General features: G+C 46.0%; 52 protein-coding genes (1 of these 52 cut by a window edge). 34 read left to right on the top strand and 18 right to left on the bottom strand.

Annotated features, from left to right (window positions below):
* Positions 1-93: 93 nt before the first annotated feature.
* The 7 genes from rmuC to tatC all read left to right on the top strand — a co-directional run bounded on the left by rmuC (position 94) and on the right by tatC (position 6,282).
* On the top strand, positions 94-1,626 hold the full coding sequence (gene rmuC / locus R7E47_RS11155; RefSeq protein WP_005379209.1) for a DNA recombination protein RmuC: 1,533 nt from the start codon (positions 94-96) through the stop codon (positions 1,624-1,626).
* A 77-nt stretch (positions 1,627-1,703) separates the two neighbouring features.
* Positions 1,704-2,483 (top strand): bifunctional demethylmenaquinone methyltransferase/2-methoxy-6-polyprenyl-1,4-benzoquinol methylase UbiE, encoded by a 780-nt coding sequence (gene ubiE / locus R7E47_RS11150; protein WP_005379210.1) that lies wholly within the window; start codon positions 1,704-1,706, stop codon positions 2,481-2,483.
* Between the two features lie 11 nt (positions 2,484-2,494).
* Entirely contained in the window at positions 2,495-3,130 is a 636-nt protein-coding gene (locus R7E47_RS11145) for an SCP2 domain-containing protein (RefSeq protein WP_005379213.1), read from the top strand.
* Positions 3,127-4,761 carry a ubiquinone biosynthesis regulatory protein kinase UbiB gene (ubiB, locus tag R7E47_RS11140; protein WP_318084292.1) on the top strand — a complete coding sequence of 545 codons (1,635 nt, stop codon included), beginning with the start codon at positions 3,127-3,129 and terminating at the stop codon, positions 4,759-4,761. Before R7E47_RS11145 ends, ubiB begins: the two co-directional genes overlap by 4 nt.
* Before the next feature lie 52 nt (positions 4,762-4,813).
* A complete protein-coding gene (gene tatA / locus R7E47_RS11135) occupies positions 4,814-5,059 on the top strand; it encodes a Sec-independent protein translocase subunit TatA (RefSeq protein ID WP_005382958.1) in 246 nt (81 codons plus the stop codon).
* Positions 5,060-5,062: 3 nt separating this feature from the next.
* On the top strand, positions 5,063-5,461 hold the full coding sequence (tatB, locus tag R7E47_RS11130) for a Sec-independent protein translocase protein TatB (protein WP_017635021.1): 399 nt from the start codon (positions 5,063-5,065) through the stop codon (positions 5,459-5,461).
* A 68-nt stretch (positions 5,462-5,529) separates the two neighbouring features.
* Positions 5,530-6,282, top strand: a complete 753-nt coding sequence (tatC, locus tag R7E47_RS11125; RefSeq protein WP_005379234.1) for a twin-arginine translocase subunit TatC — start codon at positions 5,530-5,532, stop codon at positions 6,280-6,282.
* 459 nt (positions 6,283-6,741) lie between these two features.
* Here tatC and R7E47_RS11120 read toward each other — a convergent pair whose 3' ends face one another.
* Positions 6,742-7,503: a TatD family hydrolase gene (locus tag R7E47_RS11120; RefSeq protein WP_318084291.1), complete on the bottom strand. Its 762-nt coding sequence runs from the start codon at positions 7,501-7,503 to the stop codon at positions 6,742-6,744.
* Positions 7,504-7,687: 184 nt separating this feature from the next.
* Between R7E47_RS11120 and hemB the strand changes: the two genes are divergently transcribed.
* The 3 genes from hemB (at position 7,688) to polA (ending at position 12,717) form a co-directional block, all read left to right on the top strand.
* The gene (hemB, locus tag R7E47_RS11115; protein WP_031777176.1) at positions 7,688-8,749 is read left to right on the top strand and encodes a porphobilinogen synthase; all 1,062 of its coding nucleotides are present in this window, start codon (positions 7,688-7,690) and stop codon (positions 8,747-8,749) included.
* Positions 8,750-8,876: 127 nt separating this feature from the next.
* Complete coding sequence (locus tag R7E47_RS11110; protein ID WP_005379245.1) at positions 8,877-9,311, top strand: GNAT family N-acetyltransferase; 435 nt, start codon at positions 8,877-8,879, stop codon at positions 9,309-9,311.
* Positions 9,312-9,930: 619 nt separating this feature from the next.
* Positions 9,931-12,717 (top strand): DNA polymerase I, encoded by a 2,787-nt coding sequence (polA, locus tag R7E47_RS11105; protein WP_005379246.1) that lies wholly within the window; start codon positions 9,931-9,933, stop codon positions 12,715-12,717.
* Between the two features lie 747 nt (positions 12,718-13,464).
* Here the strand turns inward: polA and yihA are convergent.
* Complete coding sequence (gene yihA, locus R7E47_RS11100; RefSeq protein ID WP_031779017.1) at positions 13,465-14,124, bottom strand: ribosome biogenesis GTP-binding protein YihA/YsxC; 660 nt, start codon at positions 14,122-14,124, stop codon at positions 13,465-13,467.
* 159 nt (positions 14,125-14,283) lie between these two features.
* On the opposite strand from yihA, the gene R7E47_RS11095 reads away from it, so the two are divergent.
* The 5 genes from R7E47_RS11095 (at position 14,284) to hemN (ending at position 18,992) form a co-directional block, all read left to right on the top strand.
* Entirely contained in the window at positions 14,284-14,901 is a 618-nt protein-coding gene (locus R7E47_RS11095) for a c-type cytochrome (protein ID WP_005379248.1), read from the top strand.
* A gap of 838 nt (positions 14,902-15,739) precedes the next feature.
* Entirely contained in the window at positions 15,740-16,378 is a 639-nt protein-coding gene (locus tag R7E47_RS11090; RefSeq protein ID WP_206949365.1) for a class I SAM-dependent methyltransferase, read from the top strand.
* On the top strand, positions 16,378-16,920 hold the full coding sequence (gene yihI, locus R7E47_RS11085; RefSeq protein ID WP_005379252.1) for a Der GTPase-activating protein YihI: 543 nt from the start codon (positions 16,378-16,380) through the stop codon (positions 16,918-16,920). Before R7E47_RS11090 ends, yihI begins: the two co-directional genes overlap by 1 nt.
* 7 nt (positions 16,921-16,927) lie before the next feature.
* Entirely contained in the window at positions 16,928-17,416 is a 489-nt protein-coding gene (locus R7E47_RS11080) for a DUF2489 domain-containing protein (RefSeq protein WP_318084290.1), read from the top strand.
* 184 nt (positions 17,417-17,600) lie between these two features.
* On the top strand, positions 17,601-18,992 hold the full coding sequence (gene hemN, locus R7E47_RS11075) for an oxygen-independent coproporphyrinogen III oxidase (RefSeq protein ID WP_017635016.1): 1,392 nt from the start codon (positions 17,601-17,603) through the stop codon (positions 18,990-18,992).
* 68 nt (positions 18,993-19,060) lie between these two features.
* Here hemN and add read toward each other — a convergent pair whose 3' ends face one another.
* From add to glnA, 6 genes are all read right to left on the bottom strand, one after another.
* Positions 19,061-20,065 (bottom strand): adenosine deaminase, encoded by a 1,005-nt coding sequence (add, locus tag R7E47_RS11070; protein ID WP_318084289.1) that lies wholly within the window; start codon positions 20,063-20,065, stop codon positions 19,061-19,063.
* A gap of 147 nt (positions 20,066-20,212) precedes the next feature.
* Positions 20,213-22,759 carry an EAL domain-containing protein gene (locus R7E47_RS11065; RefSeq protein WP_318084288.1) on the bottom strand — a complete coding sequence of 849 codons (2,547 nt, stop codon included), beginning with the start codon at positions 22,757-22,759 and terminating at the stop codon, positions 20,213-20,215.
* Positions 22,760-22,861: 102 nt separating this feature from the next.
* Positions 22,862-24,265, bottom strand: a complete 1,404-nt coding sequence (glnG, locus tag R7E47_RS11060) for a nitrogen regulation protein NR(I) (protein ID WP_005379267.1) — start codon at positions 24,263-24,265, stop codon at positions 22,862-22,864.
* A 57-nt stretch (positions 24,266-24,322) separates the two neighbouring features.
* Entirely contained in the window at positions 24,323-25,369 is a 1,047-nt protein-coding gene (gene glnL, locus R7E47_RS11055; RefSeq protein ID WP_017821940.1) for a nitrogen regulation protein NR(II), read from the bottom strand.
* A 132-nt stretch (positions 25,370-25,501) separates the two neighbouring features.
* Positions 25,502-26,083, bottom strand: coding sequence for a DUF4124 domain-containing protein (locus tag R7E47_RS11050; protein ID WP_318084287.1), 582 nt, complete (start codon positions 26,081-26,083; stop codon positions 25,502-25,504).
* A gap of 195 nt (positions 26,084-26,278) precedes the next feature.
* Positions 26,279-27,688, bottom strand: coding sequence for a glutamate--ammonia ligase (gene glnA / locus R7E47_RS11045; protein WP_005379275.1), 1,410 nt, complete (start codon positions 27,686-27,688; stop codon positions 26,279-26,281).
* A 530-nt stretch (positions 27,689-28,218) separates the two neighbouring features.
* Between glnA and typA the strand changes: the two genes are divergently transcribed.
* Together typA and R7E47_RS11035 are read left to right on the top strand one after the other, a co-directional pair.
* Positions 28,219-30,048: a translational GTPase TypA gene (gene typA, locus R7E47_RS11040; RefSeq protein ID WP_005379276.1), complete on the top strand. Its 1,830-nt coding sequence runs from the start codon at positions 28,219-28,221 to the stop codon at positions 30,046-30,048.
* A 72-nt stretch (positions 30,049-30,120) separates the two neighbouring features.
* Complete coding sequence (locus R7E47_RS11035; protein WP_031779018.1) at positions 30,121-30,663, top strand: AAA family ATPase; 543 nt, start codon at positions 30,121-30,123, stop codon at positions 30,661-30,663.
* 31 nt (positions 30,664-30,694) lie between these two features.
* Here the strand turns inward: R7E47_RS11035 and R7E47_RS11030 are convergent, their stop codons facing one another.
* Positions 30,695-31,336, bottom strand: a complete 642-nt coding sequence (locus R7E47_RS11030) for a DUF2959 domain-containing protein (RefSeq protein WP_005382972.1) — start codon at positions 31,334-31,336, stop codon at positions 30,695-30,697.
* Positions 31,337-31,370: 34 nt separating this feature from the next.
* Here R7E47_RS11030 and R7E47_RS11025 point away from each other — a divergent pair, with 34 nt between their 5' ends.
* From R7E47_RS11025 to R7E47_RS11015, 3 genes are all read left to right on the top strand, one after another.
* Complete coding sequence (locus R7E47_RS11025) at positions 31,371-32,315, top strand: virulence factor BrkB family protein (protein WP_005379281.1); 945 nt, start codon at positions 31,371-31,373, stop codon at positions 32,313-32,315.
* Positions 32,287-32,721 carry a D-aminoacyl-tRNA deacylase gene (gene dtd / locus R7E47_RS11020; protein WP_005379282.1) on the top strand — a complete coding sequence of 145 codons (435 nt, stop codon included), beginning with the start codon at positions 32,287-32,289 and terminating at the stop codon, positions 32,719-32,721. The genes R7E47_RS11025 and dtd overlap by 29 nt, the downstream gene beginning before the upstream one ends.
* 106 nt (positions 32,722-32,827) lie before the next feature.
* Entirely contained in the window at positions 32,828-33,745 is a 918-nt protein-coding gene (locus R7E47_RS11015) for a bifunctional GNAT family N-acetyltransferase/hotdog fold thioesterase (RefSeq protein WP_005379283.1), read from the top strand.
* On the opposite strand, the gene R7E47_RS11010 is transcribed toward R7E47_RS11015, so the two are convergent.
* The 4 genes from R7E47_RS11010 to hslR all read right to left on the bottom strand — a co-directional run bounded on the left by R7E47_RS11010 (position 33,731) and on the right by hslR (position 39,297).
* Positions 33,731-35,848, bottom strand: a complete 2,118-nt coding sequence (locus tag R7E47_RS11010) for an AsmA family protein (RefSeq protein ID WP_318084286.1) — start codon at positions 35,846-35,848, stop codon at positions 33,731-33,733. The genes R7E47_RS11015 and R7E47_RS11010 overlap by 15 nt on opposite strands.
* 190 nt (positions 35,849-36,038) lie before the next feature.
* The gene (gene pckA, locus R7E47_RS11005) at positions 36,039-37,667 is read right to left on the bottom strand and encodes a phosphoenolpyruvate carboxykinase (ATP) (RefSeq protein WP_005379288.1); all 1,629 of its coding nucleotides are present in this window, start codon (positions 37,665-37,667) and stop codon (positions 36,039-36,041) included.
* Between the two features lie 336 nt (positions 37,668-38,003).
* A complete protein-coding gene (gene hslO / locus R7E47_RS11000; RefSeq protein ID WP_005379290.1) occupies positions 38,004-38,879 on the bottom strand; it encodes an Hsp33 family molecular chaperone HslO in 876 nt (291 codons plus the stop codon).
* Between the two features lie 31 nt (positions 38,880-38,910).
* Positions 38,911-39,297 (bottom strand): ribosome-associated heat shock protein Hsp15, encoded by a 387-nt coding sequence (hslR, locus tag R7E47_RS10995; RefSeq protein ID WP_005379292.1) that lies wholly within the window; start codon positions 39,295-39,297, stop codon positions 38,911-38,913.
* Positions 39,298-39,550: 253 nt separating this feature from the next.
* Between hslR and gspC the strand changes: the two genes are divergently transcribed.
* Genes gspC through R7E47_RS10935 form a run of 12 tightly spaced genes read left to right on the top strand, consistent with a single transcriptional unit; the run spans position 39,551 to position 50,859 of the window.
* Positions 39,551-40,477, top strand: coding sequence for a type II secretion system protein GspC (gene gspC, locus R7E47_RS10990; protein ID WP_203346744.1), 927 nt, complete (start codon positions 39,551-39,553; stop codon positions 40,475-40,477).
* Positions 40,478-40,513: 36 nt separating this feature from the next.
* On the top strand, positions 40,514-42,532 hold the full coding sequence (gene gspD, locus R7E47_RS10985) for a type II secretion system secretin GspD (protein ID WP_005379295.1): 2,019 nt from the start codon (positions 40,514-40,516) through the stop codon (positions 42,530-42,532).
* A complete protein-coding gene (gene gspE / locus R7E47_RS10980) occupies positions 42,532-44,034 on the top strand; it encodes a type II secretion system ATPase GspE (RefSeq protein ID WP_005379296.1) in 1,503 nt (500 codons plus the stop codon). The genes gspD and gspE overlap by 1 nt, the downstream gene beginning before the upstream one ends.
* Positions 44,034-45,251, top strand: a complete 1,218-nt coding sequence (gene gspF / locus R7E47_RS10975; protein ID WP_005382993.1) for a type II secretion system inner membrane protein GspF — start codon at positions 44,034-44,036, stop codon at positions 45,249-45,251. The genes gspE and gspF overlap by 1 nt, the downstream gene beginning before the upstream one ends.
* A 59-nt stretch (positions 45,252-45,310) precedes the next feature.
* Positions 45,311-45,754, top strand: a complete 444-nt coding sequence (gspG, locus tag R7E47_RS10970; protein WP_005379298.1) for a type II secretion system major pseudopilin GspG — start codon at positions 45,311-45,313, stop codon at positions 45,752-45,754.
* Positions 45,755-45,783: 29 nt separating this feature from the next.
* Positions 45,784-46,383, top strand: a complete 600-nt coding sequence (locus R7E47_RS10965; protein WP_151514505.1) for a prepilin-type N-terminal cleavage/methylation domain-containing protein — start codon at positions 45,784-45,786, stop codon at positions 46,381-46,383.
* Entirely contained in the window at positions 46,370-46,759 is a 390-nt protein-coding gene (gene gspI, locus R7E47_RS10960; protein ID WP_017635009.1) for a type II secretion system minor pseudopilin GspI, read from the top strand. Before R7E47_RS10965 ends, gspI begins: the two co-directional genes overlap by 14 nt.
* Complete coding sequence (gene gspJ / locus R7E47_RS10955) at positions 46,746-47,423, top strand: type II secretion system minor pseudopilin GspJ (RefSeq protein WP_053349752.1); 678 nt, start codon at positions 46,746-46,748, stop codon at positions 47,421-47,423. The genes gspI and gspJ overlap by 14 nt, the downstream gene beginning before the upstream one ends.
* The gene (gene gspK / locus R7E47_RS10950) at positions 47,416-48,426 is read left to right on the top strand and encodes a type II secretion system minor pseudopilin GspK (protein ID WP_005379302.1); all 1,011 of its coding nucleotides are present in this window, start codon (positions 47,416-47,418) and stop codon (positions 48,424-48,426) included. Before gspJ ends, gspK begins: the two co-directional genes overlap by 8 nt.
* A complete protein-coding gene (gspL, locus tag R7E47_RS10945) occupies positions 48,395-49,597 on the top strand; it encodes a type II secretion system protein GspL (protein ID WP_005379304.1) in 1,203 nt (400 codons plus the stop codon). Before gspK ends, gspL begins: the two co-directional genes overlap by 32 nt.
* Before the next feature lie 7 nt (positions 49,598-49,604).
* On the top strand, positions 49,605-50,096 hold the full coding sequence (locus tag R7E47_RS10940; protein ID WP_005383002.1) for a type II secretion system protein M: 492 nt from the start codon (positions 49,605-49,607) through the stop codon (positions 50,094-50,096).
* Between the two features lies 1 nt (position 50,097).
* On the top strand, positions 50,098-50,859 hold the full coding sequence (locus tag R7E47_RS10935) for a type II secretion system protein N (protein ID WP_258480472.1): 762 nt from the start codon (positions 50,098-50,100) through the stop codon (positions 50,857-50,859).
* 292 nt (positions 50,860-51,151) lie between these two features.
* Here R7E47_RS10935 and cysQ read toward each other — a convergent pair whose 3' ends face one another.
* The 4 genes from cysQ to R7E47_RS10915 form a co-directional block, all read right to left on the bottom strand.
* Entirely contained in the window at positions 51,152-51,979 is an 828-nt protein-coding gene (gene cysQ / locus R7E47_RS10930; RefSeq protein ID WP_005379308.1) for a 3'(2'),5'-bisphosphate nucleotidase CysQ, read from the bottom strand.
* A gap of 44 nt (positions 51,980-52,023) precedes the next feature.
* Positions 52,024-52,593: an ADP compounds hydrolase NudE gene (nudE, locus tag R7E47_RS10925; RefSeq protein WP_005379309.1), complete on the bottom strand. Its 570-nt coding sequence runs from the start codon at positions 52,591-52,593 to the stop codon at positions 52,024-52,026.
* 176 nt (positions 52,594-52,769) lie between these two features.
* On the bottom strand, positions 52,770-53,354 hold the full coding sequence (nfuA, locus tag R7E47_RS10920; protein ID WP_005379313.1) for a Fe-S biogenesis protein NfuA: 585 nt from the start codon (positions 53,352-53,354) through the stop codon (positions 52,770-52,772).
* A 97-nt stretch (positions 53,355-53,451) separates the two neighbouring features.
* On the bottom strand, positions 53,452-54,177 hold the full coding sequence (locus R7E47_RS10915; RefSeq protein WP_033905914.1) for an amidophosphoribosyltransferase: 726 nt from the start codon (positions 54,175-54,177) through the stop codon (positions 53,452-53,454).
* Positions 54,178-54,261: 84 nt separating this feature from the next.
* On the opposite strand from R7E47_RS10915, the gene bioH reads away from it, so the two are divergent.
* Both bioH and R7E47_RS10905 read left to right on the top strand, forming a co-directional pair.
* Entirely contained in the window at positions 54,262-55,029 is a 768-nt protein-coding gene (gene bioH, locus R7E47_RS10910; protein WP_005384724.1) for a pimeloyl-ACP methyl ester esterase BioH, read from the top strand.
* 124 nt (positions 55,030-55,153) lie between these two features.
* Complete coding sequence (locus R7E47_RS10905) at positions 55,154-55,618, top strand: hypothetical protein (protein WP_005379316.1); 465 nt, start codon at positions 55,154-55,156, stop codon at positions 55,616-55,618.
* 104 nt (positions 55,619-55,722) lie between these two features.
* Here the strand turns inward: R7E47_RS10905 and R7E47_RS10900 are convergent, their stop codons facing one another.
* Positions 55,723-57,671, bottom strand: partial view of a Tex family protein gene (locus tag R7E47_RS10900; protein WP_005379317.1) — the 3' portion only. It continues 373 nt past the right edge of the window; only the last 1,949 of its 2,322 coding nucleotides appear in the window; its start codon lies beyond the right edge, outside the window — the gene reads right to left on this strand; the stop codon is at positions 55,723-55,725.

Below are 57,671 nucleotides of genomic sequence, written 5' to 3'. Positions count from 1 at the left end.
TGTATGCGAGGATTTTTCATCCAACAAACTGGACATTTATCCAGTATCTAAATACCATTGTTATAGATACAAAACACAGGCTAACTCGCTATTATGCAATGGATTCTTGAGTACCAATCTCTCATTCTCTCTTCTCTTTGTGCTGCCACGCTTAGTGGTGTCGCTGCCGGTTGGTGGGTGAAACAGCGTTTTATCACCCAAACTCAGCTTCTCGAGCAACAACTTGTTTCAGAAAAACAGCTTCATCAACAGCAACTTGAACAGGTCAAGCAAAGCCTTGCCGATGCTCAGCAAGAGTTGGATGAATTAGATGATGAGCGCGATAAAGCCGCGTTTGAAGTACGCCAAACACATGGAAAGCTGATGGCAGCAATGGAAAAACTGCGTTACTTCGAGGCTGTAAAGCAAGAGCGCCAGCAATACTTTGATGAGCTTGGCCAAATGCGTGAACACAAATCACGTCTAGAAACGCAGCTGCGTGAACAGCAAGCTCGCCATGAGCAAATTAACCAAGCTAATGCCGAAAAACTGCAAATTTTAGAACAAGCAGAAGCACGCTTGAAACAACAATTTGAGCACTTGGCCAATCAACTGTTTGAAGAAAAAACCGCGAAGGTCGATTTGCAAAACCGTCAGAGTTTAGAAGGCTTGTTGTCACCGCTTAGAGAACAGTTAGAAGGGTTCAAAAAGCACGTTAATGACAGCTTTAGCCAAGAAGCTAAAGAGCGCCATACCCTAGTGCATGAGCTGAAAAACCTGCAACGTTTGAACGAGCAAATGACGCGCGAAGCGGTTAATTTGACCCAAGCGTTGAAAGGGGACAACAAACAACAAGGTAACTGGGGCGAAGTGGTGCTCGCTAGGGTACTTGCCGAATCTGGCTTGCGTGAAGGGCACGAATATCAGACTCAGGTGAACTTACAAAATGAAGCAGGCAAGCGTTACCAACCTGATGTCATTGTTCATCTCCCACAAAACAAACAAGTGGTTGTGGATTCTAAAATGGCGCTGGTTGCCTATGAGCGCTACTTCAACGCCGAAACTGATGCTGAGCGCGATCAGGCTTTGAATGCGCACTTAGCTGCTCTACGTGCACATATCAAAGGGTTAAGCATGAAGGACTACCACAAACTCAAAGGTATTCAGAGTTTGGACTATGTTCTGATGTTTATCCCGGTTGAGCCGGCGTTCCAAGTCGCGATTCAAGCCGATCCGAGCTTGATTAAAGACGCGATGGAGCAAAACATCATTTTGGTGAGCCCAACAACGTTGCTGGTGGCATTGCGCACCATTGATAATCTATGGCGCAATGAACGCCAAAATGAAAACGCCAAAATGATTGCGCAGCGTGCGACAAAACTCTACGACAAATTACGATTGTTTGTAGACGACATGGAGGGGCTCGGCGGTGCGCTGGATAAGGCGAATCAAAGCTATCAAGGTGCGATGAACAAGCTTGCCACAGGGCGCGGAAATGTGATTCGCCAAGCCGAAAGCTTTAAACACTTGGGAGTTGAAATTAAACGACCGATTTCTTCCGACCTCGCGCAGTTAGCGCAGAGTGATGCATTTTCAGAAAATGACCCGTTAGTAGAAAGACATCCGGCTGAGGATAAAGTAAACTAATCGCCCGCAGTGCAGTGGGCGATTTTATTTGTCAACAAACGCCCCGTAGAGGAAAGCGCTGCCTAAGAGGAATTAGAATGACGGACACAAGTTTGCAATCCAATACAGCGTTAGAGAATGAAACCACTCACTTTGGTTTCTCTACAGTGGCAAAAGACGAAAAAGTGACTAAGGTTGCCGAAGTATTCCACTCCGTGGCAACAAAATACGACATCATGAATGACCTGATGTCAGGTGGTATTCACCGCCTTTGGAAGCGCTTCACTATCGATTGTAGTGGCGCTCGCCCTGGCCAACGTATTCTTGACCTAGGTGGTGGTACGGGGGATTTGACGGCGAAATTCTCGCGCATTGTTGGCGATGAAGGCCATGTCATCCTTGCCGATATCAATAACTCAATGCTTAACGTTGGTCGCGATAAACTGCGTGATAACGGTATTGTGGGTAACGTGCATTACGTTCAAGCCAACGCAGAAGAACTGCCGTTCCCAGATGATTATTTTGATGTCATCACCATCAGTTTTTGTTTGCGTAATGTGACTGACAAAGACAAAGCGCTTCGTTCAATGTTCCGCGTACTGAAGCCAGGCGGCCGCCTATTGGTGTTGGAATTTTCAAAACCAGTGCTAGAGCCGTTATCTAAAGTATACGATGCATATTCATTCCACTTGTTGCCGAGAATCGGTGAGCTAGTTGCGAATGACTCAGAGAGTTACCGCTACCTAGCGGAGTCAATCCGTATGCATCCAGACCAAGAAACGCTGGAAGGCATGATGCAAGACGCAGGTTTTGAAAACACCAAATACTACAACTTAACTGGTGGTATTGTGGCTTTGCATCGCGGTTATAAATTCTAAGGGTTAACGGCATGCCATTTGAACCACTTATCACCGCTGTGATTGAAACGTCACTGAATACACTGATCAAAGACGACCCTGCATTGGGCCGTCGTTTAGCGCGTCTAAAAGGTCAAGTTATTCAAGTTCACCTGAAAGAGATCAATAAAACACTGACATTCGTTTTTAGTCAGCAAATTGATGTGCTTGGTCATTACGAAGGGCAGCCTAACTGCTATCTATCGCTCAACTTGAGTGTGTTACCAGAGCTGCGCGATCAGGCCAACATCACTCGTCTTATTAAACAAGATAAACTTGAACTCGAAGGCGATATTCAATTGGCGCAGAAATTCTCTCAGTTGATGGTGGATTGCAAACCAGATGTTGAAGAGTGGTTGTCTCGCGTGACTGGCGATGTCGCCGCACATACCTTTGTGCAAGGTTCAAAAAACATCGGCAACTTTCTTGCGTCTCAAGCAGAAAAACACCAGCGTCATCTGGCGCAAGTAGTGACTGAAGAATGGAAACTGGCTCCCGCTCCGTTAGAAGTGGCCTATTTCTGTGACCAAGTTGATGAGGTTCGCAGCCAGGCTTCTCGCATTGAAGCTCGTTTAACGGCTTTGCTGAATAAGCTGGATGCAGATAAGCCCGCATTGGAGAAACCATGACGCCAGCAGAACTAAAGCGCTTATACCACATCGCCAAAGTACAACTGGAATACGGCTTAGATGAGCTGCTTCCCGATCACCAACTGACCAAAGCGCCGCTTTTACTGCGCAAAAGCTTGTTTTGGATTAAGAACAAGCACCCAGAAAAACCACTCGGTGAACGTCTGCGTTTAGCACTGCAAGAGCTGGGGCCGGTTTGGATTAAGTTCGGTCAGATGATGTCGACGCGCCGTGACTTATTTCCTCCGCATATCGCTGATCCCCTAGCTTTACTTCAAGACCAAGTCGCGCCTTTTGATGGCGAGTTGGCAAAAAAGCAGATGGAGCAAGCATTAGGTGGTCCGTTAGAAAAATGGTTTACCGAGTTTGATATCAAACCACTGGCGTCTGCGTCGATTGCTCAGGTACATACTGCGCGCATAAAAGACACTAACCAAGAAGTGGTATTAAAGGTTATCCGCCCAGATATTCGCCCAGTCATTGATTCAGATCTAAAACTGATGCACCGAATGGCGCGTATAGTCGCCGGAGCGATGCCTGAAGCACGTCGTTTAAAACCAGTTGAAGTCGTGCGTGAATACGAGAAAACCCTGCTTGATGAACTCGACTTGCGACGTGAGGCGGCGAATGCCATTCAGTTGCGCCGCAACTTTGAAGGCAGCGAAGAATTATATGTTCCTGAAGTTTTTCCCGACTTCAGTAATGAAACTGTCATGGTTTCTGAGCGAATATATGGCATTCAAGCCTCTGATATTGAAGGCTTGAAAGCAAATGGCACCAATATGAAATTGCTCGCGGAACGCGGTGTGAGTGTGTTCTTCACTCAGGTGTTCCGAGACAGCTTTTTTCATGCCGATATGCATCCGGGTAATGTGTTCGTCAAACCCGAACATCCAGAGAACCCAATGTGGATAGGGCTAGATTGCGGAATCGTTGGTACACTTAATAGCGAAGACAAGCGTTATCTGGCGGAAAACTTCCTGGCGTTTTTCAATCGTGACTACCGCCGAGTGGCGGAGTTACATGTGGATTCAGGGTGGGTGCCTGCGGATACCAATGTCGATGAGTTTGAGTTCGCGATTCGCATTGTGTGTGAGCCTATTTTTGCTAAGCCATTGTGCGAAATCTCCTTTGGTCATGTGTTGTTGAATTTGTTCAACACGGCACGTCGATTCAATATGGAGGTTCAGCCACAGCTTGTACTGTTGCAAAAAACGCTATTGTACGTGGAAGGGCTTGGTAGGCAGCTATATCCTCAACTCGATTTGTGGGAGACCGCAAAACCGTTCCTGGAGGAATGGATGATGAATCAAGTTGGGCCGCAAGCTCTAGTGAATGCGATTAAAGACCGCGCACCATTTTGGGCAGAGAAATTACCTGAACTGCCAGAGCTACTTTACGATAGCCTGAAACAAGGTAAAGCGATGAATCAACGTATGGATCAGCTTTATCAAGGGTATCGCCAGAGCAAGCGCCAGCAGGCGACAGGAAAGTTTTTGTTTGGCGTTGGCGCGACTTTAGTCGTATGCTCGGCAATATTGGTGAACGATGCTTTTGAGCAGCTTTCGTTGGCCTGCGGTATCGCAGGTGTCACATTTTGGCTGCTTAGTTGGCGAGCTTATCGTCAATAGACGTTAAACTCTTGAAATATTTTTGTTTGTTTAAAGACCCGAGGTAAAGAGAATGGGTGGTATCAGTGTTTGGCAACTTCTAATCATTGCTGTAATTGTTGTATTGCTATTCGGAACAAAGAAACTACGCGGTATCGGTGGCGATCTGGGTGGTGCCGTTAAGGGCTTCAAAAAAGCGATGAGCGAAGATGAACCTGCGAAAAATGACAAAGACGCAGACTTCGAACCAAAAAGTCTAGAAGAGCAGCAGAAAAAAGAAGCTGCTCCTGAAACGAAAAAAGACAAAGAGCAGGCGTAAAACGTGTTTGATATCGGTTTTTGGGAACTGGTATTAATATCTGTTGTTGGTCTGGTCGTTCTTGGGCCGGAGCGTTTGCCTCATGCTATTCGCAGCGTGTCTCGCTTTATCGGTGCCGCTAAGAGTATGGCAAATAGCGTCAAAGACGAATTGTCACACGAGCTGAAAGTCCAAGAGCTGCAAGAAAACTTGCGCAAAGCAGAACAAATGGGGATGGATGATTTGTCCCCTGAGTTGAAATCTTCAGTTGAAGAGTTGAAGAAGGCAGCGCAATCTGTAAATCGTCCTTACGCAAAGAACACCGATTCAGAGGCTGAGCCTGTAAAAACAGAGCCAGCAGTCGAAGAGGCCGTGAAAGCGCAAGAGAGCAAGGTTACAGCGGCAGATAAGAAAGCCGAATAGTCTCATTAGGAGGAGCTACTAGTGATTGGTAGCTCCTTTTTGATCTGGTTTTTAATAAGAGGTTTGCCATGTCTACCGTCGAGCAGACACAACCTTTAATTAGTCATTTGTTGGAGCTTCGCAACCGACTACTGCGTTCAATCCTCGCAGTGTTGGTCGTGTTTGTCGGACTAATTTATTTCTCTAACCACATTTACGAGTTTGTTTCCGCACCTTTAGTAGAACGTCTACCTGAAGGCGCGACCATGATTGCTACGGATGTAGCGTCACCTTTTTTTACGCCACTTAAGCTGACGTTAATTGCTTCGGTATTTATTGCGGTGCCGTTTATCTTGTATCAAGTGTGGGCATTTGTAGCGCCAGGTTTGTACAAGCATGAACGTCGATTGATCATGCCACTGCTGTTCTCTAGTTCGCTATTGTTCTACTGTGGAGTGGCATTTGCCTACTTCGTGGTATTTCCATTGGTGTTTGGCTTCTTTACCGCCATCTCTCTTGGTGGAGTAGAGTTTGCAACTGATATCTCGAGTTATCTCGACTTTGTGCTGGCGCTATTTATGGCGTTTGGTATCGCATTCGAGGTGCCTGTTGCGATTATTTTGTTGTGTTGGACTGGGGCCACTACACCAGAAGATTTAAGACAGAAACGTCCTTATATTATAGTGGCTGCGTTTGTCGTAGGTATGGTGTTAACGCCACCAGACATGATCTCGCAAACCTTACTCGCTATTCCGATGTGTTTACTGTTTGAAGTCGGTTTGTTCTTCGCGCGTTTTTATACTCGTCGAAGCGAAGAAGTAGAAGCGGAAACCGAAGAATAAGGCTAATCTAGATGTGAAAAGCGGCTCAATTGAGCCGCTTTTTTTTGCGGTTGGTTTTTTCTTGGGCTAATTACTTAACTTTCATGACGTAACCACATTTTGTGCATACGTATACTTCCTTGATGCCCAGCAGCTTTTGAAAAAAACTGCGCGGTACGCGTTGTAAGTAAGCACCATGTGTACACACTTCAACTTCCATATTTATGCTGTTTTACATTTGTGCTAATTAATGGGCGTAAATCAGTATAGAAAAATAATGTGTCGAGTTGTCGACAGTTTTGCAAAGCGGACGAAGTAAAGTGACGATATGAGAAGTAAGTAGAGTTGCTAGTTAATTATTATGTTTATCAATAATTTTGTATGGATTGTTCTACTATTTCAACGGGTTGAATCGTTCATTCAATAGTTTAGGTGATAAAAAAGCGACGTTGATTTCGTCGCTTTTTCAATTCTCGTGAATTAAATATTAAACAGCTTTTTGGCATTCTCAGTCGTTATGGCATCGATGGTTGCGATGTCGACATCACGCAAGTCGGCAACACGTTGTGCAACGAGAGAAGTGTAGGCTGGTTCATTACGTTTACCACGGTGTGGCACCGGCGCTAAATATGGACAGTCGGTTTCTAAAATGACCCACTGCATATCCAAATGTGGAATGACTTTATCCATCCCGCCATTCTTAAAGGTTGATACGCCACCCAAGCCTAAGTGGAAGCCTAGCTCATTGATTGCTTGTGCTTCTTCTAAGCTGCCTCCAAAACAGTGGAATACACCACGCAGACGACCATCTTGCTCTTGTCGTAGCAAAGTGAGTGTTTCTTCAATCGAATCGCGAGTGTGGATAACGACCGGTAAATCCATCTCTTTTGCCCAGTTAAGTTGAGCTACGAACGCCATTTCTTGCTCAGCACGATAGGTTTTGTCCCAATACAGGTCGATACCGATTTCGCCCACCGCAATAAACTTGTGTTTCTCAAACCAGCCGCGGATGATCTCCAACGTTTGCTCAACGTTGTTATCCACATAACAAGGGTGCAGCCCCATCATTGAGTGGCATACGTCAGGATATGTCGCTTCGGTTTTTAGCATGGGCTCAATTGAGTCCAGATCGATGTTTGGCAACAGGATTTTATTAATGCCTTGCGTTAAGGCGCGTTGTACTACTTCATCGCGGTCGTTATCAAATTCGCTGGCATAGATGTGCGCGTGGGTATCGATCATCGTTACTCTCTGTGCTTCATGGTTGGTTTCGTATTCGAAGTATACTTGAGTGTGAGTGCTGGGTCATTTTCAGTTTTTTTCATTACCTTTTTCCAGATTGTCACTCGCAACATGCATCAAGAGTGATATGATTTTGTTCACCAGATGATTTGATCATCATAACCGTCCAGACAAGGAGAAAATGGTGTCTGTATCAATTCAAGGTCCATTCCCTGCACGCCGTATGCGTCGTTTACGTAAGCACGATTTTAGTCGTCGTTTGATGGCTGAGAACCAACTTTCTGTTAATGATCTGATTTACCCAATGTTCATTCTTATGGGTAAAGATCGTCGTGAGAGCGTGGAGTCCATGCCGGGTGTAGAGCGTTTGTCGATTGATTTAATGCTAGAAGAAGCACAATACCTTGCAAATCTAGGCGTTCCAGCAATCGCGCTTTTCCCTGTCGTAAACCAAGACGCTAAAAGCTTATGTGCTACTGAAGCCTACAACCCAGAAGGTTTGGTTCAGCGAGCAGTACGAGCGCTTAAAGAACACATTCCTCAAATTGGTGTAATCACAGACGTGGCACTCGACCCATTCACGACACATGGCCAAGACGGCATCATCGATGAAGATGGCTACGTAATGAATGATGAAACCACAGAAGTATTGGTTAAGCAGGCTTTGTCTCATGCAGAAGCGGGTGCTGACGTAGTCGCGCCTTCAGACATGATGGATGGCCGAATTGGTAAGATCCGCGAAGCATTAGAAAACGCGGGCTACATTCATACTCAAATCATGGCTTACTCGGCTAAGTACGCATCGAACTACTACGGACCATTCCGTGATGCGGTTGGCTCTTCTTCAAATCTAAAAGGCGGCAACAAGAAAAACTACCAAATGGACCCAGCAAACATTGATGAAGCGATTCACGAAGTGGCGCTAGACATCAATGAAGGTGCGGACATGGTGATGGTTAAACCTGGTATGCCATACTTAGATGTAGTTCGCCGAGTAAAAACTGAACTTCAAGTACCGACATTTGCTTATCAAGTCTCTGGCGAGTACGCGATGCATAAAGCGGCGATCATGAATGGCTGGCTCAAAGAGCGTGAAATTGTGATGGAATCACTATTGTGCTTCAAACGTGCAGGTGCAGATGGCATCTTAACGTACTTTGCGAAAGACGTTGCTGAGTGGTTGGCAGAAGAGAATGCACAAACTGCTCAACACCTAAATCGTACTCCGGAAGCGACAGAAGAGTAATTATCGCTCAGTGAGAAATACCAGACCAACAAGAGTTGTTCGTCTGTATATACCCAAGTAACCTCAGGCGGATTACAACAGTAACAATCCAAGGTGCTTGGGTATTTTTATTTTGGAGAAGAGAACAATGACAATGCTGATTCGTGAAGGCACATTGGAAGAAGCACTTCAAGTTGTGGCGCGTGTTACCGAGTTTTCGAAAGGAGAAACGGTAGACTCCATGACTCAACGTTTAGAAGAGAAAAACAGTTTAATCCTCGTTGCAGAAAAAAATGGCACGATTGTCGGCTTCAAAATAGGTTACGAATTAGAGGATGGTGTTTTCTATAGCTGGTTAGGTGGTGTTGTCCCTGAAGCTCGAAATGAAGGCGTGGCACAGCTGCTTTTGGAAGCTCAAGAGGATTGGGTGGCAGAACAAGGCTACAACACATTAAAAGTGAAATCTCGAAACCAGTTTCCGGCTATGCTTCGCTTGTTATTGAGAAATGGCTATATCATTGAAAAGTTTGAAGAAAAAGTAAATCTTCGAGAGTCTCGAGTGCATTTCATTAAAGCAATGTGAAAATAAATGAGATTTTTTCTCATTTAACTGTTGACTGCGAAATGAGAATCATTATTATTAAACCTGTCTTAGGGAATGAGGAAAGTTCACAAGGACGTTGAGTGACTTATTAACAGAAGTTAATTAACTGAAAGTTGAGAAGTGATGAAACATTTTTCCGAGAACTTGCACGAATTCTTTTTGACACGACATTGCTCACATTGCTTCCAGTGTAATTTATAGCTTCTTGGTTAAGCTGCTCTATTTACAGAATTTGCTTTACCACTTCTGCTAGGCGACCCCATTCGGGTCGCTTTTTTCTTTTCTACGATTTCTATTTGACGTCACTATTAATATCTTTTCCACATGCGATGATCATTTTAGGATCGTTGATCTTCTCGCCGTTATGCGAATTTGTTGTTATTAATCAATGGTTTGGGTTGGTGTTTTCTTGTGTTTTTTGTTATTGGATAACCAGTGGATAATTTCTATAAACAGAGTTATCCACAGGAAGTGGTGTTTTCGTGAATAAAGTCGGAAAAATTTACGCGACCTAGATCGAGCGAACAAGATAGATTCAGATCAGCAGTCATGGCATCCTAGGCAGATCTCTCAAGTACTGAATTGGATACAGACAATTATGGCAAGTATTCCTGAAAATCCGTTGATCCTTATCGATGGCTCTTCTTACCTATATCGCGCTTTTCACGCCTACCCGGGCACCATGAGCAATGGTGAAATTCCAACTAATGCCGTTTACGGCGTCGTGAACATGTTACGCAGCATGATGCGTCAGTTTGCGTCTGAGCGCATCGCGGTGGTTTTCGATGCAAAGGGAAAAACCTTTCGTGATGATATGTATGCAGAATACAAAGCGAATCGTCCGCCAATGCCGGATGACCTGCGTTGTCAAATTGAACCATTACACAATGTTATTCGTGCAATGGGTTTGCCGCTGATCTGTGTTCCTGGCGTCGAGGCGGATGACGTCATCGGTACGTTAGCATACCAAGCATCACAAAAGGGCATGCCTGTATTGATCAGTACTGGTGATAAAGACATGGCGCAGCTAGTGGATGATAACATTACCTTGATCAACACCATGACGAACGTCGTAATGGATCGTGAAGGTGTGGTTGAAAAGTTTGGCATTCCACCTGAGTTGATCATCGACTACTTAGCACTGATGGGCGATAAAGTAGATAACATTCCTGGTGTACCGGGTGTCGGTGATAAAACAGCGACCGCACTACTGCAAGGCATTGGTGGTCTGACGAAGTTGTATGAAAACCTCGATGATATTGCAGGGCTTGGTTTCCGTGGTTCTAAAACCATGGCGAAAAAGCTCATCGACAACAAAGAAAATGCCATGCTTTCGTATGAGCTAGCGACCATAAAATTGGATGTTGAGCTTGAGGAAACGCCAGAATCATTGCTGAAAGCGGAACCAAATAAAGACGAATTAGTGAAGTTATATGGCCAACTGACGTTTAAATCTTGGTTGAATGAACTACTTGAAGGCGGTTCTGGATCTGTGGAGGCCGTAGAGCTTGCAGGATCTTCACAAGCTTCTTCTTCTCAAGCCGAGATGGAAACTTCTGCGGTAACAATCGACCGCAGCCAATATGAAACAATTCTGGATAAAGAAACCTTCAATGCTTGGCTAGATAAACTTCAAACGGCTGAGCTGTTTGCATTTGATACGGAGACCGATAACCTAGATTACATGCTAGCGAATCTAGTTGGTTTGTCATTCGCTGTCGATGAAGGTATTGCGGCTTATGTGCCAGTTGCACATGACTATTTAGATGCGCCTGAACAGCTTGATCGTGATTGGGTACTAGAACAGCTGAAGCCAATTCTTGAAGATGCAGCGAAAGCAAAAGTCGGTCAAAACTTAAAGTATGATGCGTCTGTACTCGCTCGTTACGACATTGAGCTAAAAGGTATCAAGCACGACACGATGTTGGAATCGTATATCTACAACAGTGTCGGCGGTAAACACGATATGGACAGCTTGGCGCTTCGCTTCCTACAGCACAGCTGCATTTCTTTTGAGCAAATTGCAGGTAAAGGCAAAAATCAGCTTACGTTTAACCAAATCGAACTGGAACAAGCATCGCCATACGCGGCAGAAGATGCGGATGTGACCCTTCGTCTGCACAATCGCTTGTTTGCTAATATCGAGCAGGATGAAAGCCTGAAGACAGTTTACGAAGAGATTGAAATGCCGTTGGTGCCAGTTCTTTCGCGCATTGAACGCACTGGGGTCTTTATTGATGAAATGAAGCTGAGTGCGCAGTCGGTCGAGATTACCGCTCGCCTTGATGAGCTTGAAAAGAAAGCGTACGAAATTGCAGAGCAAGAGTTTAACATGAACTCGCCAAAGCAATTACAAGCCATCCTATTTGAAAAAATGGGTTTACCGGTTGTGAAGAAAACGCCATCAGGCACACCATCGACGAATGAAGAAGTTCTGCAAGAACTCGCGCTAGACTACCCACTACCAAAACTGATTTTGGAATACCGTGGTTTGGCGAAGCTAAAATCAACTTACACCGACAAACTGCCTAAGATGATCAACCCATCAACGGGACGCGTGCATACTTCTTACCACCAAGCAGTGACTGCAACGGGTCGTCTATCTTCTACTGATCCGAACTTACAGAACATTCCAATTCGTAACGAAGCTGGCCGTCGTATTCGTCAAGCGTTTGTCGCGCCATCAGGGCATAAAATCTTAGCGGTCGACTACTCGCAAATCGAACTGCGCATCATGGCGCACCTTTCAGGCGACCAAGCTTTATTGGATGCATTCCGTGATGGCAAAGATATCCACGCGGCAACCGCAGCAGAAATCATGGGTGTTTCTATTGAAGACGTTTCAAGTGAGCAACGTCGTCGTGCGAAAGCGGTTAATTTCGGTCTTATTTACGGCATGAGTGCGTTTGGTTTGGCGAAGCAATTAGGCATTCCTCGTGGTGAGGCTCAAGCGTACATGGATACATACTTTGAACGTTACCCAGGCGTGATGCAGTACATGGAAGACACACGCAGCACGGCAGCAGATAAAGGGTATGTTGAAACGATTTTTGGTCGACGTTTGCATTTACCAGAAATCAAATCGCGCAACGGGATGCGTCGTAAAGCTGCTGAACGTGCGGCAATCAACGCACCAATGCAAGGTACGGCTGCGGACATCATTAAGAAAGCGATGCTGTTGGTTGATCAGTGGATTCAGGAAGAAGGCAATGGTCGTGTGAAGTTATTAATGCAAGTACACGATGAATTAGTCTTTGAAGTTGAAGAGTCATCATTGTCCGAAATTGAAAGTAAAGTACAGAAATTGATGGAATCTGCAGCAGAGCTAAAAGTACCGTTGGTTGCAGAAGCAGGTCATGGTGATAACTGGGATCAAGCTCATTAGTCAATTTTAGACCAAAATAACCAATTAATTATGAGCCAGCGCACAAACGCTGGCTTTTTTTTGAGATTAAAAAAGCTAGCGCAAAGTTAACTTTGATGTTGCTTAATAAAAATTTCATGAAAAAAAACTACAAAAATTCTTTGCAATTCTGACCAATTGTTGTACATTAATACTCGTAGGGTACAGAGGTAAGATGTTCTATCTTTCAGACCTTTTGTTTCACGTTATTGGATTAGGCTGATTCAGCCGCCCCAGTCAGTTTTTGACTGGGGCGTTTTTTATTGGGCGAAAGAAAATTATTCTTTTGGATCAGTAGCTTAAAGTAAGCCTTTAAAAACCTTCTTTTTTGACCTTTCTAAGTCACTGCAAAATCTCGATTTTTCCTTCAAATTTATTGCGTTATTCATCCTGTAAATTTACGCCAGTCACACTATTATTTTTTCTTGAAAGAAACTAAGTTACATCTTTTTGAAGACTTGCTTGGCTTAACTGTCTGAATTGTAACGCTATTGGGTGTTTTTGGAGTGAATGTTTGGTGATACACAGGAAAAAAGAGCGCTTTTTAACCTATTGAAATCGAATCTCAGTTCAGCAATGCTTCGTCACATAACAATAATTACCAATTTTTCTCTCCCGTTATCCCTGCCAGGAAGGCGGGGATTTTTATTGCCTGTTATTTAGTTCAGATAAACAAAAGCCCCACCAAATGGCAGGGCCGTGTCGAAGAAATTTAACAAATATTGTTAATTATTCTTCATCACTCGCTGGTGTCTCTTGTTCGTCTTCTTCTATCAGGTGCGCTAGTGCTGGTGCAAACCAGATATCCAGTTTTGCACGTAGCTGATCGACACCTAATCCTTTAAGTGAAGAGAACACATCAACAGAAACGTCACCACCGAAAGTTTCTACTTGCTTACGAACTTTCAGTAGAGTTTGTTTGCGTGCACCACTTTTTAGTTTATCTGCTTTGGTTAGCAAAACCTGCACAGGAATGTGGCTATCGATGGCCCAGAAAATCATTTGTTGGTCGAGATCTTTCATTGGATGACGAATGTCCATTAGAACCACTAAGCCTTTTAGGCACTCGCGTTTCTGTAGGTATTCACCCAAAGATTTCTGCCATTTGTTTTTCATCTCTACCGGTACTTGAGCAAAACCGTATCCAGGTAGATCGACAATGTGACAACCTTCTTCTACTTTGAAAAGGTTGATTAATTGCGTACGACCAGGTGTCTTTGATGTCTTGGCTAAGCTTTTTTGATTAGTTAGACGGTTAAGTGCACTCGATTTACCAGCGTTTGAGCGTCCTGCAAACGCAATTTCGACACCTTCGTCTTCCGGCAGGTGACGAATATCGGGTGCGCTGGTGATGAAATGCGTATTTTGGTAATGAATTTTTACGCTCACTGTTAACTCCATCTCGACTTTGTGTAGTCGATTGATTACTTTTTTGTGAAAATGTGTAAAATAACCGTGCTCGGCATAAGGTCGCCTATTGTACCATGAGTGTACGCGGTATGTTCACATTCAGTGGTACTGGAAGCTTGATAATTATAATGGAATGTCATGAAGAAATTAGCGCTAATTTTGAGTCTTTTAGCCAGTTGCTCAGTATGGGCCCAAGGTAATATTGAGGCTGGTAAAGCAAAATCACAAACCTGTGTCGCCTGTCACGGAGCAGATGGCAACAGTGCAATAACAACGTACCCGAAACTCGCAGGCCAACACGCTAAGTATCTTGAGAAGCAGTTAAAAGAACTTAAGCTAGGCATGACAAGTGGTGGTAAACAAGGTCGTTACGATCCTGTAATGAGTGGTATGGCAATGCCACTGAGCGATGAAGATATCGCAGACCTATCTGCTTACTACGCTTCGCTACCAGTTTCAGAAAACTCAACACCTGAAGATGTAGTAGCAAAAGGCAAAACGCTTTATACCGCTGGTGATGCCGAGCGTGGCCTAACCGCATGTATTGCATGTCATGGTCCTCGTGGCAATGGTACTGAGCTTTCAGGTTTCCCGAAAATTTCTGGTCAGCATGCTGACTACATCAAAGCTCAGCTAGAAAAATTCCGTGATGGCGACCGTGGTAATGATATGAATGCCATGATGCGCGACATCGCGAAGAAAATGACAGACGAAGATATCGAAGTGCTGTCTAAATACGTTGGCGGTCTGCACTAATATACCTAAATCGCTCAAGATCCTGCATCTTGAGCTGGTTGGGTAGATGTCCCTACATCGTTCGAGCAACTTGTACAAAAATGCCCTAGTGAATCCACTAGGGCATTTTTGTTCGTGACAGATATCACAGTCGAGTTTGGATGCGAAAGCGATAGTTGGCTCGGCAGTTTGTGAGACATTTGCCATACTTGATGTTGGCTTTTTCTTGTTAGTGTTTTTAAGTTTTTGATTAAATGATAATTTTGATTTTTTAGAAAAATAGGCGGATTTTTTTTCAACCCATTACTTGTGAGCATAACGGGATGGCGTAAAGTAGAAGTCGTTCACAGGGGGTGAATGTAAGGATTTAAGACTACGGTTTAGGTCTCCAAGGATGTAGCTCGGATGCTTGGTGATTTAGAAAGGGATTTAGATAGGTAGGGAGCCTATCAGATAAGGATGGTCATCTCGTCTGACGGTTAAGACAGTGAAACGGATCAGGCACAGGAAGTTGCTCAGTAGACAGGAAGTAAACGGATAGCCAAAACTCATCAGGAAGATGAAAAACAACTCTTTTTGGCAGGGAAAGCTCTAAAAACAAAGGGATCATTGGTGCACCAAATGTGTGCAACACAGTTTCGCCAATTGATGGCACTTAGAAAGCGACAGTCTGACTGTCGCTTTTTTTATATCCGTTGACTTGCTCAGTCGTAACTTAAATTGAGATTACAGCACTTACTTTAGCTTTATAGGTTGTAAACAAAGTTTTTTAATAAAAATTGCTGAAAAAATACTCAACAACACTCCAATCCGAGTTCACTTTCTGGTATGTTTCGCATCCCTGTTTGAGGAAGTCAGCATGCATACCTGTCCTTTATGCCAAAATCAGCGCACTCACCATTATTTTGAAGATAAGCGTCGTGAATATCTTCAATGTGAGCAGTGCAGCTTGGTATTCGTAAATCCAGACCAACGTTTGGATGCGGAAAGCGAAAAAGCTCACTATGATTTGCATGAGAACAACCCCGATGATTTGGGTTACCGACGCTTTTTGTCGCGTATTGCTGACCCGATCACAGAGCGAATTTCTCCACAATCAAATGGTATCGACTTTGGTTGTGGTCCTGGCCCAACGCTCTCCTTGATGCTGGAAGAGGCGGGGCACAACATGGCGTTGTACGATCTCTATTACTACCCTGATACGTCGGTTTTAGAAAAAACGTACGACTTCATGACAGCAACAGAGGTGATAGAGCACCTCTACCACCCAGATTTGGTGTGGAAGCAATGGTTGAATTTAGTTAAGCCAGGGGGCTGGATAGGCCTGATGACGAAAATGGTCATCGACGTGGAGGCTTTCAAATCATGGCATTATAAGAACGATCTCACTCACGTAGTGTTCTTTAGTCGTGACACGTTCCAGTTCCTAGCAGAGCGGGATAAGCTCGAACTCGAATTTATTGGTAATGATGTAATTTTACTGAGGAAACCCCAGTAATGAGCCGTAGTAAAAAATCTAGAAAGCCGGGTGCCGCTGGTGCGCCTGAGTTTGTTGTAACTCGTAACCGTACAGAATCTGATGTGGAAGGCCGCTTACGCAAGCGTGCTAAAAAGCGTAAAGGTCTGAAAACGGGTAACCGTAACTCAGAAGTTAACGAGCAGAAAAAGCAAGCTGCTGCACAAAATCGCGACCCGCGCTTAGGCAGCAAAAAGAAAATACCTCTGATTGTTGAACCTGCGAAGAAAATGACGAAGCAAGAGCGTCGTTTGTCGGCAGAGCAAGAACTAGAGATGCTAGAAAATGACGCGCAATTGAACGTGTTGCTAGACCGTATTGAAGCGGGTGAAAACCTGGGCACAGGTCTACAGAAATTCGTCGATGAGAAACTCGATCGCATTGAGAAACTAATGGACCAACTAGGTTTGTTGGAACCTGAAGAAGAGGAAGACTTCACTGCACCTGCTGAGAAAAGCACGCGCAACGATGATGACTTGCTGGCAGATTTCGACGACATTAATTTCGACGACTATAAAGGATAATTAAGCTATGAATGTAACCTTATTAGCTATTGCTGGTGTTGTGATTATCATCGCACTCGCTTCTTATGCAGGTTACCTTCTGCTTCAATTGAAAAAGCAAAAGGAATTGCAGCTGAAGCATCAAAAATTGGCGATAGACAAACGTAACGCCAACATTTTTGAGAATGTGCATACCTTGTGTCAGGCGGGCATTCAAGGCCAGTGCGATTTATCTGAAATCAGTATCCGTGTGTATAACATCATGGATTATGTACAAGGTGAAGACCGCGTTGATTTCGATAAAACGTACCCTGCGATTTCTGAGCTTTACCACATCGTGAAAGATATGGCGCGTGGCGAAGAACGCCAACAACTTGCCAAGAAAGAGCGTATGCAACAGAACTTGACGCGTCATAAAGCGGAAAGCCGCCTCACTGATGCGATTATTGAGGAGCTCAAAGTGTTGCAGAAAAACGTCCAGCCACTGAATAATAAAATCAATATTCAGATGATTTAAGCGCGACCCCCAATAGTCTCCTTATGGCTAATGGGGGTATCGTGATCACGCTAGCACTTCTTTAGTTTTATACTTAAAAAGCCAGTCGGCGTTGCCACGCTTGTCATCGTCGTATGGCAAAATAGCGGCTCTGAATATCGGGTGACGGCTTTCGTTGCCCTAGCATTTAACGGAAAGTACCACCATGTCGAATCAACACACTGAATCGAAACAGCAAATCGTCTGGGATCAAGCGGTATTGGATAAGTACAACTATTCCGGGCCTCGTTATACGTCGTACCCAACGGCGCTGGAGTTTCATGAAGCGTTCACCATTTCTGATTATGATATGGCATGCACTCAATACCCAGAACGCCCATTATCGCTGTACGTACACATTCCGTTCTGTCACAAGCTTTGTTACTACTGTGGATGTAATAAAGTCATTACACGCCACTCGCACAAAGCGGATGAATACCTCGACGTGCTTGAACACGAAATTCGTCAACGTGCTGCATTACTTGTTGGTCGCACTGTGACGCAATTGCATTTTGGTGGTGGTACACCGACGTTTCTCTCTGAAAAGCAAATCACGCGTGTAATGAGCCTGCTACGCCAAGAGTTTACTTTTAGTAGCGATGCTGAAATCAGTATCGAGGTTGACCCGCGTGAAATCGAGCTGACCATGCTGGATCATCTGCGTAGTGAAGGCTTCAATCGCTTGAGCATCGGTGTGCAGGACTTCAACAAAGAAGTGCAAAAACTGGTGAATCGTGAGCAAGATGAAGAGTTCATCGTTGCGATGGTTGCGCGCGCAAAAGAGTTAGGCTTTCGTTCGACGAACCTAGATTTGATTTACGGTTTACCGAAGCAGACCAAAGAATCTTTTGCCAAGACTCTAGAACAAGTGCTAGAGATGCAGCCGGGCCGTCTATCCGTGTTTAACTACGCGCACATGCCACAGCTATTTGCAGCGCAGCGTAAGATTAAAGACGAAGACCTGCCAAAAGCAGAGGAGAAGATGGCGATTCTGCAAGACACCATCGCGACACTGACTGGTGCTGGCTACCAATTTATCGGTATGGACCACTTTGCTTTGCCGGACGATGAACTTGCTGTTGCCCAGCGCGAAGGTATTTTGCATCGCAATTTCCAAGGCTACACCACACAAGGTGAATGTGACTTGGTTGGCTTTGGTGTTTCTGCAATCTCGATGATCGGCGATGCTTACGCGCAAAACCAGAAAGAGCTGAAGAAATACTACGCTCAAGTCAACGAACTTCGTCACGCTCTATGGAAAGGGGTCTCGCTGGACTCCGATGATTTGCTCCGTCGTGAAGTGATTAAGCAGCTGATTTGTAACTTCAAGTTAGACAAGAAAGCCATTGAGTCTGAGTTTAAAGTGAAGTTTGATCAGTACTTTAAAGAAGACTTACAGCTACTTCAGACCTTCATCAACGATGAGCTGGTGGAAGTGGATGACAATGAAATTCGTGTGACGCTGCGAGGTCGTTTGCTGATCCGTAATATTTGTATGAGCTTCGATAAGTACCTGCGAGCGAAGGCGCGTCAGCAACAATTCTCTCGTGTTATTTAATCAGAGATACAGATTCAAGATATAAAAAATGCCAGCAGATGCTGGCATTTTTTATGTTTTCGCTGGATTTAAGCGCGATCTTTTACTTTTTCTCTCAGTTCCGCTTTTTCTGCTTCTGAAAGGAACGCAATCTCAAGGCCATTGATTTGCGCTTGGCGAATCTGGTCTTGGCTCAGACCAGCGGCTGGTGCTGCTACTTCGTATTCGTATGGCAGTTCGATGCCTTCAACCGCTGGATCGTCAGTGTTCAGACACGCAAGAACGCCATGCTCTAGGAACTGCTTGAGAGGGTGGTTTTCTAGCGTTTCTACTGTACTTGTTTGGTAGTTTGACGTCAGGCAAGATTCAATACCAATGCGGTTTTCTGCTAGGTAATCCATCAGTTTTGGATCGTGAATCGCTTTTACGCCGTGACCGATACGAGTTGCGCCCAGCTCATTGATTGCTTGCCACATGCTCTCTGCACCTGCTGCTTCACCAGCATGGACCGTTACCCCAAGGCCAGCATCGCGTACTTGCTTGAAGTGAGACACAAAGCGATCACCCGGTTGGCCTAGCTCGTCACCCGCAAGGTCGACGGCAACGATGTGATCTTTCTGGCTCAGAATGCCGTCCAGTTCTTGTTGACATGCGTCAGTGCCAAATGTGCGACTCATGATACCGATCAGGTTGGTTTTCACGCCAAAATCGCGCATACCCGCTTGCACACCGTCCACGACGGCTTCAACAACCCCCGCTACTGGTAGTTTGTGTTTCATCGCCATGTAGTAAGGAGAGAAACGCAGCTCTGCGTAATCGATTTGTGCGTTTAGCGCGTCTTCTACGTTTTCGTACGCGACACGACGACACGCATCTAGATCGCCCAGTACAGCAACACCCCAGTCGAGCTTAGAAAGGAAAGCAACAAGAGAGGGTTCCGCTTCGACAATTTGAACGTGAGGAGTGAGAGACTCAATATCGTACGCTGGTAGGGCAATGCCAAACTTTTGGCCTAGCTCAAGAATCGTTTTAGTACGAATGTTACCGTCGAGGTGACGGTGCAAATCAGTAAGAGGAAGGTTCTTCGTTATCATTTTGTCGATCCGGATAGTTATGAACTGGAACAGGGCCCAAACATCATCTGTGACAATACATGGGTAAGATTTGCAGTTAAGTATAAATAACAGTTGGGTAGATTGTCAGTAGAGGATGACTAGGGAATCAACGATTCTCGCTCTTTTCTACTTCATGTTCACCAAATGTGTTGGCCATTCTTCTAGTGGCATAGGGCGGCTGTAGTAGAAGCCTTGCACCTGATTACAGCCTAAAGAGCGCAGTAATTGTGCTTGATTGCTATCCTCGACACCTTCCGCGACGACATTAGTTTTGAGACCTGCTGTGATATTGATGACGGCAGCGACGACTGAACTGTTTAAGTTTTCTTGTGTGAGTTGATTGATGAAGGTGCGATCAATCTTCAAGCAGGTAAACGGCAGAGAGTGGAGGTAACCCAGTGATGAGTAGCCGGTGCCAAAGTCATCTATCGCGATACCAATACCCATTTCACGCAGTTTAGTCATATTTTCTAGTGTGGTCGGTGCGCTATCAATGATACGTGATTCTGTGATCTCTAGTGTGAGGTTACTTGCTGGTAATTTCGTGATATCCAATACGCTTGTCACCGTATCAACAAAACTTGGGCAAGATAGTTGATTAACGGAGATATTCACATGTAGTTGGAAGTCCGACGGCCACTGTTTGCTTTCGATCGCTTGGTAAGTGTCGCGACAAGCTTGTAACAGAATCTGTTGGCCGATGGCTTTGATCATGCCGCTTTCTTCCGCGATTGGGATAAAATCTAATGGTGACACCATACCTGAGTCGCTATGCCAACGCGCAAGTGCTTCGGCGCCACACACTGTGCCACTGACGAGATCCACAATCGGTTGGTAATGAGGAATAAACTCTCGGTTTTCAATGCCAGTTTGGATCTTGGTCAGCATTTGTGTACGAAACTTTGAAGCGCTCGCTAGTTCTGGGCTGTAGTGACAAACACCAGTCAGTGAGTCTTGTTTGGCGTAACTTAATGCGATGCTGGCGTTGCGTAACCATAAAGGCATGGTTTCGTTTGGCTGGGTTTGTACAATACCAAGTGAAATCTTCATCACTACATTCTCGCCTTCCACCATAAATGGGGTGGAAAAGAGTTGCTGTAATCGACGCTCGGTTTGTTTAATTTTGGTTTCCGTGTCGACATTTGAGAGAAACACCGCGAATTCGTCACCACCAATCCGAGCCAATAATGCGTTGTCACGAAACTGCTGTTTTAACCTTTTAGCGATGCTGACCAACAACTGGTCGCCGTTGTGATGACCCACACTGTCGTTGATATCTCTAAATTTGTTGATACCAAGTAAAAATAAACTGCCGTGACAAAGATCAGACTGATTTTCACAGATTTCGACCAAACCCTGACGGCTATATAAGCGTGTCAGAGAGTCATAAACCAACTGTTCACGCAATGCTTTGAATGAAGCTCTTAGATTGTTCGCCATTTCATTAAAAGCATGGACCAGTACGGTTGTCTCATACACATAACCAGGCTTTGGCATGCCGCTATCCCAATCCCCATTTGCCAGGTGCTGAGCGGCGGCGGCCGTCGCGTTAATTGGTCTGGTAACTCGGTTGAAAATGATCCAACTGATGGCGATACCAAATAGGCTTACAATAATGCCAACGAGCCAGCTCTCTTGCTGGCTTTTTGGTAACAGGCCGAGAAGCTCAGACTCCGAAATGGAGGTGCCGATAAACCATGTTAAGCCGTCTTGGTCTCGATACGGGGTTAGCCGACTGAAAATACGTTGGCCATCATGTTCAAATGAAAAAGTATAAGGTTGCTTGGTGTTGTTGAGATCGAAAGACCGGACTCGGCTCGCACTGATTTTGATGATCGGGTCTGCGTTTTCAGCGGCAAGCAAACGCTGCCCTTTATCCGAAAATTTTGTGCCCCATGAGATGACGCTTCCCGGGCCTGAGTGAGCGATTAAACGATGATCTGGGTCCATGATGTAGACCGACGCTTTAGTGTTGTATTTTAACTCGCGCAGGAATTCGTTGAATGTATTGATACGAATGTCTGTCACCAAAACACCAGCAAATTGGTCGTGTTTGTACACCGGCGTCATGGCTGATAGCGTAATATCCTGGCGTTCATCAGCATTGGTATAAATTTCAGACCAAGTGGCGTTTTGGCTCTCTGCAACGGGCTTATACCATGGGCGAGTGCGAGGATCGTATTGGGAGATAACCGTTCGAATGTTGTTACTCACATGGTTGGTTCCATAAATAACCAGATCACCATCGGTGTGGCGATCTTGCACCATTAAGGTGTAATCGTCGGAAAGTTCGCGGCGAAAGCCTGCAAAGTCGCCGTTTTCTGAACCAAATGCGATTACATCCAACTGCGGTATCGATTGGTAAAGATTTTTGAATGCACTTAGCAGGTAGTTTTGAATGTCTGAGGTATCGTGAGGGCGATAAAGGTTGTGATAGCTGACGTTGTGCGCGAGAGCCATAACCGCAGTAAAAGGCTTACGTAGATAGCTATTGAGGTGGTCGTGGACACTTTCGGTTAACACGGAAAGTTGCTTGTCACTGATATCCGTGACCACTTCTTCGTAACTTTGTTTTTGGACGTAGATAATGACACCGATCGCCAGTAAGAAGATCATGACAAATGGAATCAGAACAGCAGTACGCAGTGTAATTTGAGTCGTAGCAGTAGACATCGCCTAATCACATAGATGGTGGTGCGCCACAATTGTACTGATGTTTTTATTAATATCGAGTGACAAACGACGCTCGTTGTTAACGCACCACGTAAGTGATTGTCAGTACAATTCTTTTAATTTTCTGGTGAGTGTATTTCGCCCCCAGCCTAATACTTTAGCGGCATCTTGCTTATGACCTTTAGTGTGCTCTAAGGCTGCTTCTAATAAAATGCGTTCAAATTCTGGTAAAGCGTAAGAAAGTAGTTCTTTATCTCCTGCTGCGAGTGAATGCCGTGCCCAATCCGCCAATTGTTCTTGCCAACTACCATGTGCAGAGTCTGAAATGGATTTTTTCTCTTCTAGTAGTTCGCTTGGCAAGTCATTTGGTAACACCTCGCTACCACTGGCCATAACGGTTAACCAACGGCAAATATTCTCTAATTGACGCACGTTGCCAGGCCAATCAAGGCGGTTAAGAATCTCTACAGTCGACGGGTGGAGAGTTTTTGTTTCCACACCAAGCTCATCAGCCGCACGGATAAGAAAATGCTGTGTAAGCTTTTCAATGTCTTGCTTACGCTCACGCAGTGCCGGGATCTGAACGCGAATCACGTTTAAGCGATGAAATAGGTCCTCACGAAAGTCACCTTCGTGCACCAGCTTTTCTAAGTTCTGGTGTGTTGCCGCGACAATTCGTACATCGACACTGATCGGAGAGTGACCGCCCACTCGATAAAACTGCCCGTCAGCTAGAACGCGTAGTAAACGAGTTTGAATGTCCAATGGCATGTCGCCGATTTCGTCTAAAAATAGAGTGCCGCCATTGGCTTGTTCGAATCGTCCTTGACGAACATTGTTTGCCCCCGTAAACGCGCCTTTTTCGTGGCCAAACAGTTCTGATTCAATCAAGTCTTTGGGAATCGCCGCCATATTGAGCGCAATGAAAGGTTTGTTAGCACGTGGACTGTGACGGTGCAGTGCATGAGCAACGAGTTCTTTACCCGTGCCCGATTCACCGTTAATCAAGACTGAAATAGAGGAGCGAGAAAGACGACCAATGGCGCGAAACACCTCTTGCATCGCTGGTGCTTCACCGATAATTTCAGGCGTTTCTGCTGGAATGTCTTCTGGAGAGAGCTGCTCGCGTTTGTTTTCGTGGCTGTGTGCAATGGCTCGTTCAACCAGAGTTAAAGTTTCATCAATATCAAAAGGTTTTGGTAAATATTCAAAAGCACCTTTTTGGTACGCATTCACTGCCGCATCTAAATCTGAATGCGCGGTCATGATAATCACGGGAAGGTCTGGGTAATCGCGCTGTACTTGCTTTAGTAGCTCCAACCCATCAATACCTGGCATGCGAATGTCTGATACTAGAACATCCGGCACTTCGCGTTCGAGCGCCATTAACACGCTTTCTCCATCGGCATAGGTTTCACATTTGATGTTGGCAGAGGAGAGCGTTTTCTCCATTACCCAGCGAATTGAACTGTCGTCATCAACGACCCAAACATATCCTTTACTCATGTAGTAATCCTTGCAGCAAACCGAAAAACTGACGCGACTTGAAGTCCATTAGCGCACTCAGATCGGCAGATAAATAGTAAATGTTGTGTGACCAGGCCAGCTTTCTACGTCTATTTTTCCATTGTGCTGGTCGATCAAATTTTGCGAAATAGATAGCCCTAATCCAGTTCCTCCCTCGCGGCCACTGACCATGGGATAGAACAGCGTGTCTTGTAGTTCCGGTGGAATACCTGGGCCGTTGTCTGTGATTTCGACACGAGCAGCGAGTTTACAGCGTTTGCCGTGAATATTGGCTTGATGCACCGTTCTGGTGCGAATGGTTATTTTCCCGTGTTCTTGATGGCTAAGAATTTGTGCGGCGTTGCTGACGATATTAAGCATTGCCTGCTCGATTTGGTCTGTATCCATCAAAATCTCTGGCAAGCTTGGGTCATAATCTCGTTCAATGATGATTGAGCGTTGTGACTCTAATTCAACCAGTTGGCGAACCTTTTCAAGAATTTGGTGCAGATTCTCTTGTGTCTTCTTACCTGGCTTTTGCGGTCCTAGTAATCGATCCACGAGCGCCCTTAAACGGTCTGCTTGCTCAATGATGATGTGTGTATATTCGGTGAGAGAGGGCTCTGGCAGCATTTTTTCTAGCAATTGCGCCGCACCGCGTAAGCCGCCAAGCGGATTTTTAATCTCATGTGCAAGCCCTCGGACTAACAGCTTCGCCGCTTGTTGTTGGGCGTGTTGGTTCAGTTCTTGAGAGAGTCGGCGCTGCTGATCAATTTTGCGCATCTCGACCAGAAGCATCAACTGTTTTTGCCAAGTGATAGGGCTAACCGTCACCTCTAGCATTAAAGGGCGGCCATCAACAACGAAAGTGACGTCACTGTCGGTGATGCTTTGGCCACTTTGCAACGGTTGAGTGAGCAGCGCGAGATCCAGCGACGCATGCTGAATCAATTGAGAAAGTGATTGTTCAATAATTCGTTTGGCGCTTTGAGAAAACAGCAATTCGGCAGCCGGATTGGCATAACGGATGGCCAATCCATCATCAAGAATCAGCGTTGCTGTCACCATATTGTTGAGAATGGCACTAGGAAGACTGGTATCCACATTACGTCCTTGTTTTGCTTTAAGATTGTGCGATGCACAATAATGGTGCAATTGAACGTTAAGTATGGCGAATAAATCTTAGAAGAAAAAGTGAAAAGCACCGCTGAGATGTGATTTTTTTCACCAGATATTCTATTTTGCCCCTTTTACGGTCGGCTTAACACTTGCTCTATGTAAATGCACCGTTATAGGGCTAGTAGATGCAATAAGCTTGCCGCTTCTTTTCGCGTGCACAGCAAGTGTGTGAGTGCCTCGGTCAATATTGTTTAACTGCCACACTATATGGCTTTGTGGCGCACCATAAGGTTTTCCATCGAGTAACAATTGCAATTGCTCACCGATACTAAGCTTGCGATTGGTTTCTAATTGAATATTGATGATGCCTCGATTGCTGCGGATGGTCTCGTTGTGCTTGGGAGTCAGCATCGAGAGTTGTAATAGAAGAGGCTTCTCGGTTGTTTTCTCTGGCTTGTTTTGTGATGCAGTAGATGGCGTAGTCTGAGGTGCGAGCGATTCAGTACTTTCTACCTCAGGAGCTGGTGCGCTGGCTTCAAGGTTTGGCAGTGCGATCGCTTTTGCTCCTTTGTTTGGCGTATCACTAAAGTGAACCACGCCATTTTCATCTACCCACGTATACGCGACCTGCGCGAAGGCGATAGAGGCGATTAACAATCCGCTGAGTGCACACAGTGATGGAATAAGCTGAACTTTCATTGCTCACCTTCTCTTGTTCGATGATTTCACGTTTCAATGGCTTAGCTCTTTGACCTGTAAGGAAAAATTCTAAGCGTATTTTTATTATCCTCTTATGTTAAACGTCGAAGCTTGACTGGCGAATACAAAAAAGGCCCGCCTGCGAGGCGAGCCTAATATTTTATTGCTGTGTTTACATTTTACACAGTGTCGACCTTACACAGAGTAGTAAAGTTCGAACTCAACAGGGTGAGTTGTCATGTTCACACGCTCTACGTCCTGAGACTTAAGGTCGATGTATGAATCGATGAAGTCGTCAGAGAATACGCCGCCCGCTGTTAAGAACTCACGATCAGCATCTAGCTCTGCTAGTGCGTCTTTTAGTGAGTATGCAACAGTTGGGATTTCTGCTGCTTCTTCAGCTGGAAGATCGTAAAGGTCTTTATCCATCGCTTCGCCTGGGTGGATCTTATTCTTGATACCGTCAAGACCAGCCATAAGCATTGCTGCGAAACATAGGTATGGGTTCGCCGCTGGGTCACCGAAACGAACTTCGATACGACGTGCTTTCGGGCTTGGTACCACTGGGATACGGATTGAAGCAGAGCGGTTACGCGCTGAGTAAGCTAGCATTACTGGTGCTTCGAAGCCTGGTACAAGACGTTTGTACGAGTTTGTTGATGGGTTAGCGAATGCGTTGATTGCACGAGCGTGTTTGATGATACCACCGATGTAGTAAAGCGCCATTTCAGATAGACCGCCGTACTTGTCACCAGCAAATAGGTTTACGCCATCTTTTGCTAGAGACTGGTGAACGTGCATACCGCTGCCGTTGTCGCCAACAAGTGGTTTAGGCATAAACGTCGCTGTTTTACCAAACGCGTGAGCAACGTTGTGTACAACGTACTTGTAGATTTGGATTTCGTCAGCTTTGGTTGTTAGCGTGTTGAAACGAGTTGCGATTTCGTTTTGACCCGCCGTTGCCACTTCGTGGTGGTGCGCTTCAACAACAAGACCCATTTCTTCCATTACTAGACACATAGCAGAACGGATGTCTTGAGATGAATCTACTGGAGCTACTGGGAAGTAACCACCTTTAACGCCTGGACGGTGACCTTTGTTACCTTCTTCGTAGTCAGAACCTGTGTTCCATGCCGCTTCTACGTCGTCGATTTTGAAGAAAGAGCCTGACATGTCTGTCGAGAACTTCACGTCATCAAATAGGAAGAATTCTGGTTCAGGACCGATAAGTACAGTATCTGCAACACCTGTAGAACGCATGAAGTCTTCAGCGCGTTTTGCGATAGAGCGTGGGTCACGGTCGTAGCCTTGCATTGTTGCAGGCTCTAAGATGTCACAACGGATATTTAGTGTTGCGTCTTCCGTGAATGGGTCAAGCACAGCAGAAGATGCGTCAGGCATCATTACCATGTCTGATTCGTTGATACCTTTCCAGCCAGCAACTGATGAACCATCGAACATTTTACCTTCTTCGAAGAAGTCTGCGTCGATTTGGTGAGCAGGGATCGAAATGTGCTGCTCTTTACCTTTTGTATCAGTGAAGCGTAGGTCAACAAACTTAACTTCGTTTTCTTGGATCAGCGATAGAACGTTTTCTACTGACATCTTGGATAACCTCCAGTGTTAATAAGCGGTAAAAGCTCGATTTATGAATTATTCATGAAACCTGGCATTGATTAATCAATTTGACTTTTCATTAATCGATGCTGTTTTAACTAAAGCCAAAACCGTGCCAAAAAAAATATTCCATTAATTTCAAGCAATTGTGTTTTTGAATGCTAGTTTGGTGCACTTGCTTGCACCAAAATGATCTTTGCTTGCACTATTATGGTGCTAAAAATCATTGTTGCACCATAATGTGACAGGTACATTGCGTATTCAGCCCAGTTTTTGAGCAAGAGTCAATTTGAATTATGCATCGATTAGAATAAAGTTGCGTTTAATCAATTCGTTCTGAGGAAGAAAATGGGCATTAAGCGTAAAAATCGCAGAAATGCTCGGGAGTAGATCACATATTTCTAGGCTTTTTGCTAAAATCTGGTACATTATGGCCGTTTTTTTAATCAGCAAATGTCGCCAGAGAGCACCCGTTCTCAGCGTGGGGGCATTTCATCTATCTAAGTGAATCAATATCCATGGCTACTCCACAGATTGATAAATTAAGAAATATCGCGATCATCGCGCACGTTGACCACGGTAAAACCACGTTGGTTGACAAGCTGCTACAACAATCAGGCACGCTTGAGTCTCGCGGTGAAGCTGAAGAGCGAGTCATGGACTCGAACGACATCGAGAAAGAGCGCGGTATTACCATTCTTGCTAAAAACACAGCAATCGACTGGAACGATTACCGTATCAACATCGTAGATACTCCGGGACACGCGGACTTCGGTGGTGAAGTTGAGCGTATCATGTCGATGGTAGACTCTGTACTACTTATCGTTGACGCAGTTGATGGTCCAATGCCTCAAACGCGTTTCGTAACACAAAAAGCGTTTGCTCACGGTTTAAAACCAATCGTTGTAATCAACAAGATTGACCGCCCTGGTGCACGTCCTGATTGGGTTATGGACCAAGTGTTCGACCTGTTCGACAACTTAGGTGCAACTGATGACCAGCTAGACTTTAAAGTAGTTTACGCATCTGCACTTAACGGTTGGGCTTCTCTAGAAGAAGGCGAAACTGGCGAGAACATGGAACCACTATTCCAAACTATCGTTGATGTTGTTGACGCGCCAAATGTTGACCTTGATGGTCCACTACAGATGCAAGTTTCTCAGCTAGACTACAGCTCTTACGTTGGTGTTATCGGCGTGGCTCGCGTAACTCGTGGTAGCGTTAAACCAAACCAGCAGGTAACCATTATTGGTGCTGACGGTAAAACTCGCAACGGTAAAGTGGGTACAGTAATGGGCTACCTTGGCCTAGAGCGTCACGAAGTGGAACAAGCTAACGCGGGTGATATCATCGCAATCACTGGTCTTGGCGAGCTGAAAATTTCTGACACTATCTGTGCACAAAACGCAGTAGAAGCATTACCACCATTGTCTGTTGATGAACCAACAGTAACGATGACGTTCCAAGTAAACACGTCTCCATTCGCGGGTAAAGAAGGTAAGTTCGTAACGTCACGTAACATCCTTGAGCGTCTTGAGAAGGAATTGGTACACAACGTTGCACTACGCGTTGAGCAAACAGACGATCCAGATAAATTCCGCGTATCAGGTCGTGGTGAACTTCACCTTTCTATCCTGATCGAAAACATGCGTCGTGAAGGCTTTGAGCTTGCGGTATCTCGTCCAGAAGTAATCATCAAAGAAGAGGATGGTCAGTTGATGGAACCGTTCGAAACGGTAACTATCGACGTAATGGAAGAGCACCAAGGCGGCATCATGGAGAACATCGGCCTACGTAAAGGTGAGCTGAAAGACATGTCTCCAGACGGTAAAGGTCGTGTGCGTATGGACTTCGTTATGCCATCACGTGGTCTGATCGGTTTCCAAACGGAATTCATGACACTGACTTCAGGTTCAGGTCTTCTTTACCATACGTTTGATCACTACGGCCCTCACAAAGGCGGTAACATCGGTCAACGTGTAAACGGTGTACTAATCGCGAACGCGATGGGTAAAGCGCTAACTAACGCACTGTTCAACCTTCAAGAGCGTGGTCGTCTATTTATCGGTCACGGTGTTGAAGTTTACGAAGGTATGGTTATCGGTATTCACAGCCGTGACAACGACCTAACGGTAAACGCACTGAAAGGTAAGCAGCTAACCAACGTTCGTGCATCTGGTACCGATGACGCACAGGTTCTTACTCCGCCAATCAAGATGACTCTTGAGCAAGCACTAGAATTCATCGATGACGACGAGCTAGTAGAAGTAACGCCTGAAAGCATCCGTATCCGTAAGAAGTTCCTAACGGAAAGCGACCGTAAGCGTGCTTCTCGTGGCGCGAAATAATTTTCGTTAAGCGATTCAATTAAGAAGAAGCCTCGAGTTATGCTCGGGGCTTTTTGTTTTCTGGAGTTGAATATGAACCCGATTATTATTACCGGTGGGCCTGGTGCGGGAAAAACAACACTGCTGAATGCGCTAGACGCGTGTGGTTACGCCACGTTTCCAGAAGGGTCCCGCGACTTGATTGAGCAGCAAAGCCAGTTAGAAAATGGTATTTTGCCGTGGACGAATTTGCCTGAGTTTGCCAAGTTATGCCTTGGGTTGATGGACAAACAAAAGAGTGATGCGCGTTGTCATGATGTTGCGTTTGTTGATCGCGCCATCCCCGACATCATTGCATACCTACAAGTGGGCGGCTGTAAGGTTGATCAAGCTTTCTTAACCGAAAGCGCTGGGTACCATAGTCAGGTGTTTACTTGTCGACCTGAAGCATCCATTTACGTACAAGATGAAGTGCGTCCGCACAGCTTTGAAGAAGCATTGGAGATTCATCAGTCGTTAGTGAGTGTCTATACTGAGTTGGGTTATGAAGTGGTAGAAGTGCCATGGGGAACTGTACCAGAGAGGGTAGGCTTTGTTCGAAGAGTCATCGGTTTACTCGGTGAGGTCGCCGACTAAAACCTCCTCACTAGGAGGAGGTCTAAATCATTTACTTTTGATTGAGCTTTTGTAGGAATTTATCGGACTCTGCAATCGCTTCGTTCATTTGTTTGATCGCAAACTGGATGTCTTTCTCTAAGCTAGAGAACTCACCTTGCAAAGAACCAATCGCACTGGCGTTAAGGTTGTGTTTTAAGTACAACGTGTTGTCACGTAGCGTATCCAGTACCGGTGTCATCTTTTTCTCTGCACGCTTCATAGCGCTAAGCATGGTTTTGTACGAGGCTTTGGTTTCACGTAGTTTTTGCTCGCTTGAACGACGCAGTTTCGCACTCGAGTACAGCTCTAGCTCATCTTGCCACTCATCAAACAGTGCGCCGGATACGTCTTCAATCGCAGCAATACGGTCACGTACGTCTTGAGCCGCTTTTTCGCTATCTTCATATTTGTCATTGATGTTGTTGTAGACATTTTCTAGCTCACCACCATCAAAGTTGGTGATCGCAGACAAGGCTTCAAGTGCACTGGTGAATTCTTCTTGTGCATCTTGTTGAGATTCTTTGGCATCTTCGACGCGGTCGACCATAATATCTCGTTTATGATACCCAACCTGCTCCATTGCTGAGTAATAAGCAGATTGACACCCTGTTAAAGTGAAAATTGATAGTACAATTGCTAATAAATAAGGCATTCTTATGTCCTCGGCGCTAATTATGGGATGAACTATGAACCAGTTATCAGAGAGTTACAAGGCGAGATTAATCAATCTACTGCCAAGTTGCGTCGCGTTTTTTAAGTATCTTCTTAAGCGATTAACGCATGACCGTGTGAATGTGAACGCGGGCTATCTTGCCTACATTACCTTGTTATCCATCGTGCCAATGCTGACGGTATTGTTATCAATATTGTCGAAATTTCCCGTTTTTGCGAACGTTGGTGAGGTGCTGCAAGGCTACATTATTGAGAATTTTGTGCCAGCTTCTGGAGAAGCTGTACATACGGCATTACAGGAATTTGTGGCGAATACGGGCAAAATGAGCGCGGTTGGCGGTGGGTTTTTATTCATCGCAGCGGTCATGCTGATTTCCAACATTGATAAGAACTTAAACTACATTTGGCGAGTTAAAGACAAGCGCCGTTTAGTCTTTTCATTCTCTATGTATTGGATGGTACTCACGTTAGGGCCGATCATGGTCGGTGCGAGTATTGCGGCGACGTCGTACGTGACTTCGCTGCAAATTTTAGAGAACGAGACATTATCTGGTGCGTTTAATTTATTTCTGCGTTGGCTACCGTTGTTGCTGTCCTTTTTTGCTTTTCTTGGCTTGTATATTCTAGTGCCGAATAAAAAAGTACACCTCGCTCATGGTGCCATGGGGGCAGCAGTCGCCGCGATACTGTTCGAGTTGAGTAAAAAAGGCTTTGCACTCTACATCACTCAGTTTCCGTCTTATCAGCTCATCTACGGCGCGTTAGCGGCGATTCCTATCTTATTTGTTTGGGTGTATTTATGCTGGATGATCGTGTTATTGGGGGCGGAAGTTACGGCTGCGCTTGGTGAGCGAGAGCACTGGAGTGAAGATTTAGACATGATACACTCGACCGCTGAATCTCAGTTAACAGATGAAGGAAGCGAGAGTAGTGATAGCGCTAATTCAACGAGTCAGTGAAGCAGCCGTCCGTGTGGATGGTGAAGTCGTAGGAGAAATTGATCGTGGTCTGCTGGTCTTATTGGGCGTAGAGAAGGACGACGATGAAGCTAAAGCAAAGCGTTTAATGGAGCGTGTTACAACCTACCGTGTGTTCGAAGATGACGAAGGCAAGATGAACCTGAACGTTAAACAGGTGGAAGGTAAAGTGCTGGTGGTTTCTCAATTTACGCTGCCTGCGGATACAAAAAAAGGCACGCGAGCTGGCTTTTCTCGCGGTGCGCATCCTGTTGATGCAGAGCGCTTGTATGATTACTTTTCTGACTTGTGTGAAGAAGTCTTACCCACACAGCGTGGCCGCTTCGCTGCCGATATGAAAGTGTCCTTGGTGAATGACGGTCCTGTGACGTTTTGGTTGCAGGTCTAATCTGGTAACACAGGCGCCATAGTCTAAGCTTTAACTCCAAGCTCATGGAATTGGCTTGGAGTAATTTTTCCGACACTGATTAGTGTTGTGCTTTCAAAGGATTGATATGTTCAAACTCATTACTCCCAAAACCGATAATCAGATAAACAAGTATTATCAGTTTCGCTGGCAACTGCTTCGTGAGCCATGGCGTATGCCGATCGGCTCAGAGCGCGATGAATACGACGAAATGAGTCATCACCGCATGATTGTTGATGGTCGAGGTCGTCCTATGGCGATTGGCCGTTTATACATTACGCCGGACAATGATGGCCAGATCCGCTATATGGCGGTTAAAAATAATCGCCGTAGCAAAGGGATGGGTTCGCTGGTTTTGGTTGCACTAGAGTCGTTAGCACGCCAGGAAGGAGCGAAACGCTTGGTGTGTAATGCCCGTGAAGATGCCATCGCCTTTTATGAAAAAAATGGCTTTGAGCGTCGAGGCGAGCTAACCGATGAGCGTGGCCCTGTGCGCCATCAGCAAATGGTGAAGCAACTGGATCCGATGGCCAATGTGTTACGTCGCCCTGAATGGTGTACTGAGCTTCAACAGCGCTGGGAGCAACAAATCCCAATTAGCGACAAAATGGGGATCAAAATTAATCAGTACACGGGTTACCAGTTTGAATGCTGTGCGCAGCTTAATCCTAACCTTAATCCGCATAACACCATGTTCGCCGGGTCAGCTTTTACCTTAGCAACCTTGACAGGGTGGGGGATGACGTGGCTGCTGCTTAAAGAGCGTGGGTTGCACGGTGATATTGTGTTGGCCGACAGCTCTATTCGTTATCGTCAACCAGTCGAACAAAACCCCGTGGCGAGTACTTCGTTGGATGGGATCAGTGGTGACCTAGACCGATTGGAGTCGGGACGCAAAGCACGCATCGTTATTCACGTAGTGATTTATAGTGGTGACACGCCAGCTGTGGATTTTGTCGGTACCTATATGCTGATACCGAACTACTCGCAGTTACTCAGTTGCTGATGGGGTAAGCGCCGACTGATCTGCTGGGCGCTTATCTGTTTCACCTTCTTGCTCTGTCGGTGAGAGGGTTTGTTCTGCTGCGGAATTCGTGTCGGGTACTTCATCTTCTTCGATAACTTCTTCGTAAAGCTCTTCCTCTTGAGTCTCCAAATTGATGTTATCAATTACGATTGGCTGCTCGATGGAAGGTTCATTTTTCTGTGGAGTCTCAATATCAGTAGGCTCGGCCAGTTTTGATGCGTTCACGCACTCATTACGGTGGGTTTCGCCACTTAGTAGATCGCCTTCAATGTTTCCGCACGACTCTTCCAATTGATAAGTAATGCCACTTAGCGGGTTGTTGGCCATATCAAATGTTCCCCAAACCTTACCACTTATGGCTTTTCCTGAGATGGTGACCGGCGTTATGGCAACTTCCCCTCGTTGCGCGCTTAAACGCAGTGGACTTAAGGTAATGGCTTTGAGCGAATGATCCGCTTGGGACTTCAAGCGGGTATCTCGGAGATTGGCTTCCACTTCACCCGATAAGCTGTAGGCCAGCATGTTGCGATCACCTGATAACCCTTGTAGATCGAGGCTGAGATCGGAAAAACCATCAATAGCCAGTGTGTCGGGTAAAAAATAATCGTGGAAGAGCGATAAGGGAATACCATCAGCATTGACGTTGAGCGCCCAAGGTTGGCTCGGGGTACTCAAATCTATTTGTCCGATGCCTTCTACGTAGCCTTGCTCGAGTGGCGCAAAAAGGCGAGTCAATTGCCAAAAGCCATCTTTGCTTTGCATGGCAAGTGCTGCGTGAGACGTGAGTATTTGGTCATAGCTGGCGTTGACAACGCTGACTTCCAATTCGCCTTGCCAAAGGCCCCAACGTTGAGCAGACTGTTTAATATCAAGCTGTTGCCCTTCGATATTTAAACCGGAAAGTTGCCAATAAGGTTCGTGAGATAGCTGGATAATTTGGCTGCGCTCAATGTCGAGTCGTTCGATTGCAACATGCTCTAACTCGCTGGTGGCGGCGTGCCACCAATTTAGGTTGTCTTCTGGCTGTGTTGCCCACTTGAGGCCTTGAATAGAGGCTTCTTTGAGCTTCCATTGTGTTGGCGTGAACAATCCAGAAACTTGCACTCGACCTTGCTGCCAATCTAAGCTGAGCTCGTTGAGCTGGATTACTCCTGGCTCGATAGCGGCACTCAAACGTGGCTCTATTGCGGTTTGCTGCTGGAATCGAACGCTATCCGCCTGCAATGACACTTGAGCTTTTGTCTTCCAGAGAGACAGTGGCAGCGTGGCGTTTTCCACAGAAAGATCCAAGTTCTGCCAGTGCCAGTCGCCCCATTCAATATCGGCGTTAAGCAAATCTAAGCTATTAATATGATTAATGTTAAATGGTAGATCGTGCCAAGGTTTTGCAAGCAGTGATTGGCGCTGCGTATTACTCAGTTTCAGCTTGTTGATGGTCACATTTACTAAAGACCAGCCTTGAGGATACTGCTCCCCTTGCCCAGATATTTGACTGTTACGCCAGTTAAAAGAGGTGCCATAAAGCGTACTGTCTTGCGGTTTGTAGTCTATATCGACTAAGACTTGATTAAAGGCTTCGCCATTCCAATAGAGTTGGTCAGCTGCAAGTTGAACTTCGCCATATGGTATTAAATGACCATTCCATTGTGGTGATTGAATTTGAAGGTCAATGCCATTGGCAGAGAACTGCTCGTCGGCGTAATCAATATTTTTGAGCGCGATTTGATGGAATAAAACGTTGTCTAAAGGTGGGAGCTTTGGTGCGCCATACTGCAAGCTCATACCATCAATCAATAAACTATCAACGATCCATTTACCATCGCGATAAACATCGGGATTCATCCATAAATCGACTTGCTCGATGTAAGACGCATCGTCTCCGCTGGTGTTCACGCGTTGTAAAGTTAGGTGATAGGGAAAGCCATAACGCACGCTTCCGGCCCGGAAGGGAAGAGAAAAGGTGTTTGACAGCAAGCGCCAGGTTGCGTCCGCGTAAGATGTTGTTAGCAGCGCAATCGTAGCGGCTGGAATGGCAACTAAGATAACCAGTAACAGAAGTAGAACTCGACGCGCTGTTTTCATCTTTGCTAGAACCTACGTGTGTTATGAAATAAAACTAGATAGGCTTTAGCTTGTATCAATATTCTGTGGTATTCAATAAAAAGCCCCTCAAAAGAGGGGCTTGAAGCAATTTTTGTAACTTGGCCTACGTAAAGGTGATAAGTTAATGCCAACTTTTCACTGCGTTTACGCGACGTCGCTGTTACTCGATTTAATCAATCTGAGGACCAGCCGCAACCAGAGATTTACCTTCAGCGTTGTCTGTGTACTTATCAAAGTTATTGATAAAGCGCGCTGCTAAATCTTTCGCTTTGCTTTCCCACTGAAGTGGGTCAACGTACGTGTCGCGAGGGTCTAGAATGCTAGGATCCACACCTGGTAGTGACGTTGGTACTTCAAGGTTGAAGATTGGAATGTGCTTAGTTGGTGCTTCTTCAATCGAACCATCAAGAATGGCATCAATAATTCCGCGTGTATCTTGAATAGAGATACGTTTGCCAGTGCCGTTCCAACCAGTATTCACTAGGTAAGCCTCAGCGCCCGCTGCTTCCATGCGTTTTACCAGTACTTCCGCGTATTTTGTTGGGTGGAGCGTTAGGAACGCCGCGCCGAAACAAGCAGAGAAAGTTGGTGTTGGCTCAGTAATACCGCGCTCTGTTCCCGCTAGTTTGGCGGTAAAGCCAGACAGGAAGTGGTACTTAGTTTGCTCAGGTGTCAATTTAGATACTGGAGGCAGTACGCCAAATGCATCGGCTGATAGGAAGATCACTTTATTCGCGTGACCGCCTTTTGATACTGGCTTAACGATATTATCGATATGGTAGATAGGGTAAGAAACACGTGTGTTTTCTGTTTTCGAACCATCATCAAAGTCGATAGAGCCATCGCCACGTACTGTTACGTTTTCTAGCAGTGCATCACGACGAATTGCATTGTAGATGTCCGGCTCTGCTTCTTTCGAAAGTTTGATGGTTTTTGCGTAACAACCACCTTCGAAGTTGAAGACACCGTCATCATCCCAGCCGTGCTCATCATCACCAATTAGCGCACGTTTAGGATCAGTCGACAGGGTCGTTTTACCTGTACCAGATAGACCGAAGAATACTGCTACATCGCCATCTTTGCCCATGTTAGCGCTACAGTGCATTGATGCGATGTCTTTTAGTGGAAGGAAGTAGTTCATCATGGCGAACATACCTTTCTTCATTTCACCGCCGTACCAAGTACCACCGATAAGTTGCATGCGCTCGGTTAGGTTAAATACGGTGAAGTTTTCTGAGTTCAGGCCTTGCTCTTCCCATTTTGGATTAGTGCATTTTGCGCCATTCATTACTACGAAGTCTGGTTCAAATGTCGCTAATTCTTCTTCTGTCGGGCGAATAAACATGTTTTTAACGAAGTGCGCTTGCCATGCGACTTCTGTGATAACACGAATGCTCAAACGTGTATCTGGGTTTGCACCACAGTAACCGTCAACAACAAACAAGCGTTTGTTAGAAAGCTGGTTTGTGACCAGTTCTTTTAGCTCGTCCCACACTTCAGGAGTGATTGGTTTGTTATCATTTTTCACTTGATCAGACGTCCACCACATATGTTCTTCTGTCGTAGCGTCTTTGACGATGTATTTATCTTTTGGTGAGCGACCAGTAAAGATGCCAGTGTCAACGGCAACCGCACCTAGTTCAGTAACCACGCCGCGCTCATAACCGGTTAGGTCTTCACGCGTTTCTTCCTCAAACAACATTTCGTAGCTTGGGTTGCGAATAACCTCTTTTACGTTATGCAGTCCGTGCTTGGTTAGATCAAGTGTTGCAGCCTTAGTATGTTCCATAACGGTCATAGGTGCTCCTTATAAGGATTTTGTAGGGATTTTGTAAGAATGTTTTAATTTTAATCTGCTCACCATGCTAGCAACGGGGCGGGGAGAAAACAGGGAGATAGCTCAAAATTTACCCATGATTTCAATAAGGTTTTAGGTAACCCGTCACATATTGGTGGGAATAGTCTATCGTGCACGCAATCCTTTGCGCTAGGGCAAAATCATTATTAATTGTTTAAAATTAAGCAGTTGTTTTATTACGCTTGAGGCTAGTTATTACGAGGGGTTGATCACAAAAAGGCCAGCATTAAGCTGGCCTTTTGTAGGGTAAATTACGTGCTTGATAAGCTATGTAAATTAATGCAGGGTTTTCTTGTCTGTAGAAGCTTGTGCATACAGTTCAGTGACTTCAGATTCGTCGAACGTATAAGTTGTGCCACAGTAATCACAATGTAAAGAAACTGATCCAACTTCTGCCAAAATGTCATAAATTTCAGCTTTCTCAACGGTGATGATTGCGGCACCGCTACGCTCACGAGAACAGCCACAATGGAACTCGACAGGTTGCGGCTCGTACAGACGTACTTTGTCTTGGTTATATAGTCGATACAATAACTCGTTCGCTTCTAAACCAAACAATTCTTCATCTTTTACTGTGTCAGTGAGCTGCTCCAGATGTTCGAAATCATCTGGAGAGCCAGTGCCGTCAGGGATCACTTGAATCAACATACCTGCTGCGTGTGCTTTGCCTTCATGCTCACCAGTGCGGATCCATAGGCGCGTTTTTAACTGCTCTGAGTTTGCAAAGTAGCCTTCTAGCACTTCTGCTAAAGTGTCACCTTCTAGTCCAACGACGCCTTGGTAACGCTCGCCGTTTTTCGGTTCGATGGTGATCACAAGGTAGCCCTTACCCATTAGATCGTGAATGTTTGCGTCATCGGCAACATCGCCTTCCCAGCGAGCTACGCCACGAACACGTTGGTTATGGTCACCGTTGATAACGGCAAGAGACACAGGACCGTCGCCTTGTAGCTGGATGGTGATCGAACCTTCGAACTTAAGAGTGGCAGTTAAAAGAGTAGTTGAAACGAGTAGCTCACCCAGCAGTTTCTCTATTGCTGCCGGATATTCCTTGCTGGAGATAACACGTTGGTACGCTTCATCCAATTGTACCAACTCGCCACGTACTGAAAGATCTTCGAATAGGTAGCGGTTTAAAACATTATTTGCCATGGAGTGCTTTCCTCGTTGGTAATTCCGGCTTTTATTGGTGTTTGAACTTAATGATGTCTCGGCGCTGCTTTTTATCTGGGCGGCGTTCCGGACTTGGGTTGTGGGCATTAAGCTTACGTTGAGTCGCGTGTTCCTCACGTTTCGCGATACTCTCATTGGTTTCGCGATATAAGGTTTGTGCGATGGGAGCGCCTCGGCGTTGATCTGAGATTTGTTCGATTATCACGATTTTTTCTTCGTTGCCTTGACGAAGTCTGACTTCAGCGCCCACTTCAACGATTTTACTCGGCTTGCTTCGTTGGCCATTATAGTGGACTTTACCGCCATCGACCATGTTACGCGCGATGGAGCGGGTTTTGTAAAATCTTGCGGCCCATAGCCATTTATCTAGCCTAACGGCTTCATTTAGGGAACTCATAGAACACTACGCTATCTAATCACTGCCCGAATACGGCAATGAGTGATGGATTATTCACCTACAGATGGAGTCAAGGCGTATTTTTTTCAAGGGAGTTGGCAAAAACTGCATAAGAAAAAGGTATGAAAGACAACTTGTGATATAGTTCACTGCTCTTTGTTGAGTAATAATTTTATTGCAAATTTAGCAATTTAAAGTCGATAGCTATCGTTATAGCTTAAATGACGGACGTTAGAATAAAGGAATCCATTCAGTGAAACGTTTAGAGCTAAGTGCAGGATTATCAAGCAGACCGCTACTGGCTCAGATCAAGTCCAATCATTATACCATTCAAGCCAAACTTAGCTTGTTGCTTACCTGTCTGTTTATTGCGATAACCGGATGGATACTTGGCAAAATTGTGTGGTTAGCCATACCTCAATCGTCGGAAGTGCCGCAATGGCGTCCATCGGCGAGTAGCGTTACTGCGAGCAATAAAGGCGACGCGATAGATTTTAATGCCCTTCAGAATGCCAACCTATTCGGTAAATTCACTGAGCAAAAAGCGGCAGTTGTAGAACAGCCCATTGTTAAAGACGCCCCTAAGACGCGCCTTAACCTCACGCTAGTCGGTGCGGTCGCAAGTAGTGATGCCAACACTAGCCTTGCTGTTATTGCTAACCGAGGTAAGCAAGCTACGTATGGTTTGGGTGAAGAAATCGAAGGGACACGTGCGACACTAAAAGCGGTATTGGTGGATCGCGTCATCATTGATAATCAAGGTCGAGACGAGACCTTAATGATGGAAGGTATAGAATATAAGAAGCTATCTGAATCGCCGCAGGTAGCTAGGGCGCAAGCTCAGCGAGCAGAAGCAGCGACGTCTGACGTTGGAGAGAAATTAGAGCAAATCCGCGAGGAAATTGCGAAAGATCCACAAAGCGTTTTTAAATACATCACCATTTCACCCGTCAAAAAAGACGGAGACATTGTTGGTTATCGAGTATCACCTGGTCGTGATGCCGCATTATTTAATGATGTAGGGCTACAACCTGGCGATATTGCGGTTCAACTGAACGGGATCGATTTAAGTGACCCGTCTTCTTCAGTACAACTGATGCAAGTGATGAGCGATCCGCAAGAATTAAATTTAACTGTTGAGCGAGACGGCCAACAGTACGATATCTATATCCAATTGTAAGACTTAGGCAACCGGCGTAAGTTCAGGGAGACATACGTGAAACATTGGTTCAGCAAAAGTGCTTGGCTACTAGCAGGAAGTTTACTCTGCGTACCAGGTGCAATGGCAAACGAATTTAGTGCGAGCTTTAAAGGCACTGATATTCAAGAATTCATCAACATAGTGGGTCGTAACCTCGAAAAGACCATCATTGTTGATCCTTCAGTACGCGGTAAAATCGATGTCCGCAGCTATGACGTACTTAACGAAGAGCAATATTACAGCTTTTTCCTTAATGTCCTTGAAGTATACGGTTACGCAGTCGTAGAGATGGACAATGGGGTACTTAAGGTTATCAAAGCAAAAGACTCAAAAACCTCAGCAATCCCTGTGTTAGGTGATGGCAGCGCGCAAGGCGATAGTGTTATCACTCGAGTTGTCGCGGTGCGTAATGTGTCGGTCCGTGAGTTGTCTCCTCTACTTCGTCAGCTGATTGATAACGCCGGTGCCGGTAACGTGGTTCATTATGATCCAGCGAATATTATCTTGATTACTGGTCGTGCGGCAGTAGTGAATCGCTTAGCAGAGATCATCAAGCGTGTTGACCAAGCCGGCGATAAAGAAATTGAATTGGTGGAGCTGCGTAATGCATCTGCTGCTGAAATGGTACGCATTGTCGAAGCACTGAATAAAAGTGCGAATCAGAAAAGCACGCCAGAGTTCCTTGAACCTAAAATTGTGGCCGATGAACGTACTAACGCGATTTTAATTTCTGGTGATCCAAAAGTAAGAGCCCGCTTGAAACGTTTGATTCGTCAACTTGATGTTGAAATGGCGACAAAAGGTAACAACCGAGTTGTGTACCTGAAAAATGCGAAAGCTGAAGATTTGGTGGATGTATTGAAAGGTGTTTCCGATAACCTGCAAGCTGAAAAACAAGCCGGTCAGAAAACATCAGGTGCATCGCGTGGTGAGGTCGTCATTGCTGCTCACGCTGCAACTAACTCGTTAGTTTTAACAGCGCCACCAGATATTATGATGGCATTACAAGACGTCATTTCTCAACTCGATATTCGTCGTGCTCAGGTTCTTATTGAAGCGTTAATTGTCGAAATGTCTGAAGGTGATGGTATTAACCTAGGTGTTCAGTGGGGTTCATTAGAAACGGGTGCTGTAATTCAGTACGGTAACTCAGGAGCCCCGATTGGTCAGGTGATGGTTGGGCTAGAAGAAGCAAAAGATCAAACCCGAACTGAATACTATACCAACTCTAATGGCGAACGAACGCCATATGATGTTACTGAATCAGGTGACTACTCTACGCTAGCGTCAGCACTTAGCGGAGTAAATGGTGCGGCAATGAGTATTGTCATGGGTGACTGGACAGCGCTAATTAGTGCTGTTGCTTCTGACTCCAACTCAAACATTCTATCTTCTCCGAGTATTACCGTAATGGATAATGGCGAAGCATCATTTATTGTGGGTGAAGAGGTTCCGGTTATTACGGGCTCTACGGCTGGCTCAAACAACGACAACCCATTCCAAACGGTTGACCGTAAAGAAGTCGGTATCAAACTCAAAGTAGTGCCACAAATTAACGAAGGTGACTCTGTACAGTTAAACATTGAACAAGAAGTTTCCAACGTATTAGGCGCAAACGGTGCGGTTGACGTTCGCTTTGCTAAACGACAGTTAAACACCTCTGTCATGATCCAAGATGGTCAGATGTTGGTTCTTGGTGGTTTGGTCGATGAACGCGCACTTGAAAGTGAGTCTAAAGTGCCGCTATTGGGTGACATTCCGGTACTTGGCCATCTGTTCAAGTCAACTAGCACGCAAACAGAAAAACGTAACTTGATGGTGTTCATCAAGCCGACGATTATTCGCGATGGTGTGACGGCCGACGGTATTACGCAGCGTAAATACAACTTTATTCGCGCAGAACAGCTTTACAAAGCGGATCAAGGTTTGAAGTTGATGGCTGACGAGAAGATCCCGGTTATGCCTGCCTTTGGCCAGGAGCGTCAGCACCCAACAGAGATTCAAGCGTTTATTGATCAAATGGAAAACAACTAATGGTTGATATGTTAGACACAGCGCCAAGTATGCGTCGTCTGCCATTCAGTTTTGCCAACCGCTTTAAACTGGTGCTGGAGACAGAGCATCCTGAGCGTCCACCTATTCTTTACTATGTCGAGCCGCTTAACCCTGCGGCTCTGGTTGAAGTCCGTCGTGTATTAAAGAAAAGCTTCGTACCGCAACCTATTGATAAAGAAGCCTTTGATAAAAAGCTGACTGAAGCATATCAACGCGACTCGTCTGAAGCGCGTCAGTTGATGGAAGATATTGGTGCTGATAGCGATGATTTCTTCTCTTTGGCTGAAGAACTGCCGCATGATGAAGACTTATTAGAATCGGAAGACGATGCGCCAATCATCAAATTGATCAACGCCATGTTGGGCGAAGCGATCAAAGAAGGTGCGTCGGATATTCATATTGAGACGTTCGAGAAAACCCTTTCGATTCGTTTCCGTGTCGATGGCGTATTGCGTGAAGTTCTGACCCCAAGTCGTAAGCTAGCGCCTTTGCTGGTTTCTCGTGTGAAGGTTATGGCTAAACTAGATATCGCAGAAAAGCGTGTGCCTCAAGATGGCCGTATTTCGTTGCGTATCGGTGGTCGTGCGGTGGACGTGCGTGTATCGACGATGCCGTCCTCTCATGGGGAGCGCGTGGTAATGCGTCTGTTGGATAAAAACGCGACTCGTCTTGATTTACATAGTTTGGGCATGACCCCTTCAGTGCATGACAACTTCCGTCACTTGATTGGCCGCCCTCACGGTATCATCTTGGTGACGGGCCCGACAGGTTCTGGTAAATCCACCACCTTGTACGCTGGCTTGCAAGAGATCAATAGCAACGAACGCAACATTCTAACGGTTGAAGACCCGATCGAATTTGATATTGATGGCATCGGTCAAACTCAGGTGAACCCAAAGGTCGACATGACGTTTGCGCGCGGCTTGCGTGCCATTCTGCGTCAGGACCCGGATGTGGTGATGGTCGGTGAGATCCGTGACTTAGAAACCGCACAAATTGCAGTGCAAGCGTCCTTAACGGGTCACTTGGTAATGTCGACTCTCCACACCAACACCGCAGTGGGTGCGATTACGCGTCTACGTGATATGGGTATTGAGCCATTCCTTATTTCTTCTTCGTTATTAGGGGTGCTAGCGCAGCGCTTAGTTCGAACGCTTTGTCCAAGCTGTAAAGAGCCGTATGAAGCCGATGCGGAACAGAAAAAACTGTTTGGTATGGAAGCGCATGAACCGTTAGAACTGCACCGAGCAAAAGGCTGTGAAGCGTGTAACCAAAAAGGCTACCGAGGTCGAACAGGTATCCACGAGCTCATTATGGTTGATGAGCAAGTGCAAGAGTTGATTCACCGAGAGTCTGGTGAGCAAGAAATTGAGAGAGCCGTTCGCGCCCATACGCCAAGTATTCGCAGCGATGGTTTAAGCAAAGTGCGTCGTGGCATTACGTCACTTGAAGAAGTGATGCGAGTGACGAAGGAAACCTAATGGCGGCATTTGAGTACAAAGCGCTAGATGCAAAAGGCAAGCATAAAAAAGGCACGATAGAAGGGGATAACGCCCGACAAGTGCGCCAGCGACTCAAAGAGCAAGGGATGATCCCGATTGAAGTGGTTGAGACGAAAGCTAAATCGGCTAAGTCTTCAGGTTCAGTCAGCTTTAAGCGCGGCATCTCAACATCTGAGTTAGCACTCATCACACGTCAATTGTCTACGCTAGTCCAATCAGGAATGCCTTTGGAAGAGTGTTTGCGTGCGGTCTCTGAGCAGGCTGAAAAGCCGAGGATTCGTTCTATGTTGGCTGCGGTTCGCTCGAAAGTAACTGAGGGTTATCCGCTCGCCGACAGTTTTGCCGATTACCCACACGTGTTTGATGAACTGTACCGCTCCATGGTTGCGGCGGGCGAAAAATCAGGTCACCTCGATACCGTATTAGAGCGTTTGGCAGACTACGTCGAAAACCGCCAAAAGATGCGATCTAAATTGCTTCAAGCCATGATTTATCCTGTAGTTTTGGTGGTATTCGCGGTTGTCATCGTTTCGTTCTTATTGGCGACAGTTGTTCCTAAAATCATTGAACCCATCATTCAGATGGGCCAAGAGTTACCTCAATCGACGCAATTTTTACTGGCAGCCAGTGAGTTTGTGCAAGATTGGGGGCTGATTATTTTCGTTGTGCTGGTGGCGCTTTTCTATGGCCTCAAACTGGCGTTGCAAAAGCCAGACTTTCGCTTAGCTTGGGACAGAAAAATCTTGAGCTTACCGCTAATAGGTAAGATCTCTCGAGGTTTGAATACCGCACGATTCGCACGAACACTTTCGATCTGTACTTCCAGTGCGATTCCAATTCTCGAGGGTATGCGCGTTGCGGTAGATGTTATGTCTAACCGTTATGTGAAGCAGCAAGTCTTGCTTGCAGCGGATAACGTCCGAGAGGGCGCTAGTTTGCGTAAGGCGTTGGACCAAACTCGCTTGTTTCCACCAATGATGCTACACATGATCGCCAGTGGTGAGCAAAGTGGTGAATTAGAGAGCATGTTGACGCGGGCAGCCGATAACCAAGATCAAAACTTTGAATCAACAGTCAATATTGCTCTGGGTGTGTTTACTCCTGCGCTGATTGCATTAATGGCTGGATTAGTGTTGTTCATTGTGATGGCGACCTTGATGCCAATGCTAGAAATGAATAACTTGATGAGCGGATAATTTCGAATTAAGACGTGTCTACTAACGGCATGGCTTTAATCTAACTTTCGGAGAAAAAAATGAAGTTTAAGCGTAGTAAACAACAGGGTTTTACACTTTTAGAAGTGATGGTTGTTGTAGTTATCCTGGGTATTTTGGCAAGTTTTGTTGTTCCAAACCTATTGGGTAACAAAGAGAAGGCAGACCAACAAAAAGCGATTACGGACATTGTCGCGTTGGAAAATGCCTTAGATATGTACAAGTTGGACAACAGCGTTTACCCAACAACGGACCAAGGTCTAGAAGCATTGGTTAGCAAGCCATCTAACCCAGAGCCACGCAACTACCGTGATGGTGGTTACATCAAACGTCTTCCTAATGACCCTTGGGGCAACCAGTACCAATACTTAAGCCCAGGTGATAACGGTACAATCGATATCTTCACTCTAGGCGCAGATGGCCAAGAGGGTGGAGAAGGTCCAGCTGCAGATATTGGCAACTGGAACATGCAAGACTTCCAATAATTGAGCCTAAGCCAGCACTAATGAAACAAATGCGAAAACATAACGGTTTTACATTGATAGAAATTCTATTAGTGCTGGTTTTGCTATCTCTTACGGCTGTGGCCGTGATCTCGACGTTACCGACTAGCCAAAAAGATCTTTCCAAACAGTATGCTCAAAGCTTTTTTCAGCGTTTACAGCTGCTCAATGAAGAAGCGGTGCTGAGCGGTAAAGATTTTGGCGTTCGAGTGGATGATGCCAAATCGACCTACGCTCTACTGAGTTTAACCTCAGAAGGTTGGCAGCCTCTGAAATTAAAGCAGATTCCGAGCAAAACCAAGCTAGAAGAAGATATTGCGCTACAACTCGAGCTCGGAGGTGGTGCTTGGGATAATGATGAGCGCTTATTCAAACCAGGTTCTCTTTTTGATGAAGACATGTTCGCAGAAGAAGAGGACGAAAAGAAAATTGAGCCACCGCAAGTGTTTATCTTTTCCAGCGCTGAAGTCACGCCATTCACCCTGTCTTTTTTTCCGCAAAATGGTGATGCCTTTAATGACGGTTGGCGAGTCATTGGCAAAGAAAGTGGACAAATTTTGTTATTAGCTCCGGGCGAAGAAGTGAAAGAGGATGAGAATGCGCAATTTTAAGCAAGCTCGCCCCAATTTGAGTCATCGCCGGACGAGAGGCATGACCTTACTGGAAGTATTGGTCGCACTGGCAATTTTCGCCACCGCTGCCATCAGTGTCATTCGCTCCGTGAGCCAGCATATTAATACAATCAGTTATTTAGAAGAAAAAATGTTTGCAGCCATGGTTGTGGATAATCAGATGGCAAATGTGATGTTGAATACCGGAGAACTCAAAGCGAAAAACGGCACAGAAGAGCTGGCAGGACGCACTTGGTTCTGGAAAGTCACGCCAGTCGCCACGACGCAGCCATTGCTGAAAGCATTTGATGTGAGCGTCTCGGTAGAGAAAAGCGCGAGCCCTGTAGTAACGGTACGAAGCTATGTGGCGCAATAATCATCCCCGCGCAAACACGCGCCAAAGGGTAAAAGGTTTTACACTTATTGAAGTGTTGGTATCGATTGCCATCTTTGCCAGTTTAAGTGTCGCTGCGTACCAAGTGGTATCGCAAGTACAGCGTAGCAATGCGCTATCACAAGAACGAACCCAACGCTTAAACGAAATTCAGCGTGCCATGGTGATGATGGATAACGATTTTCGTCAAATGGCGATGCGTCAAACACGTACTAATGGTGAAGAGCCTGCTAGCCGGCTAATTTTTTGGTCCGATTACCTGTTGGACTCCGATACTAAAGGGCTGATGTTTGCCCGTTTAGGTTGGCACAACCCTCAGCAGCAGTTCCCTCGTGGAGAAGTAACCAAGGTTGGCTATCGCTTAAAAGAAGAAACACTGCAGCGAGTATGGTGGCGCTATCCTGATACGCCGGTTGGGCAACAAGGTACTGTTACTCCATTGCTAACGCAGGTCGAGTCATTTGATATGCGTTTCTATGATGGTAAGCAATGGAAAAACGAGTGGGCTGAAGAAAAAGCGCTGCCGAAAGCGGTTTCTGTTGTTCTCACTCTCAAAGACTATGGAGAAATTGCCCGCACTTATCTCACTCCTGATGGCACATTGAGTCAGAAAGAGGAAAGTTCAGGAGACAGCAATAATGGTTAACCGTCAGCGCGGTGTTGCTTTGATTATAGTGTTGATGTTGCTGGCGATTATGGCAACGGTTGCTGCCAGTATGTCGGAACGTTTGTTCTTGCAGTTTCAGCGAGGCGCTAATCAAATCAATTACCAGCAAGCGTATTGGTACAGCCTTGGCGTCGAGGCGCTAGCAAAAGTGGGTATCGAGCAAAGTTATAAAGACACCGACACGATTAATATGAGTCAACCGTGGGCGATAAAAGAGCAAGTCTATCCGTTAGATTATGGTCAAGCGGCGGGACGAATTAGAGACAAGCAAGCGTGCTTTAATCTAAATGTATTGAGTCGTGTGCAACCAACGGGTCAGCAAATTACAAGACCATATTTAGTGAATGTATTGCAGCGCCTATTAGAAGAGTTGGATGTCGAGCCATATCAAGCAGAAATCATTGCAGACTCTACTTGGGAATACATTGATGCTGATGACTCTGTCCGTTCGACTACTGGGGTTGAAGACAGCACATATGAAGCGATGAAGCCTTCCTATTTGGCATCAAATGGTTGGATGGCAGATGCTTCCGAGTTACGGGCTGTCTATCAGGTGAGTGGTGAAATTTTCCAAAAATTGGAGCCGTTGGTCTGTGCATTACCAAGTGATGACTGGCGTTTAAACGTGAATACGATTGATGTTGAGCAAGCTCCGATTTTGGTGGCAATGTTCTCACCAAACTTAAGCAGTAGTGATGCGATTCAGCTAATTGAAAAACGCCCATTTGATGGGTGGGATAGCATTGATGAATTTTTAGCAGAGTCAGAAATGGCTGGCTTAAGTGAAGATGTAAAGAAAAACGCCAAAGGCTATTTGGGTGTGGATAGCGCCTTTTTTGAATTGGATGCACAAGTGTTGGTGGATGAATCACGTGTACGTATCCGAAGCCTTTTGCAAAGTACAAATAGAGAAACGGTGACCGTAGTTCGCCGTCGTTTTGGAGGGATCAGTGAGCGAGTTTCTGACCGTTCGGCTGAGTAGCGAACAACAAAGTACCATTCCTTGGGTGGTGTGGTCGACAGATCAACAGGAAGTGATTGCTAGCGGTGAAATCGCCGGGTGGGAACACTTAGATGAGTTGGTCTCATATGCTGGTCAGCGCCAAGTTGTGGCGCTGTTGGCGAGTAATGATGTGGTCCTGACGCAAGTGGATATACCACCTGGTGCAACACGCCAATTCGAGGCGATGTTACCGTACTTAGTGGAAGACGAAGTTGCTCAGGACGTTGATGGCCTGCACTTTAGCGTGTTGGGTAAACAAGCGGATAAAGCGCAGATTTGCGCAGTTGAACGTGCTTGGATTCAGACTGTACTGCAACGTTTCTCAAGCCAAGGTATCGCTATTAAACGCATTTTACCCGATGTGCTTGCGTTACCGGTTCGTGGAGAGCACAGCTGTGCTGCAATGATTGGCGAGCAATGGCTAATTCGTCACTCTGCGACAGAGGGCGCGGTTGTCGACGCTTCTTGGTTAGACCTTTACCTCTCTTCTTATCTACAAAATCATGAAGGTTGGAAGCTCGATTGCTATAGCTCGGTCCCGGAATCTGCGTTACCTGAAATATGGGAGCCGCAACCAGAAGAAATGACGATGGCTTTACTGGCGAAGGGGGTGACAGAAAGCAAAGTCAATTTGCTGACTGGGATCTTCAAGCCGAAATCTTCTTGGGGTAAATACTGGAAGCTCTGGCAAAAAGCCACCATTGCTGCGGGGGTGCTTATCGTCGTCATGGTTGCGCAGCAGTTGCTCGTGGTCCACAAGTACGAAGCACAAGCTCAAGCGTATCGTGAGGAGAGTGAGCGTATTTTCCGCCAGGTGTTCCCAAATAAACGACGCATTCCTACCGTTAGTTACCTCAAACGACAAATGGATGATGAAGAGCGCCGCTTATCTGGTGGAAGTGGTCAGCAGGCAATGTTGTCATGGTTGGCGGCATTACCCGCGACGCTTGGTCAGGTCAGCGACTTGGAGATCACTAGCTTTAAATACGACGGACAACGTGGCGAAGTACGTATTCAGGCTCGTAGTTCAGACTTCCAACCTTTTGAGCAGGCTCGTGTGAAATTGGCAGAGAAGTTTAATGTTGAGCAAGGTCAGTTGAACCGTAGCGATAACGTTGTGGTTGGCAGCTTTGTTTTGAAGCGTTTGTGAGGTGATGATGAAAAACTTAATTTCTCAAGCTCAGGTTTGGTGGAGTAGCATCTCGCAGCGTGAGCAGCGTTTGGTCATGGGATGTGGCGCTATTGCCGTTATCGGTATTATTTATTGGGGTTTATTACAGCCAATGAGCCAACGTGCGGAGCTAGCTCAGTCACGTATTCAAAGCGAAAAACAGTTGCTAGCTTGGGTACAAGATAAAGCGGATGGCATCACTGCACTGCGAAAAAGCAGCGGTGTGAGCTACTCTAGTCAACCGTTGAATCAGTTGGTTTCTTCTTCAGCTCGTCGTTATAAAGTTGAGTTGATTCGCGTACAACCTCGTAATGAGAGCGTTCAAGTGTGGATCAAACCACTCGCGTTTAATCAACTAGTGGATTGGTTACGTTACTTGAAAGAGCAACAGGGTATTGAAGTCGAATTTTTAGATATCGACCGAACAGAGCAAGCGGGCATGATCGATGTAAACCGCCTTCAGTTTAAGCGAGGTTAAGGTGAAGCGAGCAGTACTTTACGTTGTTATCTTTATCGTCTTTTTTTCAGTCAGTCTTTTAATGGGATTACCAGTCTCTTGGGTGTTACAACAAGCACCAACAGTGAGAGGCCTGGACATTCAAGGAGCCAACGGTTCGGTATGGCAAGGTCAAGCTGCTAGTATTCGTTGGCAGCGCCAGAACCTTGGAGAAGTTAATTGGGATTTCCAATGGTCGAGTCTACTGACAGGTAAAACTGAGTTTGCTGTGCGCTTTGGTCGTGGTAGTGAAATGGACGTTCGTGGGCGCGGTTTTGTCGGCTATAGCTTAAGTGATGGCCCTTATGCCAAAAACTTAGTTGCCTCAATTCCGGCGGTAAAAGTTGTTGAGCAAGCGCGCCTCCCTGTGCCTGTTGGTGTTGATGGGCAGCTTGAGCTGAATATTCGTCATGCGACTTATGCTGCGCCTTGGTGTAAGAACGGTGAAGGCACTTTAGTATGGAATGCCAGTGGTATTCAAAGCCCCGTTGGCAGCTTAGATCTCGGTCCTGTGATTGCCGATATAAACTGTCAGGATAGTGTATTGACGGCAACTGGTGAGCAGAGCAGCAAACAAGTCTCTGCGGCGTTTTCCGCTGAACTGATGCCTAATCAACGGTACTCAACCAAAGCGTGGTTCAAACCTGGTGCAGAGTTCCCATCCAGCATGGGGGAGCAACTGAAATGGCTGGGTAAGCCGAATGCTCAAGGTCAATATGAGTTTAATTACCAAGGGCGCTTCTAACCTATCGTGACAAAATCCAATATCTTAAAAGAGCTGCTATTGTGCAGCTCTTTTTGCTTTTGGATCATCGTAAGCTAAAACCTCTATTCGCTGTACATTGGGAATGAATGGAAATTTAAAACCATGATTTTTAATTGATTTATTTTCTTTCGTTCAGCTTTACAGGCAATTGGAACATAGTAGGCCAAATACTCCAAGTGCTGTACAGAAGGGCAAAAAGAAAAGGCCACGAAGATATTCGTGGCCTTTCTATTGCTAGAATTTTGTGCTCTAAATTTTACCGATAGGGCGCTTAATCTTTGCGTTGTAAAATCTCATTCCAAGGTAAATCCGCATCACCAAGAACAATAAAGTTCGGGTTTTCTAGTGTTTCCCGTTCGTTATATGACAGCGGTTCTAATTGCGTGCTGAGAATACGTCCGCCAGCTTCTTCAACAATGCATTGTGTCGCAGCGGTGTCCCACTCACCTGTTGGACCTAGTCGGAGATAGCAATCTACCGCCCCTTCCGCGACGAGGCATGCTTTCAATGCTGCAGAACCGAGCGGTATTAAGTCGTAATTCCAGGCGCTGCTCATACGGTTAGTAATACGATTGATGTCTTGGCGACGACTAATAGCAATTGCGATGCTTTGCTCTGGCTGTTCGTGTTTGTGTGTATGGATTTTGACGCTGTCCGACATGTCGGGAATTTTCCAGGCGCCTTTGCCATTATAAGCGTAGTAAGTCACGCCAGATACAGGGCCGTAAACGACGCCCATGGTTGGTCGATTGTTGTCGACCAACGCAATAATAGTGGCAAAGTCACCACTGCGAGCGATGAATTCTTGAGTACCATCAAGAGGGTCGACTAACCAATAACGTTCCCACTGAGCGCGTTGCTCTAAGCTTATGTCTGCGTCTTCTTCTGACAACACGGGAATGTCAGGCGTCAGATCACTCAAGCGTTCAGTGATGAACTTGTGAGCTGCAATATCTGCACTTGTTACGGGAGTTTCGTCACTTTTGGTGTAGGCCTCGTATTGCTTCTTTTCATATATTTCGAGGATCATTTGCCCAGCACTGCGGGCAATCTCGATGACTTGAGGAAGTAGGTGAGATAGATCTTTTGTCATTGGCATAAGTGATAGTCCTTACTCACAGTGTTATTCGGTTCTAATGACCGTTATTGGTTATGCTTGTGAGTGGTGTTTGGTAAGTGTTTCAGTGCCAACATTAGCGCTGTGATGCTTCGTGCTTCACAGAAATCCATGTGAGTTAATAACTCTTCGGCTTGCGCAAGTGGCCAACGCACAATTTCCAGTGGTTCAGGCTCATCGCCTTCTTGCTTCTCTGGATAAAGCGCCTGTCCTAAAAATAGAGTCATTTTGCTCGAAAAGTAAGATGGCGCGAGGATAACTTGTTTCAACGGGGTTAACTGATTACAGCCAAAGCCGATTTCTTCTTTTAACTCACGATCCGCAGCTTGGTGTGGTGTTTCTCCTGGGTCAATCAGCCCTTTTGGGAAACCTAGCTCGTAACGTTCAGTTCCAGCGGCGTATTCACGCACCAGTAATAAATCGCCTTGTTCTGTTACAGGAACCACCATTACAGCATCTCGTCCACTTGGCTTCATACGCTCATAAGTACGATGCTCACCATTGGAAAAACGAAGGTCGAGCGCTTCCACAGCAAACAGTTTGGATTTTGCAACCGTCTGGCATGAGAGTATCTCTGGTGGGGTTCGTTTCGGCATGACGCTGGCTCCTTGGTGTCGTTGGCGTTTACGAGATGCGTAAGATTCTTAATATATGAGAACTCCGCCTGAGTTTCTAGCGGATTTTACGAGTCGAGCTAAGCATCTCAGCATCACCTCAGTATCGATACAAAAATGGGAGACCGAAGCCTCCCATTTTCTGACAGTGTTTACTCTTAGTAGTAAGAGTGATCACCACGGTCATGTTCTGTAGCATCACGAACTGCGGTTAGTTCACCAATGAACTGGTTTAGCAGCTCTTTCTCGATGCCTTCTTTTAGTGTTACGTCAACCATAGAACAGCCATTACAACCGCCACCAAATGCAACAATCGCAACACCGTCTTCAGTGATCTCAACCAAGTTTACGTGACCACCGTGGCCAGCAAGTTGTGGGTTCACTTGAGTTTGGATAACGTACTCAACGCGCTCAACCAGTGGTGCGTCGTCCGCAACTTTACGCATTTTAGCGTTAGGTGCTTTTAGCGTTAACTGAGAGCCCATTTTATCGGTAACAAAATCGATTTCAGCGTCTTCAAGGAATGGCAGGCTTAGCTCATCAACGTAAGCTGAAAAACCGCTGTAAGAGAGTTCAGTGTCGGTCGATTCTACTGCTTCTGGTGGACAGTAAGACACGCCACACTCAGCGTTTTGTGTACCTGGGTTCACAACGAAAATACGAATGTTAGTGCCTTCAGGTTGTTGACCTAAAAGGTTAGCGAAATGCGTTTGCGCAGTTTCTGTAATAGTAATATTTGACACGACGAATACCCGAGTAAATTTGTAGGTTACTGCTGCTATTCTACTCTTGTTGACGTATGGGTCTAGTCTTTTTGATGCTAAGGCATGGCGAAGCGATCTAGAGAGAACGAGGAGCAGGTGTTCTGCAGATGCAGTAAATATCGATGCTTTCTACGCCAACTTCAAGTAGTAAATGACATAATTGTCGGACGGTACTGCCTGTGGTGACTACATCATCGACGATGGCAACATGGGAAGAGTGAGGGCGCTTATTGAGAATAAACGCGCCTTTTAAGTTTTGTTCACGGCTTGTTTTGGTATTACCACGCTGTGATTGGGCGAGCCTTACTCGACGAAAGACCTTCGCATCAAAATTAGTCTGCAATTGCTTGGCGAGGTGTCGGGCTAAAACATCACTTTGATTAAAACCCCGGCGCAGGTAACGCTGCCAGTGCAATGGCACACTGGTAATGATTGGAGCTGGCGTGGTGATGCGCTGTGCCAGTTGCTCGGTTAATGCTTTTACATGCCAAGACTCTCCGTGATCTTTAAAGCGTTGTACTTCCCGTGAAAGGGGAAAGTCGTAATCGCCTAACGTGTATAGCCTTTGCCATGGCGGTGGCTTTGAAAGACATTCACCACAAATACTATCCGTACTCATTTCTTCTTTCTGTAATGATAAACCGCAGCGTTGACATCGTTTTACCGGAGTTAGGTATTTTAAACAGTGCTCGCACCAGCGCAGAGTATTTGTGTGGCTTGGTGTTTGAATAGGGAACCGACACAGGCCGCATTGACTGCTCAATACGCGATGCATGATGTTTTGCCAGTGATGAGATAACATAGCGTTTATTCATGGTGATATTTTACTCAGCCTAACGCTTGGCTGAAGCCGTAGGGAATAAAATAAGTGGGAGAGATTGAGAGCATGAGCACGAAATTACACTGGCAGTCATTTGGTCAGGGACCAGATTTGGTGTTACTGCATGGTTGGGGCATGAATGGTGCGGTATGGCAGCAGACAGTCGAGTCTCTTCAACCTTATTTCCGAGTTCATGTGGTTGACCTTCCGGGGTACGGACATAGCGCCGAATCTCATGCTGAAGATTTAGACCATATTGCTAACTTGGTGGTGCAAGGTGCGCCAGAGAAAGCGATTTGGCTTGGTTGGTCCCTCGGAGGTTTAGTGGCGACGCATGTGGCATTAAATATGCCCGAGCGCGTGGCTAAGTTGATTACGGTTGCCAGCTCACCTAAATTTGCCGCAGAAAAACCGTGGCGTGGCATTCAACCGAATGTACTGAGTGCGTTCACCTCTCAGTTGCTAGAAGATTTCTCACTGACCATTGAGCGCTTTATGGCGTTGCAAGCGATGGGCAGCCCATCAGCGCGTAAAGACGTTAAACAGCTCAAGCAAGCGGTACTATCGCGCCCTCAGCCAAACCCTGAATCGCTGTTGGTTGGGCTAAACATCCTTGCTGATGTGGATCTGCGCGATGCGTTGACGTCTCTTTCTGTTCCAATGTTGCGTCTTTATGGCCGTTTAGATGGGTTGGTGCCAATTAAAGTAGCTAACGATTTAAGTGAACAGTTGCCTCATACCCAGCAGTTTGTTTTTAATCAGTCCTCTCACGCGCCTTTTATCACCGAACATGACGAATTTTGTGTTCAAATCCGAGAGTTTGCTCACGATTGAGCAAGTACGAGCGGAAATACCTCAAGTTGTTTAAAAAGTGGTCGATATAAAGGCTGGTGAGGTTTTATTAGCCAATAAAGCTAAGCCATATTGACGAGTTGGGCGACTCTGAGGAGGGTTCGCAATGATTGTGTCACCGACCAACGTAAGTGTGCCACTGATCGCCCCATCCGTGAATGTGCAGACGGAACAAGCAGCTCGCGACAATAAAGTCCGAGAGCCTGTAACGCCAACGGTCGCATTGGCCAAAACCAATGCAGAGCGAAAAGTAAAAGGTGATGACAAGCGCCGACGTCAGTCTTCTTGGGATCCTTCAGAGCATCCTGATTATGATATGGAAACGGAAGTCGACACGCGTTATCAAGAAGAGCCGGAAGATACACTAGAACGGCTTTTTAGTTTGCTTGCGCTCAAATCGTATAGTGAAGACCAGGGGAAAGGCTACGCGATCCGCTTTCGCTTACCAAAGCGCATTTTGGATGCTGCGATCAATGAAGGATTAATGGAAAAGCGCAGGAAGGTGATCAAGTTTCATTATGGTCATGCAGTCGCTCCCCATACCCCGTCAGAAGTGATAGCAGTATTATGACGACTCAATATCCTACTCAAACAAAAACGCTCCAAGCAGGTTGACTGATTGGAGCGTTTTCTTTTTAGTTATGAAAGCTCGTTAGCGGTGAAGCCTAGGTAAGATTACTTTTTCGCTTTAGCAAACGCTGCAGCAAATGCACCGCCCATCGCGCTGTTCGATGACGAATCATCACGGCGAGGCTGACGACGCTGCGGTTGGTCATTACGACGCGGCGCTGCTGATGAGCGTTGGCTACGGTTGTCTTGACCCGGTTCGTCGTTCATACGCATCGATAGACCAATACGTTTACGCTGCACGTCAACTTCCATCACTTTCACTTTGACGATGTCGCCCGCTTTCACCACTTCACGTGGGTCAGACACATAACGATCTGTCAGTGCAGAAATATGCACAAGACCATCTTGGTGAACGCCGATATCAACGAAGGCACCGAAGTTGGCTACGTTAGACACCACGCCTTCTAGAATCATGCCCGGTTCCAAGTCAGATACCGAGTTTACACCTTCTGCAAAGGTCGCCGTTTTGAATTCTGGACGTGGGTCACGACCCGGCTTGTCTAACTCTTTGATGATGTCTGTAATGGTTGGAACGCCGAAGTTATCGTCGGTGTAATCGACCGCATGCAGACCTTTAAGGAAGCTTGAATCACCAATCAGTGCTTTGATATCTTTGTTGTTCTTCTCAGAAATCGCTTTGACCACTGGGTACGCTTCTGGGTGAACCGCAGACGCATCAAGTGGGTTCTTACCATCCATAATACGCAGGAAGCCCGCACACTGCTCGAACGCCTTAGGACCTAAACGAGGTACTTTCTTCAAGGTTGTACGTGCTTCGAAGCGGCCGTTCTCATCGCGGAAGTCGACAATGTTCTGCGCGATGGTGCTTGATAAGCCTGCTACGCGCGTCAGTAGCGCCGCAGAAGCAGTGTTCACATCAACACCAACCGCGTTTACACAGTCTTCCACAATCGCATCTAGGCGTTTTGCCAACATAGATTGGCTTACATCGTGCTGGTATTGACCCACACCAATAGATTTAGGATCAATTTTCACGAGTTCAGCCAATGGATCTTGCAAACGACGTGCAATCGACACTGCACCACGCAGTGATACGTCCATATTCGGGAACTCTTTTGCTGCAAGCTCAGACGCTGAGTAAACCGATGCACCCGCTTCACTTACGATGATCTTCTGAACTTTCAGGTTGCCACGTTTGATGACGTCTGCGACAAAGCTGTCGGTTTCACGTGAAGCCGTACCGTTACCAATCGCAATCAAATCCACGTTGTACTTACGCACCAACTGCTCAACGATTTGTGCTGACTTGTCGTATTGTTTTTGTGGTGGGTGAGGGTAGATGGTTTCGGTTGCAAGCACTTTACCTGTTGAGTCGACAACCGCGATTTTTGAACCTGTACGCAGACCCGGATCGAGACCAAGTGTTGCACGAGGGCCAGCCGGTGCTGCCATCAACAAGTCTTTTAGGTTAGTGGCGAATACTTCAATCGCTTCGATTTCAGCGCGCTCTTTCATTGCGCCCATTAGCTCGGTTTCCATGTGCATCGATACTTTGATGCGCCATGCCCAGCTGATCACTTGCTTACGCCAGGTATCCGCCGGTGCGCTGCTTAGCGTCACGCCATAATGGTCGGCGATAATCGTTTCGCAGTAAGACTGACGAGCGCCTTCTTCCTGTTCTGGATCAGCATTCATTGCCAATGTCAGGAAGCCTTCGTTACGGCCGCGTAGCATCGCCAGTGCGCGGTGCGATGGCACTTTGCTTAGGGGCTCGTTGTGGTTGAAGTAATCTTTAAACTTCTCGCCTTCTTGCTCTTTGCCTTCAACGACTCGTGAAACCAGTTCCGCATTGCGATTTAAGTGGTTGCGAATTTTTTCCAGTAAGTTTGCGTCTTCTGCGATGCGCTCCATGATGATCGCGCGAGCGCCATCCAATGCAGCTTTGGTGTCTGCGATGCCTTTGTCTGCATCAAGGTATTTGCTTGCTTCGCTTTCTGGCTCGGTTTGTGGATGATTCCAAAGCTGATCTGCGA

This window comes from Vibrio sp. Vb1026, assembly GCF_033338745.1.
Lineage (GTDB): Bacteria > Pseudomonadota > Gammaproteobacteria > Enterobacterales > Vibrionaceae > Vibrio > Vibrio alginolyticus.
Note: the sequence above shows the minus strand (reverse complement) of the source record. Positions and strands in the feature narration are given on the sequence as shown.

Bases quoted from the DNA above. Each gene is read 5' to 3' on its own strand.
- rmuC (WP_005379209.1), top strand. From the start codon at position 94: ATGCAATGGATTCTTGAGTACCAATCTCTCATTCTCTCTTCTCTTTGT.
- ubiE (WP_005379210.1), top strand. From the start codon at position 1,704: ATGACGGACACAAGTTTGCAATCCAATACAGCGTTAGAGAATGAAACC.
- R7E47_RS11145 (WP_005379213.1), top strand. From the start codon at position 2,495: ATGCCATTTGAACCACTTATCACCGCTGTGATTGAAACGTCACTGAAT.
- ubiB (WP_318084292.1), top strand. From the start codon at position 3,127: ATGACGCCAGCAGAACTAAAGCGCTTATACCACATCGCCAAAGTACAA.
- tatA (WP_005382958.1), top strand. From the start codon at position 4,814: ATGGGTGGTATCAGTGTTTGGCAACTTCTAATCATTGCTGTAATTGTT.
- tatC (WP_005379234.1), top strand. From the start codon at position 5,530: ATGTCTACCGTCGAGCAGACACAACCTTTAATTAGTCATTTGTTGGAG.
- R7E47_RS11120 (WP_318084291.1), bottom strand. From the start codon at position 7,503: ATGATCGATACCCACGCGCACATCTATGCCAGCGAATTTGATAACGAC.
- R7E47_RS11110 (WP_005379245.1), top strand. From the start codon at position 8,877: ATGACAATGCTGATTCGTGAAGGCACATTGGAAGAAGCACTTCAAGTT.
- polA (WP_005379246.1), top strand. From the start codon at position 9,931: ATGGCAAGTATTCCTGAAAATCCGTTGATCCTTATCGATGGCTCTTCT.
- R7E47_RS11095 (WP_005379248.1), top strand. From the start codon at position 14,284: ATGAAGAAATTAGCGCTAATTTTGAGTCTTTTAGCCAGTTGCTCAGTA.
- R7E47_RS11090 (WP_206949365.1), top strand. From the start codon at position 15,740: ATGCATACCTGTCCTTTATGCCAAAATCAGCGCACTCACCATTATTTT.
- yihI (WP_005379252.1), top strand. From the start codon at position 16,378: ATGAGCCGTAGTAAAAAATCTAGAAAGCCGGGTGCCGCTGGTGCGCCT.
- R7E47_RS11080 (WP_318084290.1), top strand. From the start codon at position 16,928: ATGAATGTAACCTTATTAGCTATTGCTGGTGTTGTGATTATCATCGCA.
- hemN (WP_017635016.1), top strand. From the start codon at position 17,601: ATGTCGAATCAACACACTGAATCGAAACAGCAAATCGTCTGGGATCAA.
- add (WP_318084289.1), bottom strand. From the start codon at position 20,065: ATGATAACGAAGAACCTTCCTCTTACTGATTTGCACCGTCACCTCGAC.
- R7E47_RS11065 (WP_318084288.1), bottom strand. From the start codon at position 22,759: ATGTCTACTGCTACGACTCAAATTACACTGCGTACTGCTGTTCTGATT.
- glnG (WP_005379267.1), bottom strand. From the start codon at position 24,265: ATGAGTAAAGGATATGTTTGGGTCGTTGATGACGACAGTTCAATTCGC.
- R7E47_RS11050 (WP_318084287.1), bottom strand. From the start codon at position 26,083: ATGAAAGTTCAGCTTATTCCATCACTGTGTGCACTCAGCGGATTGTTA.
- glnA (WP_005379275.1), bottom strand. From the start codon at position 27,688: ATGTCAGTAGAAAACGTTCTATCGCTGATCCAAGAAAACGAAGTTAAG.
- typA (WP_005379276.1), top strand. From the start codon at position 28,219: ATGGCTACTCCACAGATTGATAAATTAAGAAATATCGCGATCATCGCG.
- R7E47_RS11035 (WP_031779018.1), top strand. From the start codon at position 30,121: ATGAACCCGATTATTATTACCGGTGGGCCTGGTGCGGGAAAAACAACA.
- R7E47_RS11030 (WP_005382972.1), bottom strand. From the start codon at position 31,336: ATGCCTTATTTATTAGCAATTGTACTATCAATTTTCACTTTAACAGGG.
- R7E47_RS11025 (WP_005379281.1), top strand. From the start codon at position 31,371: ATGAACCAGTTATCAGAGAGTTACAAGGCGAGATTAATCAATCTACTG.
- R7E47_RS11015 (WP_005379283.1), top strand. From the start codon at position 32,828: ATGTTCAAACTCATTACTCCCAAAACCGATAATCAGATAAACAAGTAT.
- R7E47_RS11010 (WP_318084286.1), bottom strand. From the start codon at position 35,848: ATGAAAACAGCGCGTCGAGTTCTACTTCTGTTACTGGTTATCTTAGTT.
- pckA (WP_005379288.1), bottom strand. From the start codon at position 37,667: ATGACCGTTATGGAACATACTAAGGCTGCAACACTTGATCTAACCAAG.
- hslO (WP_005379290.1), bottom strand. From the start codon at position 38,879: ATGGCAAATAATGTTTTAAACCGCTACCTATTCGAAGATCTTTCAGTA.
- hslR (WP_005379292.1), bottom strand. From the start codon at position 39,297: ATGAGTTCCCTAAATGAAGCCGTTAGGCTAGATAAATGGCTATGGGCC.
- gspE (WP_005379296.1), top strand. From the start codon at position 42,532: ATGGTTGATATGTTAGACACAGCGCCAAGTATGCGTCGTCTGCCATTC.
- gspF (WP_005382993.1), top strand. From the start codon at position 44,034: ATGGCGGCATTTGAGTACAAAGCGCTAGATGCAAAAGGCAAGCATAAA.
- gspG (WP_005379298.1), top strand. From the start codon at position 45,311: ATGAAGTTTAAGCGTAGTAAACAACAGGGTTTTACACTTTTAGAAGTG.
- R7E47_RS10965 (WP_151514505.1), top strand. From the start codon at position 45,784: ATGCGAAAACATAACGGTTTTACATTGATAGAAATTCTATTAGTGCTG.
- gspI (WP_017635009.1), top strand. From the start codon at position 46,370: ATGCGCAATTTTAAGCAAGCTCGCCCCAATTTGAGTCATCGCCGGACG.
- gspJ (WP_053349752.1), top strand. From the start codon at position 46,746: ATGTGGCGCAATAATCATCCCCGCGCAAACACGCGCCAAAGGGTAAAA.
- gspK (WP_005379302.1), top strand. From the start codon at position 47,416: ATGGTTAACCGTCAGCGCGGTGTTGCTTTGATTATAGTGTTGATGTTG.
- R7E47_RS10940 (WP_005383002.1), top strand. From the start codon at position 49,605: ATGAAAAACTTAATTTCTCAAGCTCAGGTTTGGTGGAGTAGCATCTCG.
- cysQ (WP_005379308.1), bottom strand. From the start codon at position 51,979: ATGCCAATGACAAAAGATCTATCTCACCTACTTCCTCAAGTCATCGAG.
- nudE (WP_005379309.1), bottom strand. From the start codon at position 52,593: ATGCCGAAACGAACCCCACCAGAGATACTCTCATGCCAGACGGTTGCA.
- R7E47_RS10915 (WP_033905914.1), bottom strand. From the start codon at position 54,177: ATGTTATCTCATCACTGGCAAAACATCATGCATCGCGTATTGAGCAGT.
- bioH (WP_005384724.1), top strand. From the start codon at position 54,262: ATGAGCACGAAATTACACTGGCAGTCATTTGGTCAGGGACCAGATTTG.
- R7E47_RS10905 (WP_005379316.1), top strand. From the start codon at position 55,154: ATGATTGTGTCACCGACCAACGTAAGTGTGCCACTGATCGCCCCATCC.